The organism is Streptomyces sp. NPDC047079, from assembly GCF_040643755.1.
Lineage (GTDB): Bacteria > Actinomycetota > Actinomycetes > Streptomycetales > Streptomycetaceae > Streptomyces.
Genome location: NZ_JBEYUZ010000004.1, coordinates 57,672 through 112,387, shown reverse-complemented (window position 1 = coordinate 112,387; position 54,716 = coordinate 57,672). Strand labels below are relative to the sequence as shown.

At 72.0% G+C, this 54,716-nt stretch carries 52 protein-coding genes, 1 tRNA gene and 4 pseudogenes (2 of these 57 cut by a window edge); 30 read left to right on the top strand and 27 right to left on the bottom strand.

All coding sequences use genetic code 11. The annotated features are described in order from the left end of the window. On the top strand, positions 1-1,562 hold the 3' portion of the coding sequence (locus ABZ823_RS07550) for a helix-hairpin-helix domain-containing protein (RefSeq protein ID WP_361655058.1). It extends 751 nt beyond the left edge of the window; only the last 1,562 of its 2,313 coding nucleotides appear in the window; the start codon falls outside the window, past its left edge; the stop codon is at positions 1,560-1,562. Between the two features lie 367 nt (positions 1,563-1,929). Here ABZ823_RS07550 and ABZ823_RS07545 read toward each other — a convergent pair whose 3' ends face one another. After that, on the bottom strand, positions 1,930-2,634 hold the full coding sequence (locus tag ABZ823_RS07545; protein WP_361655055.1) for a hypothetical protein: 705 nt from the start codon (positions 2,632-2,634) through the stop codon (positions 1,930-1,932). A gap of 47 nt (positions 2,635-2,681) precedes the next feature. Between ABZ823_RS07545 and ABZ823_RS07540 the strand changes: the two genes are divergently transcribed. Beyond that, entirely contained in the window at positions 2,682-2,870 is a 189-nt protein-coding gene (locus tag ABZ823_RS07540) for a DUF5703 family protein (protein ID WP_030053310.1), read from the top strand. 182 nt (positions 2,871-3,052) lie between these two features. Here the strand turns inward: ABZ823_RS07540 and ABZ823_RS07535 are convergent, their stop codons facing one another. The 3 genes from ABZ823_RS07535 to ABZ823_RS07525 form a co-directional block, all read right to left on the bottom strand. Beyond that, on the bottom strand, positions 3,053-3,835 hold the full coding sequence (locus tag ABZ823_RS07535; RefSeq protein WP_361655051.1) for a chaplin: 783 nt from the start codon (positions 3,833-3,835) through the stop codon (positions 3,053-3,055). A 168-nt stretch (positions 3,836-4,003) separates the two neighbouring features. Beyond that, entirely contained in the window at positions 4,004-4,237 is a 234-nt protein-coding gene (gene chpH, locus ABZ823_RS07530) for a chaplin ChpH (RefSeq protein WP_361655048.1), read from the bottom strand. Positions 4,238-4,425: 188 nt separating this feature from the next. Further along, a complete protein-coding gene (locus ABZ823_RS07525; protein WP_361655045.1) occupies positions 4,426-5,751 on the bottom strand; it encodes a M20/M25/M40 family metallo-hydrolase in 1,326 nt (441 codons plus the stop codon). A gap of 189 nt (positions 5,752-5,940) precedes the next feature. Here ABZ823_RS07525 and ABZ823_RS07520 point away from each other — a divergent pair. The 3 genes from ABZ823_RS07520 (at position 5,941) to ABZ823_RS07510 (ending at position 8,371) form a co-directional block, all read left to right on the top strand. Then, positions 5,941-6,025 (top strand) — tRNA-Leu (locus tag ABZ823_RS07520). A gap of 58 nt (positions 6,026-6,083) precedes the next feature. Beyond that, a complete protein-coding gene (polX, locus tag ABZ823_RS07515; RefSeq protein WP_361655042.1) occupies positions 6,084-7,811 on the top strand; it encodes a DNA polymerase/3'-5' exonuclease PolX in 1,728 nt (575 codons plus the stop codon). 86 nt (positions 7,812-7,897) lie between these two features. Further along, positions 7,898-8,371 (top strand): DUF5709 domain-containing protein, encoded by a 474-nt coding sequence (locus tag ABZ823_RS07510; protein ID WP_361655039.1) that lies wholly within the window; start codon positions 7,898-7,900, stop codon positions 8,369-8,371. A gap of 150 nt (positions 8,372-8,521) precedes the next feature. On the opposite strand, the gene ABZ823_RS07505 is transcribed toward ABZ823_RS07510, so the two are convergent. The 3 genes from ABZ823_RS07505 to ABZ823_RS07495 form a co-directional block, all read right to left on the bottom strand. Further along, positions 8,522-9,646: a CapA family protein gene (locus tag ABZ823_RS07505; protein WP_361655036.1), complete on the bottom strand. Its 1,125-nt coding sequence runs from the start codon at positions 9,644-9,646 to the stop codon at positions 8,522-8,524. Between the two features lie 72 nt (positions 9,647-9,718). Beyond that, complete coding sequence (locus tag ABZ823_RS07500; RefSeq protein ID WP_361655033.1) at positions 9,719-11,026, bottom strand: phosphoribosyltransferase family protein; 1,308 nt, start codon at positions 11,024-11,026, stop codon at positions 9,719-9,721. A 12-nt stretch (positions 11,027-11,038) separates the two neighbouring features. Further along, on the bottom strand, positions 11,039-11,350 hold the full coding sequence (locus tag ABZ823_RS07495) for a dsRBD fold-containing protein (RefSeq protein ID WP_361655873.1): 312 nt from the start codon (positions 11,348-11,350) through the stop codon (positions 11,039-11,041). Between the two features lie 180 nt (positions 11,351-11,530). Here ABZ823_RS07495 and ABZ823_RS07490 point away from each other — a divergent pair, with 180 nt between their 5' ends. Then, positions 11,531-11,905, top strand: a complete 375-nt coding sequence (locus tag ABZ823_RS07490) for a YchJ family metal-binding protein (protein ID WP_361655030.1) — start codon at positions 11,531-11,533, stop codon at positions 11,903-11,905. A 42-nt stretch (positions 11,906-11,947) separates the two neighbouring features. Here the strand turns inward: ABZ823_RS07490 and ABZ823_RS07485 are convergent, their stop codons facing one another. Continuing rightward, positions 11,948-12,649: a FadR/GntR family transcriptional regulator gene (locus tag ABZ823_RS07485; protein WP_361655027.1), complete on the bottom strand. Its 702-nt coding sequence runs from the start codon at positions 12,647-12,649 to the stop codon at positions 11,948-11,950. 130 nt (positions 12,650-12,779) lie between these two features. On the opposite strand from ABZ823_RS07485, the gene ABZ823_RS07480 reads away from it, so the two are divergent. The 4 genes from ABZ823_RS07480 to ABZ823_RS07465 all read left to right on the top strand — a co-directional run bounded on the left by ABZ823_RS07480 (position 12,780) and on the right by ABZ823_RS07465 (position 16,617). Continuing rightward, positions 12,780-13,310, top strand: a complete 531-nt coding sequence (locus ABZ823_RS07480) for a gluconokinase (protein ID WP_361655025.1) — start codon at positions 12,780-12,782, stop codon at positions 13,308-13,310. A 97-nt stretch (positions 13,311-13,407) separates the two neighbouring features. After that, positions 13,408-14,805, top strand: coding sequence for a gluconate:H+ symporter (locus ABZ823_RS07475; protein ID WP_361655023.1), 1,398 nt, complete (start codon positions 13,408-13,410; stop codon positions 14,803-14,805). Between the two features lie 10 nt (positions 14,806-14,815). After that, positions 14,816-15,577 carry an SDR family oxidoreductase gene (locus tag ABZ823_RS07470; RefSeq protein ID WP_361655021.1) on the top strand — a complete coding sequence of 254 codons (762 nt, stop codon included), beginning with the start codon at positions 14,816-14,818 and terminating at the stop codon, positions 15,575-15,577. 14 nt (positions 15,578-15,591) lie between these two features. Further along, positions 15,592-16,617 carry an L-idonate 5-dehydrogenase gene (locus ABZ823_RS07465; RefSeq protein WP_361655870.1) on the top strand — a complete coding sequence of 342 codons (1,026 nt, stop codon included), beginning with the start codon at positions 15,592-15,594 and terminating at the stop codon, positions 16,615-16,617. 70 nt (positions 16,618-16,687) lie between these two features. On the opposite strand, the gene ABZ823_RS07460 is transcribed toward ABZ823_RS07465, so the two are convergent. The 3 genes and pseudogenes from ABZ823_RS07460 to ABZ823_RS07450 all read right to left on the bottom strand — a co-directional run bounded on the left by ABZ823_RS07460 (position 16,688) and on the right by ABZ823_RS07450 (position 19,881). Further along, entirely contained in the window at positions 16,688-17,320 is a 633-nt protein-coding gene (locus ABZ823_RS07460; protein ID WP_361655018.1) for a cytochrome b/b6 domain-containing protein, read from the bottom strand. Next, a pseudogene (locus ABZ823_RS07455) lies at positions 17,304-17,992 on the bottom strand (molybdopterin-dependent oxidoreductase). The gene ABZ823_RS07460 and the pseudogene ABZ823_RS07455 overlap by 17 nt, the downstream one beginning before the upstream one ends. Before the next feature lie 233 nt (positions 17,993-18,225). Next, positions 18,226-19,881 (bottom strand): FAD-binding dehydrogenase, encoded by a 1,656-nt coding sequence (locus ABZ823_RS07450; RefSeq protein WP_361655015.1) that lies wholly within the window; start codon positions 19,879-19,881, stop codon positions 18,226-18,228. 251 nt (positions 19,882-20,132) lie between these two features. Here ABZ823_RS07450 and ABZ823_RS07445 point away from each other — a divergent pair, with 251 nt between their 5' ends. The 8 genes from ABZ823_RS07445 to ABZ823_RS07410 all read left to right on the top strand — a co-directional run bounded on the left by ABZ823_RS07445 (position 20,133) and on the right by ABZ823_RS07410 (position 26,299). Continuing rightward, complete coding sequence (locus ABZ823_RS07445; RefSeq protein WP_361655012.1) at positions 20,133-21,026, top strand: DMT family transporter; 894 nt, start codon at positions 20,133-20,135, stop codon at positions 21,024-21,026. A gap of 111 nt (positions 21,027-21,137) precedes the next feature. Next, the gene (locus ABZ823_RS07440) at positions 21,138-21,656 is read left to right on the top strand and encodes an NUDIX domain-containing protein (RefSeq protein ID WP_361655010.1); all 519 of its coding nucleotides are present in this window, start codon (positions 21,138-21,140) and stop codon (positions 21,654-21,656) included. 100 nt (positions 21,657-21,756) lie between these two features. Beyond that, positions 21,757-22,149 (top strand): DUF202 domain-containing protein, encoded by a 393-nt coding sequence (locus ABZ823_RS07435; protein WP_361655007.1) that lies wholly within the window; start codon positions 21,757-21,759, stop codon positions 22,147-22,149. Next, positions 22,146-22,469, top strand: a complete 324-nt coding sequence (locus ABZ823_RS07430; protein ID WP_361655004.1) for a DUF202 domain-containing protein — start codon at positions 22,146-22,148, stop codon at positions 22,467-22,469. The genes ABZ823_RS07435 and ABZ823_RS07430 overlap by 4 nt, the downstream gene beginning before the upstream one ends. A 105-nt stretch (positions 22,470-22,574) precedes the next feature. Beyond that, on the top strand, positions 22,575-22,871 hold the full coding sequence (locus ABZ823_RS07425; protein WP_361655002.1) for a hypothetical protein: 297 nt from the start codon (positions 22,575-22,577) through the stop codon (positions 22,869-22,871). Positions 22,872-22,968: 97 nt separating this feature from the next. Further along, positions 22,969-23,880, top strand: a complete 912-nt coding sequence (locus ABZ823_RS07420) for an MBL fold metallo-hydrolase (protein WP_361654999.1) — start codon at positions 22,969-22,971, stop codon at positions 23,878-23,880. A gap of 154 nt (positions 23,881-24,034) precedes the next feature. Beyond that, on the top strand, positions 24,035-25,057 hold the full coding sequence (locus tag ABZ823_RS07415; RefSeq protein ID WP_361654996.1) for a phosphotransferase family protein: 1,023 nt from the start codon (positions 24,035-24,037) through the stop codon (positions 25,055-25,057). A gap of 6 nt (positions 25,058-25,063) precedes the next feature. Further along, the gene (locus tag ABZ823_RS07410; protein WP_361654993.1) at positions 25,064-26,299 is read left to right on the top strand and encodes an acyl-CoA dehydrogenase family protein; all 1,236 of its coding nucleotides are present in this window, start codon (positions 25,064-25,066) and stop codon (positions 26,297-26,299) included. 51 nt (positions 26,300-26,350) lie between these two features. Here ABZ823_RS07410 and ABZ823_RS07405 read toward each other — a convergent pair whose 3' ends face one another. The 3 genes from ABZ823_RS07405 to ABZ823_RS07395 are packed head-to-tail and all read right to left on the bottom strand — an operon-like array spanning position 26,351 to position 29,391. Further along, positions 26,351-26,944 (bottom strand): TetR/AcrR family transcriptional regulator, encoded by a 594-nt coding sequence (locus ABZ823_RS07405; RefSeq protein WP_361654990.1) that lies wholly within the window; start codon positions 26,942-26,944, stop codon positions 26,351-26,353. 27 nt (positions 26,945-26,971) lie between these two features. Beyond that, complete coding sequence (locus ABZ823_RS07400; protein WP_361654987.1) at positions 26,972-28,630, bottom strand: AMP-binding protein; 1,659 nt, start codon at positions 28,628-28,630, stop codon at positions 26,972-26,974. Further along, positions 28,627-29,391, bottom strand: a complete 765-nt coding sequence (locus ABZ823_RS07395; RefSeq protein WP_361654984.1) for an SDR family oxidoreductase — start codon at positions 29,389-29,391, stop codon at positions 28,627-28,629. The genes ABZ823_RS07400 and ABZ823_RS07395 overlap by 4 nt, the downstream gene beginning before the upstream one ends. Positions 29,392-29,542: 151 nt before the next feature. Here ABZ823_RS07395 and ABZ823_RS07390 point away from each other — a divergent pair, with 151 nt between their 5' ends. After that, positions 29,543-30,802: a DUF1343 domain-containing protein gene (locus ABZ823_RS07390; RefSeq protein ID WP_361654981.1), complete on the top strand. Its 1,260-nt coding sequence runs from the start codon at positions 29,543-29,545 to the stop codon at positions 30,800-30,802. A gap of 395 nt (positions 30,803-31,197) precedes the next feature. On the opposite strand, the gene ABZ823_RS07385 is transcribed toward ABZ823_RS07390, so the two are convergent. Then, a complete protein-coding gene (locus tag ABZ823_RS07385) occupies positions 31,198-33,996 on the bottom strand; it encodes a penicillin acylase family protein (protein ID WP_361654978.1) in 2,799 nt (932 codons plus the stop codon). Between the two features lie 260 nt (positions 33,997-34,256). On the opposite strand from ABZ823_RS07385, the gene ABZ823_RS07380 reads away from it, so the two are divergent. After that, positions 34,257-34,859, top strand: a complete 603-nt coding sequence (locus tag ABZ823_RS07380; protein WP_361654975.1) for a hypothetical protein — start codon at positions 34,257-34,259, stop codon at positions 34,857-34,859. Between the two features lie 86 nt (positions 34,860-34,945). Next, positions 34,946-35,059 (top strand): annotated as a pseudogene (locus tag ABZ823_RS07375) (RNA ligase (ATP)); the annotation flags it as partial. 44 nt (positions 35,060-35,103) lie between these two features. On the opposite strand, the gene soxR reads toward ABZ823_RS07375, so the two are convergent. Continuing rightward, entirely contained in the window at positions 35,104-35,613 is a 510-nt protein-coding gene (gene soxR / locus ABZ823_RS07370) for a redox-sensitive transcriptional activator SoxR (protein WP_361654973.1), read from the bottom strand. A 114-nt stretch (positions 35,614-35,727) separates the two neighbouring features. Between soxR and ABZ823_RS07365 the strand changes: the two genes are divergently transcribed. Next, on the top strand, positions 35,728-36,189 hold the full coding sequence (locus tag ABZ823_RS07365) for a MaoC family dehydratase (protein WP_361655867.1): 462 nt from the start codon (positions 35,728-35,730) through the stop codon (positions 36,187-36,189). A 13-nt stretch (positions 36,190-36,202) separates the two neighbouring features. On the opposite strand, the gene ABZ823_RS07360 is transcribed toward ABZ823_RS07365, so the two are convergent. The 3 genes from ABZ823_RS07360 to ABZ823_RS07350 all read right to left on the bottom strand — a co-directional run bounded on the left by ABZ823_RS07360 (position 36,203) and on the right by ABZ823_RS07350 (position 38,457). Beyond that, on the bottom strand, positions 36,203-36,829 hold the full coding sequence (locus ABZ823_RS07360) for a TetR/AcrR family transcriptional regulator (RefSeq protein ID WP_361654971.1): 627 nt from the start codon (positions 36,827-36,829) through the stop codon (positions 36,203-36,205). A 92-nt stretch (positions 36,830-36,921) separates the two neighbouring features. Then, entirely contained in the window at positions 36,922-37,209 is a 288-nt protein-coding gene (locus tag ABZ823_RS07355; protein WP_361654968.1) for a YiaA/YiaB family inner membrane protein, read from the bottom strand. 96 nt (positions 37,210-37,305) lie between these two features. Then, positions 37,306-38,457, bottom strand: a complete 1,152-nt coding sequence (locus ABZ823_RS07350) for an acyl-CoA dehydrogenase family protein (RefSeq protein ID WP_361654965.1) — start codon at positions 38,455-38,457, stop codon at positions 37,306-37,308. Positions 38,458-38,574: 117 nt separating this feature from the next. On the opposite strand from ABZ823_RS07350, the gene ABZ823_RS07345 reads away from it, so the two are divergent. Continuing rightward, positions 38,575-39,216 (top strand): TetR/AcrR family transcriptional regulator, encoded by a 642-nt coding sequence (locus ABZ823_RS07345; RefSeq protein ID WP_361654962.1) that lies wholly within the window; start codon positions 38,575-38,577, stop codon positions 39,214-39,216. Positions 39,217-39,523: 307 nt separating this feature from the next. On the opposite strand, the gene ABZ823_RS07340 is transcribed toward ABZ823_RS07345, so the two are convergent. The 4 genes from ABZ823_RS07340 to ABZ823_RS07325 form a co-directional block, all read right to left on the bottom strand. Next, the gene (locus ABZ823_RS07340; RefSeq protein ID WP_361654960.1) at positions 39,524-40,606 is read right to left on the bottom strand and encodes a Zn-dependent alcohol dehydrogenase; all 1,083 of its coding nucleotides are present in this window, start codon (positions 40,604-40,606) and stop codon (positions 39,524-39,526) included. 5 nt (positions 40,607-40,611) lie between these two features. Continuing rightward, on the bottom strand, positions 40,612-42,009 hold the full coding sequence (locus ABZ823_RS07335; RefSeq protein WP_361654957.1) for an aldehyde dehydrogenase family protein: 1,398 nt from the start codon (positions 42,007-42,009) through the stop codon (positions 40,612-40,614). Between the two features lie 266 nt (positions 42,010-42,275). Then, a complete protein-coding gene (locus tag ABZ823_RS07330; RefSeq protein ID WP_361654955.1) occupies positions 42,276-44,516 on the bottom strand; it encodes a molybdopterin oxidoreductase family protein in 2,241 nt (746 codons plus the stop codon). 158 nt (positions 44,517-44,674) lie between these two features. Further along, a complete protein-coding gene (locus tag ABZ823_RS07325; RefSeq protein ID WP_361654952.1) occupies positions 44,675-45,313 on the bottom strand; it encodes a TetR/AcrR family transcriptional regulator in 639 nt (212 codons plus the stop codon). Between the two features lie 261 nt (positions 45,314-45,574). On the opposite strand from ABZ823_RS07325, the gene hmgA reads away from it, so the two are divergent. Genes hmgA through ABZ823_RS07310 form a run of 3 tightly spaced genes read left to right on the top strand, consistent with a single transcriptional unit; the run spans position 45,575 to position 48,873 of the window. After that, on the top strand, positions 45,575-46,915 hold the full coding sequence (hmgA, locus tag ABZ823_RS07320) for a homogentisate 1,2-dioxygenase (protein ID WP_361654949.1): 1,341 nt from the start codon (positions 45,575-45,577) through the stop codon (positions 46,913-46,915). A 26-nt stretch (positions 46,916-46,941) separates the two neighbouring features. Further along, positions 46,942-47,691, top strand: coding sequence for a GntR family transcriptional regulator (locus ABZ823_RS07315; RefSeq protein ID WP_361654946.1), 750 nt, complete (start codon positions 46,942-46,944; stop codon positions 47,689-47,691). A gap of 12 nt (positions 47,692-47,703) precedes the next feature. Continuing rightward, positions 47,704-48,873, top strand: a complete 1,170-nt coding sequence (locus tag ABZ823_RS07310) for a type ISP restriction/modification enzyme (protein ID WP_361654943.1) — start codon at positions 47,704-47,706, stop codon at positions 48,871-48,873. Here the strand turns inward: ABZ823_RS07310 and ABZ823_RS07305 are convergent. Continuing rightward, positions 48,870-49,310, bottom strand: a pseudogene (locus ABZ823_RS07305) (TetR/AcrR family transcriptional regulator C-terminal domain-containing protein); the annotation flags it as partial. The gene ABZ823_RS07310 and the pseudogene ABZ823_RS07305 sit on opposite strands and share 4 nt — an antisense overlap. Here ABZ823_RS07305 and ABZ823_RS07300 point away from each other — a divergent pair. From ABZ823_RS07300 to ABZ823_RS07290, 3 genes and pseudogenes are all read left to right on the top strand, one after another. Continuing rightward, positions 49,309-49,473, top strand: a pseudogene (locus ABZ823_RS07300) (daunorubicin/doxorubicin resistance ABC transporter ATP-binding protein DrrA); the annotation flags it as partial. The pseudogenes ABZ823_RS07305 and ABZ823_RS07300 sit on opposite strands and share 2 nt — an antisense overlap. Beyond that, positions 49,470-50,288 carry an ABC transporter permease gene (locus ABZ823_RS07295; RefSeq protein ID WP_361654940.1) on the top strand — a complete coding sequence of 273 codons (819 nt, stop codon included), beginning with the start codon at positions 49,470-49,472 and terminating at the stop codon, positions 50,286-50,288. The pseudogene ABZ823_RS07300 and the gene ABZ823_RS07295, both read left to right, overlap by 4 nt. 33 nt (positions 50,289-50,321) lie before the next feature. Next, positions 50,322-51,539, top strand: a complete 1,218-nt coding sequence (locus tag ABZ823_RS07290) for a CaiB/BaiF CoA-transferase family protein (protein WP_361654937.1) — start codon at positions 50,322-50,324, stop codon at positions 51,537-51,539. A gap of 53 nt (positions 51,540-51,592) precedes the next feature. Here ABZ823_RS07290 and ABZ823_RS07285 read toward each other — a convergent pair whose 3' ends face one another. The 3 genes from ABZ823_RS07285 to ABZ823_RS07275 form a co-directional block, all read right to left on the bottom strand. After that, positions 51,593-51,862: a hypothetical protein gene (locus ABZ823_RS07285; RefSeq protein WP_361654934.1), complete on the bottom strand. Its 270-nt coding sequence runs from the start codon at positions 51,860-51,862 to the stop codon at positions 51,593-51,595. Between the two features lie 115 nt (positions 51,863-51,977). After that, positions 51,978-52,802: an anti-sigma factor gene (locus ABZ823_RS07280; protein ID WP_361654931.1), complete on the bottom strand. Its 825-nt coding sequence runs from the start codon at positions 52,800-52,802 to the stop codon at positions 51,978-51,980. Continuing rightward, positions 52,799-53,341, bottom strand: coding sequence for a sigma-70 family RNA polymerase sigma factor (locus ABZ823_RS07275; protein WP_361654928.1), 543 nt, complete (start codon positions 53,339-53,341; stop codon positions 52,799-52,801). Before ABZ823_RS07275 ends, ABZ823_RS07280 begins: the two co-directional genes overlap by 4 nt. A gap of 204 nt (positions 53,342-53,545) precedes the next feature. On the opposite strand from ABZ823_RS07275, the gene ABZ823_RS07270 reads away from it, so the two are divergent. Beyond that, on the top strand, positions 53,546-54,716 hold the 5' portion of the coding sequence (locus tag ABZ823_RS07270; RefSeq protein WP_361654925.1) for a DUF4331 domain-containing protein. 356 nt of this gene lie beyond the right edge of the window; the window shows 1,171 of its 1,527 coding nt (coding positions 1-1,171); it begins with the start codon at positions 53,546-53,548; the stop codon falls past the right edge of the window.

Genomic DNA, 54,716 nt, shown 5'->3' with positions numbered 1-54,716 from the left:
CCGAGTGCCGGCCGGACGACGAGCGACGGGCGCGTGCGATGACGGTCTGGCTGCTGGAGCAGGCGGCCCTGGCCGGGCACACGGCCCTGGAACTCCCGGCCCTTCAGGCCGCGCTCGCGCAGCGCTCGGTGCCGGATCCGGAGACGGCCGTGCGGAGGACGATCGCCGAGGGTGAGGCCCTCGTCTTCCAGGACGCCCTGGAAACACCCGCCCGGGGCGACGACGAGGACGGCGAGGAACAGCCGGTGCGCGCCCTGGTCGGCGTGGAGAGGTACGCGCTCGCGGAGGAGAGCCTCGCCGACGGACTGGCCCGGCTGGCCGACTCCGCGCCGAAGGAGGGCGGCTCGGCAGAGGACTGGGAGCGGGCGGCCGACTCGGCGCACGGCTCGGCGGCGGAGCTGATCCGCGCGGTCGCGCGTCACGGCCTGGTGCTCCACACCGGCGGGGAGGCATCCCGCATCGAACCGGCCACGCTGCTGCGCGAGGCACGCCGGCTCGGTGCGCGCGCCTGGGCCGCCACGCACGGCCCGGCCGGACGGGAGCTGTTGGCCGCGCTGCTCGCACGGCTCGGTCCGACGGACGCTCCCGAGGAGCCGGAGCAGGCGGCGCTCACCACGGTCGCGGGTCTGCTGTCCGGCGCCGAAGGCCCCGGGCGGGACGCGGACGGTGCCCTGGACCTGGACCTGCTCATCGTCCTGGACGCGCCCCAGCTGGACGTCGAGACGGCGGCGCTGCTCATCGAGTCGCTGCCGGACGGAGCACGCCTGGTGCTCAGCGGTGACCCGGGCGTGCTGTGGTCGGCGGGTCCTGGACGGGTGTTCGCGGATCTGCTCGCCGCCCGTGTGTGCCCGCAGATCGCCTCGCGGACCCCCGATCCGGGGCCGCTCGGCGAGTTGGTCTCCGCGGTCGGCGTCGGTGAGCTCCCTCAGGTCGACGCGCCCGGCAAGGAGGTGGTGATCGTGCCGGTCCGGGACGCCGGGGAGGCGGTGCACCGGACCGTGCAGCTGGTCGCGGACTCGGTGCCGCGGGCGATCGGCGTTCCGCCCGAGGAGACTCAGGTGATCACGCCGGGGCACGGTGGCGCGGCCGGCACCCGTGCGCTGAACGCGGCGCTCAAGGAGCGGCTGAACCCCGGTCCGGGCCGCTTCGGCGGCTTCGACCCGGGGGACAGGATCGTCTACTGCCCCGTCCCCGGCCGTGCGCTCCCGGGCCGCGTGGTGACGGCGGACGCGGAGGGCCTGCACCTGGAGTGCGCGGGCGCCGCCCTGGTAGTGCCCAGGGAGCGGGTGGAGCAGTCCGTGCGGCACGGTTGGGCGCTGACCGCGCACCAGGCGGTGGGACAGCGTTGGCCCGCGGTGGTCGTGGTGCTGCCCGGCGACGCCGCTCAGGCCCTCACCCGGCCCTGGGTGTACACGGCCTTCGGCCGGGCGGTCCGCCATCTGTCCGTGGTACACGGGGTGGAGCAGGCACTACCGCGCGCCGTGGCCGAGGTCCCCGCCAAGCCGCGGACCACCCGCCTGCCCGCACTGTTGAGGCCTCAGGTGCCGACGGCCGAGGGGTGAGTGCCGGGGTGGCGGCGCCACGGGGCCTCGGGCCGCCCGGCACCGCCACTCACCGTCGGCCGTGGCGTGTCCGAGGCACGCACCGGGAACGCGACGGCCGTCCCGGCACCCACGCCGGGACGGGGCAGCCGGCCTGGGCCCGCGCCGGGACGGGGACCCGGGCCGGGGCAGACAGCCGAAGCCCGCGCCCGCACCGAGGACAGACAGCCTGGGCGGCGCACCCGGACAGCCCAGCCGGGCGGACGCGCAGACTGGATGCCGTACTGCCCCGCGAAGCGGACGCGCGCACCGGATGCGGTACTGCCCCGCGAGGCGGACGCGCCCGGCCGGGGGCGGTCCGGCCGGGCGCGCGCTTACGTGCGACGGCCTAGCGTTCGGCGTCCAGTGGCTCCAGGTCCTCGTCGTCGTCCAGTCGGCCGTGCAGTTCCGGATCGAGTCCGAGCTCGTCCTCCAGATCGTCCTCGTCCGACTCGTCGTCGAAGACCGCGCTGACGTCGAAGCGGCAGACGACCCGCTGGGGATCGACCTGCTCGAAAGGCGCCTCCAGCCATTCCCCAGGCTCCGCCGGTTCGTCGGTGGCCGTCACCCACAGGGTTGAGTCGCCCTCTTCCAGGCCGAACTCCTTGTGCCGGGAGGCGATCTCGTCCGGCTCGAATTCCCCGAAGAGCACGCCGAGCGCGCCGTGGACGGTGCCGGACGACGACTCCAACGGTCCGTCCTCGTCCGCGTCCTCCACGCGCTGCGCCTGCGCCAGCAGCCGCTGCGGCTCCGCCACCGCGTAGTCCCGGCGGATCAGCACGCTCAGCGCGTTGGGTTCCTCGGGGCCCGCATACGGCGGAAGTGCGTCTTCCGCACCGGGGATCTCAAAAGGAGTGACCTCGTCGTAGCGGTCGTAGAGCAGTTCGTCGTACTCCTCGGCCGCCGCGGCCAGCTCGTTGAACGCCTCGTAGACGGCCGGGTCGTCCTCACCCGTCCTGCGCTCGACCGCGGCCAGGTGGCGGTCGAGCGCGGTCTTGACCGCCTCGGCGGCGGCACGTACCTCGGCAGCGGTGGGCTGCGCAGCATCAGACATAGTGCAGACGCTATCCGTACCTGGCCCCAGCCCGCACAATAGATGCGATGCCGGAATACGAATTTGTCGACGTGTACGTACCGCGCGGGGTCTCCCGTAAGGACGCCACACGCCTGCTGACGGACCATGCCGAGTACGGACACTGGGAGCTGGACCGCCTGAGCCTGCTGCGGGACGGCAGCCGCAAGGTGCGGTTGCGCCGGCGGATCATCCGCCAGGTGCGCGCTACGTGGTGAGGTGAAGGGGGCCGAATCGGATCGGGCCCCGGAGACGCGGGGCCCGATCCGATTCAGGGGCGCCCGGGGGGAGAATGCGGCGTTTCGATGCACCGTGTCCCGCTTCAATGGCCGCGGGGCGCACGGTCGCTCCCTGTACACACTCGGCGACAGTCGGCGTCCTCCCCCCTGCACCCGGCTCCTTACGCCCTCGAGCGCGCCCTGCGGTAGAGCAGCGCACCGCCGAGCAGGGCACCCGCGCTCGCCGGTGCCAGCAGGCCGAGCGGCAGGTCACTGCCGGTGTGGGCGAGCTGCGCGTTCCCCGCGGGCCGGGTGAGGGACGAACCGCCGGGGTGGCCGACCTGCTGGGAGCCACCGCCGCCCGGCTGCTGGGGCGTGCCGGGGTGGCTGGGGTTCCCGGGGTGACCGGGGTGACCGGGGTGACCGGGGTGACCCGGCGTGCCGGGCGTGCTGCCGCCGGGAGGCGTCGTACCGCCGCCGGGAGGCTGGTGGCCGCCGCCGGGAGGCTGGTGGCCACCGCCGGGCGGAGTCGTCGGGTGGTCGTCGCCGGTGTTGGCGCAGTGGTTGCCCAGGGCGCCGTTGCCGACCCCGACCACGTTCACGCTGTTGCCGCAGACGTTCACCGGAACATCCACCGGCACCTGGACGGTGTTGCCGGAGCCGACGCCGGGCGAACCACCGGTGTGACCGCCCGCGTGGGAGCCGCCGCCGGAGTGCGCGCCGCCGATGTTGGCGCACGCGTTGCCTACCGCCGGGTTGAGCAGCCCGATCACGTTCACGGTGTTTCCGCAGACGTTCACCGGGATGTGCACGGGCACCTGCACGGTGTTGCCGGACAGCACGCCGGGCGAGCCGGCGGCCGATCCGTTCGCACCGGAGTCGGCGTGCGCATAGCCGCCGGTGACGGCGAGGACGCCGGTCGCCGCCGCCACGGTCATCAGGCCCTTGCGGGTGACCTGTCGCATTGCTGATTTCCCTGCCTTCGACCTTGTCGTGAACCTTCAAAAGCGCGACCGCGCGGACAAGCGGGGACGCGGAGTAACCGGTCGGCCCCGGAGCGCATGGCACGCACTCCGGGGCCGACGGGCTCAGCCCCTCGCGGGGTGAGGCCCCTCACGGGGTGAGGCGCAACGTCACTTGTTGATGCAGGTGTTGCCGAAGGCGGGGTTCAGCAGCCCGATCACCGAGATCGTGTTGCCGCAGACGTTCACCGGGACGTGCACCGGGACCTGGATGACGTTGCCGGACACAACGCCCGGGGAGTGCACGGCGGCACCCTGGGCGCCCGAGTCGGCGGCAGCCAGACCCGCGCTCGCGAGAACCAGACCACCGGTGGCGGCCGCAGCAGCGACGACCTTCTTGATCATTCTTCCTCCTTGTTGGCAAAAGCGATCCAAGCCTCGGACCGCACCCCATGTAACGAGGAGGGAGTAATGGAGCTACGAGCTTATGGTCGCATTCACTCGTCCCGGTCGGCGCTCGTACATGCTGGCGATTAGTGCAGTCTCGTTTCAGCACGCAAACCGGGACGGAACCAAGGGAGTTGGGCGGGGGGTCAGGAGGCGTCGATGAACCGGTCCAGGACCCGCACACCGAACTTCAGGGCATCCACCGGGACCCTCTCGTCGACGCCGTGGAACATGCCCGCGAAGTCCAGCTCCGGCGGCAGCTTCAGGGGGGCGAACCCGAAGCCGCGGATGCCCAGTTCGTCGAAGGACTTGGCGTCCGTCCCCCCGGAGAGCATGTACGGGACCGCCTTCGCCCCCGGGTCCTCGGCTTGCAGCGCGGACTGCATCGCCTCCACGAGCGCCCCGTCGAAGGTCGTCTCGACGGCCTTGTCGGAGTGCACGTCCTGCCGCCGCACGTTGGGCCCGAGGATCCGGTCGAGGTCGGCGAGGAACTCCTCCTCGAAACCGGGCAGGAACCGCCCGTCGACGTGGGCCGTGGCCTCACCCGGGATGACGTTCACCTTGTAACCGGCGTTGAGCTGCGTGGGATTGGCCGTGTTGCTCAGGGTCGCGCCGATGAGCTTGGCGATGCCCCCGAGCCTGGCGAGGGTGGACTGCATGTCCTCCGGGTCGAGTTCGGTGCCGAGCGCGTCACCGAGTTCGTCGAGGAAGGCCCGTGTGGTCTTGGTGACCCGTACCGGGAACGTGTGCCGCCCGAGCCGCGCGACGGCCTCCGAGAGCTCGGTGATCGCGTTGTCCCGGTGGATCATCGACCCGTGCCCCGCCGTGCCGGCCACAGTCAGCTTCATCCAGTGCATGCCCTTCTCGGCCGTCTGGATCAGATACAACCGCCGCCGCTCGTTCACGGTGAACGAGAAACCGCCCACCTCGCTGATCGCCTCGGTGACGCCCTCGAAGAGACCGGGGTGGTTGTCGACGAGGTACCGGGCGCCGTACGTGCCGCCGGCCTCCTCGTCCGCGAGGAAGGCGAGGACGATGTCGCGCGGCGGCCTGCGCCCGCTGCGCAAGCGGTCCCGGACGACGGCCAGCGTCATCGCGTCCATGTCCTTCATGTCGACCGCGCCGCGCCCCCACACGCAGCCGTCGGCGATCTCCCCGGAGAACGGATGGTGCGTCCAGTCCTGCGCGTTCGCCGGTACCACGTCGGTGTGGCCGTGGATCAGCAGCGCGGGCCGCGAGGGGTCCTCACCCTCGATACGGGCCACCGTGGAGGCACGGCCCTTGTGGGACTCGAAGATCTGCGGTTCGAGCCCCACCTCGGCCAGCTTCTCGGCGACGTACTCGGCGGCCCTGCGCTCACCGGGGCCGGAGTGGTCGCCATAGTTGCTGGTGTCGATCTGGATCAGCTCACGGCAGAGGTCCACAACCTCGTCCTCGCCGGTGACGCTCCTGGCCGTGCCCGTCTCGGTCACGCTGTTTCCTCCCGCTGTCACACTGCTGCTGGTTTCCCTCATCCTCCCTCCGACCCCCGCCGCTCCCCAAGGCGCTGCCCGGCCCGTCACGCACCGTTCACGCCGGGACGGGCCGTGATCGAACGCCCCCGAAAGCCTGGTAATGTTTCCTTCGTCGCCGCGGGGGCAACCCCGCACGACAGACACCTTGTCCGGGTGGCGGAATGGCAGACGCGCTAGCTTGAGGTGCTAGTGCCCTTTATCGGGCGTGGGGGTTCAAGTCCCCCCTCGGACACATGCAGCGGACGGTGCCGATGGGCACCGTCCGCTTCTACGTGCCTAGACTCTGAGATGTGACCCGGCCCAACGACGAGGTCGAGGCGCTCCTCCAGGAGTACGCGGACCTCATCGCGATCACGGGAGGCGACGCGTTCAAGGTGCGCGCCTACGAGAAGGCCGCGCGTTCCATCGGCGGGCACCCCGACGACATCTCCCGGCTGGACGCCGACCGGCTGCGCGACATACCGAACGTGGGCCGGTCGATCGCCGAGAAGGTGCTCGAATACCTGCGCACCGGCACCGTCTCCGCGGTCGAGGAGCGCCGGGCGCGGATCCCCGCAGGGGTACGGGAGCTCATCACCATCCCCACCCTCGGCCCGAAGAAGGCGCTGCGGCTCTACGAGGACCTGCACATCGCGTCGGTGAACGAACTGGCCGCCGCGATCGAGGCGGACGCCCTGCGCGATCTGAAGGGCTTCGGCGCGAAGACCCAGGAGAACATCCTGCACGGCATCGCCCTGCTCCAGCAGGCGGGCTCCCGCATCCCCCTGCACCTGGCCGCCGACACCGCCGAGGAGATCGTCGCCGAACTGTCCGGCGTGACCGGCTGCAAGCGCTGCACCTACGCAGGGTCCCTGCGCCGCATGAGGGAGACCGTCGGGGACATCGACATCCTGGTCGCGGCGAAGCGGTCCGCCCCCTTCATGGACGCCCTGCGCGCGCTGCCGTCCACCGCCGAGGTGATCGCCCACGGCGCGAAGAAGACATCGATCCGCACCACCAGGGGCGTCCAGGTCGACCTGCGGGTCCTGCCGCCGGACTCGTGGGGGGCCGGGCTTCAGTACTTCACCGGGTCGAAGGCGCACAACATCCGCACCCGCACCCTCGCCGTCCGGCAGGGGCTGAAACTGTCCGAATACGGCCTGTTCGACGCGGACAGCGGCCAGTCGCTCGCCTCCCGTTCGGAGGAGGAGGTCTACGCCCGGCTCGGCCTGCCGTGGATCCCCCCGACGCTGCGTGAGGACCGCGGGGAGATCGAGGCGGCGCAGCGCGGCGAGCTGCCCGAGGTGGTGACCGAGCGGAGCGTCCGCGGCGATCTGCACACCCACACCGACCTCACCGACGGCCTCGCGTCACTGGAGGCGATGGTGGAGGCCGCCGCCGCGCGCGGCTACGCGTACTACGCGGTCACCGACCACGCGCCCAACCTGTACATGCAGCGCATGACGGACGAGAAGATGCTCGCCCAGCGGGAGCGGGTGCGGGCGCTGGACGGGGCCCACCACGGGATGCGGCTGCTGCACGGCACCGAATTGAACATCGGTCCCGAGGGGGAGGTGGACTGGTCCGACGAGTTCCTCGCGGGCTTCGACCTCTGCGTGGCATCCCTGCACTCCCACTTCGACCTGGACCGCAAGGCGATGACCAGGCGGCTCGTGCGGGCGTGCGAGAACCCGTATGTGAATGTGCTCGGCCATCCGACGACCCGTCTGATCGGAAAGCGGCCGGGGGTCGACGCCGACTGGGACGAGATCTTCGCGGTGTGCGCGCGCACCGGCACCGCGCTGGAGGTCAACGCCCAGCCCGACCGGCTCGATCTGTGCGACGAGGAGATCCTGCGGGCCCGGGAACACGGCGCGAAGTTCGCCGTGAACACCGACGCCCACTCCGTCCCGCACCTCGCCCAGCTGCGCTACGGCATCGGCACCGCTCAGCGGGGCTGGCTCACCCCGGACGACGTCATCAACACCTGGCCGCTGCGCCGGCTGCGCCGGTTCCTGGCCAAGGGCAGGGGCGCGTGAGGAGTGTCGCGTTTGCCGTACGGCGGTCCGGAGACCCGTCAGGGGACCGGGTACCCGAGGGACGCAGTACGTAAGGCGGTGCGGAAGTGACGGAGAACGGCATGGGGGACGAGGTCTACCAGCCGCAGGGCGACGAGGACGTGATCGAGGACATCCGCCCGGAGGAGTCCGAGGACACCCTGGACGACCGTGGCACCGATCCGATGGAGGAGGGGTACTCACCGCCGGAGAGGCCGCTCGCGGTGGACGAGCCGGGTACCACGGCGGCCGAGCAGCACGAGGGCGAGTCGCTGGACCAGCGGCTGGCGCGGGAGGTGCCCGAGGGCAGGGGGCCGGAGGGCGACGGGATCGGGGACCTGCCGGGCGGCGAGGGCGAACCGATCGACGACGAGGTCGGCGGGCCCGATGCGGGACGGCTGGTCGCCCCGGACGAGGGCGCCCGCCCCGACACGGAGAGCGTGCTCGTCGGGGACGACGCCGGGATCGACGGGGGCGCCCGGGGGGCCGAGGAGGCGGCGGTCCATGTGATCCCCGAGGACGACGAGGAGGCGGCCCGCTAGGGGTCGTCGCCTCCGGGCGGGTGGGAAGTCCACCCGCTCTCCCGGGGCGGACACCGGACCACCCCGCCCGGAAGTCCCCCGCTCCCCCGAGGCGGACACCGGGCCGCCGCGAGCGGAGGATCGGATCCCTCGCCTGCGGGCGGGAACTCCTCACTTCCGGGCGGGCGGAGAGCGGAATCTGAGGCTCCCGTCGGGGTCGAGGGCGATGCGGGTGCCGAGAGGGCGGCTGCATGCGTCGAGGGTGGCCCGCAGCCATGCGGTGTCCTCGGACGAGGCATGCTCAAGCCGCATCCTGCGCGTCTGAAGGGGCACCATCCGGACACCGGCCAGCGTGCCGGTGTCCGGCTCGAGGGAGACCAGGTACAGCAGCCGCAGGTCGTCCCGGTACCGCTCGTAGCCGCCGATGCCCTCGTAGTCGTCGACCAGGTCGCCGCAGCCGTAGAGGACGAGCCTGTCCCGGTACGCCTCCAGGGGGCGGGGGTGGTGCGAGGAGTGCCCGTGCACGATGTCCACGCCCGCGTCGACGAGCGCGTGCGCGAAGCGGACCTGGGCGCGCGAGATGTCGTAGCCCCAGTTGGTGCCCCAGTGGACGGAGGCGACGGCGAGGTCTCCCGGGCGTTTGACCTGACGCAGCCGGTCGGCGAACGCGGCCGCTGAGGCCATCGAGGGCCCCGGGAGGAGGTCGACACCGGAGCGCTCCTCGGTGGCGGCCCAGTGCTCGGGGATCCCGCTGGAGGGCATGCCGAAGGAGAAGACCAGGACCCGGCCGCCGCCGCGCAGGGGCACGACCGCCGGACGGCGGGCCGACGCAGCGTCGGGGCCCGCCCCGGCCGCGCGCAGCCCCGCGCCCGCGAGGGCGGCGAGGGTCTCGGCGAGGCCGCGGCGGCCGAAGTCGAGCACGTGGTTGTTGGCGAGGGCGCAGACGTCGGGGCGGGCCGCCGCCAGACAGGGAAGGTTGGCCGGGGTCATCCGGTAGTGGACGCCCTTGCCGGGTGCGAAGTCGTCGTGGCGGGTGACGGAGGTCTCCAGATTGATCACCCGGACGTCGGGCGCGGCGGCCTCCAGGACCGGCAGGGCCTCGCCCCAGGGCCTGCGGAAGCCGGCCTGCCGGGGAACCGGCCCGTTCACCGCCTCGGCAAGGCCGACGTAGTCCCGGGCGTCGCGGACGTATCCCTCCCGCAGCTCCGGGTCGCCGGGGTGCGGAAGGATCTGATCGACGCCCCGGCCGAGCATGACGTCACCGCAGAGGAACAGCGTGACCAGGCCCTCGTGCACCCTCCCACGCTAAGGCGGTCGTAGGCGCGGTGCGAGGGGCTGCGCACGGCGATACGAGAGCGGGGGCACCGGTCAGACGTGAGCGGGGGCCATGTGGTCGGTGAACCAGTCTCGGGCCAGGTCGGTCACCACCTCCAGGGTGCCGGGCTCCTCGAACAGGTGAGTGGCGCCGGGGACGACGGCGAGGTGGTTCTCGCAGCGCAAGCGGGCCTGTGCCTGCCGGTTGAGGTCGATCACGACCGGGTCGGCGCCGCCGACGATGAGCAGCGTGGGCGCGGTCACCGCGGCCAGCCGGGGCCCGGCGAGGTCGGGGCGGCCGCCGCGGGAGACCACCGCCGCGATCCGGGCGTCCGGCTCCGCGGCGGACCACAGGGCGGCGGCGGCTCCGGTGCTGGCGCCGAAGTAGCCGATGGCGAGGCCCTCGTGTCCGGGCTGTGCGCGCAGCCAGTCGGTGGCGTCGGTGAGCCGTCCGGCCAGCAGGCCGGTGTCGAACACATTGGCCCGGTCCTGCTCCTCCTCCTCGGTGAGCAGGTCGAACAGCAGGGTGCCGAGTCCGGCCCGGTTCAGGCCCGCGGCCACGAACTGGTTGCGCGGGCTGTGCCGGCTGCTGCCGCTGCCGTGTGCGAACACCACGGTCCCGGGCGCTTCCTGCGGCACGGTCAGCTGCCCTGTGAGGCGGACGGCGCCGACGGTGATCTCCACCTCCGTCCCGGGGGGCCCGTCGTCGGAGGGGGTCCCCCAGGGGCGGCCCGCGGCGCGCCTCAGGCAGTCGGCGACCTCCTCGTCGTCGGTCTGGGCGAAGTCGGCGTAGAACTGGCCGATCGCGAAGAAGTCCCGCGGCGTCGCCACGGACACCAGTTCGTCGGCCTCCCCACCGAGTCGCTCGGTCCAGTCGCGCGGGGCGACGGGGACCGCCAACACGATCCGCGCGGCACCGCGGGCCCGGGCGATCCGGCAGGCCACCCGTGCGGTGGACCCGGTGGCCACACCGTCGTCGACCACGACCACGGTCCGGCCCTCCAGGGTGACGGGCTCGCGCTCACCGCGGTAGCGCCGGGCCCGGTGTTCGAGGACCTCACGTTCGTGCTCCTCGACCGCGGCGATGTCCTCCGGGGTGACGCGGGCCTCGCGCACCACCGCGTCGTTGATCACGCGTACGCCGTCCTCGCCGATCGCTCCCATCCCCAGCTCGGGCTGGAACGGCACACCGAGTTTGCGCACCAGGCAGACGTCGAGCGGCGCGCCGATCGCCTGTGCGACCTCGAACGCCACCGGAACCCCTCCCCTGGGCAGGCCGAGCACGACCGCGTCCCGGTCCCTGAGGTGCTCGAGGCGTGCGCCCAGTTGCCGGCCCGCTTCCTGGCGGTCCATGAAGATCACGGCTCGGCCTCCTCACTCCCGGGGAAGCCACAGCGGGGCGGGCGGGGCCTCCTCCGGGGCTCCGACCTCTTCGATGTCGCCCGCGGCGGCACGCAGCAGCTTCTGGCCCAGGGCGATCAGCGCGCGCCCGGCGGCGAGTTCGTCGCCGATCTCGGGCACCGCCGGGTCGTAGGGGTTGCGGTGTGCCGCGGCGCAGCTCTCCAGCAGGTTGTCACCGGTATCGAGGACGGCCCGGGCCGTGGTGGCGGGGTCGTGTTCGGAGAGGTAGAGGCGCAGGCTCCACTCCTTGGCGGTGGGAGGCCGGCTGCGGGCGGCTCGGGTCATCGTCATCTTCCGTCCCTCCTCACGCCGGTGCAGCGCGAGCCGCACGGGCACGCACGGCCTTCTTCCACTGTGACTCCGTCGGGGCGGGTGCGCACGCAAGGGATGCCGAAACCCCGCCCCGCCTCCCTGGCCTTCCGGCCGCCCCGTGAGGCCCGGGCCCGACCCGGCACAATGGCGGTCATGACCACGCGTTCCTGCCCGTGCGGGCTGCCCGAGGCGTACGAGAAGTGCTGCGGCCGTTTCCACTCGGGTGCCGCGGCCGCTCCGACCGCCGAGGCGCTGATGCGGTCGCGGTACAGCGCGTTCGTCCGGGGGGACACGGGCTATCTGATGCGCACCTGGCATCCGCGCACCCGGCCCGGGCGGCTCGATCTGGATCCCGGGATGCGCTGGACGGGGCTGGAGGTCCTGGAGACGACGGGTGGATCCGCGTTCCATTCCACGGGAACGGTGACCTTCCGCGCCTCCTACCGGGGCGGCACCCTCCACGAACGCAGCAGGTTCGAACGGGTGGAGGGGGCATGGGTGTACGTGGACGGGGACTTCGTCGACTGACGGGGACGGCCGCCGCCAGGTGTGCTGTCCGGACAGCACCCCTCAGGGCGCGAGAATGTCCAGCTCCTGAAGCGCGCCGACCGTGATCTCGCGGGTCAGTTGCTCCGCGCGGGCCGCGTCACGCTCCCGTACCGCCTCCGCGACCTGGACGTGCAGGGTGACCGCGGCCGGATCGGGGTCCTCGAACATCACGTCGTGGTGGGTGCGGCCCGAGAGGACCTCCGCGACGACATCCGCCAGGCGGGCGAACATCTCGTTGCCGGACGCGTCCAGGATCGTCCGGTGGAAGGCCATGTCGTGGACCAGGTAGCCCTCCAGCTGGTGACCGCGTGAGTTGGCGACCATGCCCAGTGCGCACTCGGTGAGCCGGGCGCACTGCTCGGACGTGGCGTTGCGTGCTGCCAGGCCCGCGGCCACCGGTTCGACCGCCGAGCGCAGCACGGTCAGCGAGCGCAGCTGGTGCGGACGGTCGGCGCCGGCCAGGCGCCATCGGATGACCTGGGGATCGTAGACGTTCCACTCGGCCTTGGGGCGGACGGTCACCCCCACCCGGCGGCGGGACTCTACCAGGTGCATCGACTCCAGGACCCGGACCGCCTCACGCATCACGGACCTGGAGACCTCGAAGTGGTGGGCGAGTTCGTCGGTACGCAGGACGCTGCCCGGCGGATACTCGCCCGCAGTGATCGCGGGGCCGAGGGTGTCGAGTACACGGCCGTGCAGCCCCCGGCCCGGAGTGGTCATGCACTCAGCGTACGAGGTGGATCACAGGAAGAAAAAGTCAGACTTATTTGTCACAGACTCTTGAATTAGTCGTACCTAATCGGTTTCAGTGACGTCGACATCAGATGTCGACGAAGACAGCGAGGAAGCGATGAGTACCCCCCACGTCGTCGTGGTCATGGGCGTCGCAGGCACCGGCAAGACCACCATCGGTCCGCTGCTTGCGGCTCGGCTCGGCGTTCCGTACGCCGAGGGCGACGACTTCCACCCCCCGGCCAACATCGCGAAGATGTCGGCGGGCGTCCCGCTCACGGACGAGGACCGGTGGCCCTGGCTGGACGCCATCGGCGCCTGGGCCCAGGGACGGGCGGGACTCGGCGGGGTGGTGAGCAGCTCGGCGCTCAAGCGGGCGTACCGCGACCGGCTGCGGGCCTCGGCTCCCGGCATCGTCTTCGTGCACCTCACGGGCGACCGCCCGCTCATCGAGGACCGGATGGCGCACCGGCAGGGGCACTTCATGCCCACCGCGCTGCTGGACTCCCAGTTCGCCACGCTCCAGCCGCTGGAGCCGGACGAGACGGGAGTCGCGGTGGACGTCTCGGGCAGCCCCGAGGAGATCACCGCCCGCGCCGCGAACGCCCTGCGGGACCTCGAGCGGTCCTCCGCCCAGCCCTCCCAGTAACACCCGGCCGCCGCGCCGCCGCCTCCCCCGAGGGGCGCCGTGCGAAGGCCTTCCCCAACCGAAACCGAGAGTTCCTCTCCTCACCCAAGGGACCCCCGTGACCAGACTCAGCGTCGAGATGCTGGCAGCGGACACCGTCGAGCCGATCACGTCGGCGGGCCACGCTCAACTGGGCATCGCGGTGGCGGCAGGTATCGCCGTCATCGTGCTGCTCATCACCAAGTTCAAGCTCCACGCCTTCCTGGCCCTGACCATCGGCTCGCTCGCGCTCGGCGCGTTCGCCGGGGCACCGCTCGACAAGGCCATCACCAGTTTCACCACCGGGCTCGGATCGACCGTCGCCGGTGTGGGCGTTCTGATCGCGCTGGGCGCGATCCTCGGCAAGCTGCTCGCCGACTCCGGCGGCGCGGACCAGATCGTCGACACGATCCTCGCCCGGGCGAAGGGCCGCGCGATGCCGTGGGCGATGGTGCTGATCGCCTCGGTGATCGGTCTGCCACTGTTCTTCGAGGTCGGCATCGTGCTGCTGATCCCCGTCGTGCTGATGGTCGCCAAACGGGGCAACTACTCGCTGATGCGGATCGGCATTCCGGCGCTCGCGGGCCTGTCCGTGATGCACGGTCTGATCCCGCCCCACCCCGGGCCGCTGGTCGCGATCGACGCCGTCAAGGCCAACCTCGGCGTGACGCTGGCACTCGGTGTGCTGGTCGCCGTCCCGACGGTGATCATCGCCGGTCCGCTGTTCTCGAAGGTCGCGGCCCGCTGGGTCGACGCCCCGGTCCCGGAGCGCATGCTCCCGCCGCGGGCCTCCGAGGAGCTCGAGGCGCGCCCCGGCTTCGGCGCCACGCTGGCCACCGTGCTGCTCCCGGTCGTCCTGATGCTGTCCAAGGCGCTGGTCGACATCGTCGTGGACGACCCGGCGAAGATGGTCCAGCGCGTCTTCGACGTGATCGGCTCCCCGCTGATCGCGCTGCTCGCCGCCGTGATCGTCGGCATGTTCACGCTGGGCCGCCCGGCCGGGTTCACCAAGGAACGCATCACGGGGACCGTCGAGAAGGGGCTTGCGCCCATCGCGGGCATCCTGCTCATCGTGGGTGCCGGCGGCGGCTTCAAGCAGACGCTGATCGACTCCGGCGTGGGCCAGATGGTCCTGGACATATCCAAGGACTGGTCGATCCCCGCCCTGCTGCTGGCCTGGCTGATCGCGGTGGCGATCCGGCTCGCGACGGGTTCCGCGACCGTGGCGACCGTCTCGGCGGCCGGTCTGGTCGCGCCGCTGGCGGCCGACATGTCGACCACCCACGCCGCCCTGCTGGTCCTGGCCATCGGCGCCGGCTCGCTGTTCTTCAGCCATGTCAACGACGCCGGCTTCTGGCTGGTGAAGGAGTACTTCGGGCTGAGCGTCGGACAGACCGTCAAGACCTGGTCCGTCATGGAGACCATCATCTCGGTGGTCGCCGGAGCCCTGGTCCTCCTGCTGTCCCTCGTGATCTAGGAGTACGGCGATGACGGCTCACCCGCTCTTCGACATCGGCGGCCGCCGGGCCCTGGTGACCGGCTCCAGCCGCGGCATCGGGTTCGCCCTCGCCCGCGGTCTGCTGGAGGCCGGCTGCACGGTGGTCCTCAACGGACGCGACGGCGAACGGCTCACGAAGGCCGCGGCGCAACTGCCCGGTGACGTGCACACGGCCGCCTTCGACGTGACCGACGGCCCCTCGGTCGCCGCCGGAATCGCGGACGTCGAGGAGCGGGTGGGGCCGCTCGACATTCTGGTCAACAACGCGGGCATGCAACTGCGCGCCCCGCTCCTGGAGTTCTCCGACGCCGACTGGCACCGGATTCTGGACACCAACCTCACCAGTGCGTTCCTGGTCGGCCGTGAGGCGGCCCGGCGGATGACCGAGCGCGGTCACGGGAAGATCATCAACATCTGCTCCCTCCAGAGCGAGGTGGTCCGCCCCGGTATCGCGCCGTACGCGGCCACCAAGGGCGCGCTGAAGATGCTCACCAAGGGCATGTGCGCGGACTGGGGTCCGCACGGGGTACAGGTCAACGGGCTCGGACCCGGCTACATCGAGACCGAGCTGACCCGCCCGCTCGTCGAGGACGAGGAGTTCAGCGCCTGGGTGCGGCGACGCACCCCGGCGGGCCGCTGGGGACGCACCGAGGATCTGGTGGGCGGGGTGCTGTTCCTCGCCTCCCCCGCGGCGGACTTCGTCGGCGGACAGGTGCTGTACGTCGACGGCGGTATGACGAGCGTGCTGTGAGAGAGGCTTCCTCGATGCTGGGCTGTGTGATCCACGGCCGGGGAGACCTGCGCGTCGACGAACTGCCCGTCCCGGAGCCCGGGCCCGGCGAGGCGCTGGTCGCCGTCCGCTACGGCGGGGTGTGCGGCTCGGACCTGCACTACTGGCGACACGGCGGGGTCGGCGACTTCCGGCTCCGGGAGCCGATGGTGCTCGGGCACGAGGTGGTCGGCACGGTCGTGTCCTACGGTGAGGGCGCTTCAGGTCCCGCCGCGGGTACCGCGGTCGCCGTGCACCCGGCCACCCCGTGCGGGGTGTGCCCGGAGTGCACGGACGGGCGGCCCAATGTGTGCCGGGACACCCGCTATCTCGGCAGTGCGGCCCGCCACCCGCACGTTCAGGGTGCCTTCGCGGCCCGTGTGGCCGTCCCCGCCGGACAACTGCGACCGCTCCCGGCCGGCCTCGCGCCGCGCCGCGCGGCGCTGGCCGAACCGCTGGCGGTGGCGATGCACGCGGTGCGGCGGGCCGGCGCGGTGGCCGGACGGCGGGTGCTCGTGACCGGGGCCGGACCGATCGGCTGTCTGGTGGTGGCGGCCGCCAAGGCGGCGGGCGCGGCCTCGGTGACGGTCACCGACCTGCTGCCCCGGGCCCTGGAGTTCGCCGCCGCGGCGGGCGCCGACACGCTCGTACGGGCGGACGACCCGGACGACGCCGGGTGGCCCGCGGACGTCGACGTGGCCGTCGAGGCGTCCGGCGTAGCCGCCGGACTGGACACCTGTCTGCGGCTGGTGCGGCGGGGCGGGGTCGTGGTCCAACTCGGCATGCTGCCGCCGGGGCGGAGCCCCTTCGCGGGGAACCTGGTGGTCAGCCGGGAGATCGAACTGCGCGGGGCGTTCCGCTTCGGCGCCGAGTTCGACGACGCGCTCCGCCTGCTCGCTGCGGAGCCGGCGTTCGACGCGCTGGTCACAGCGGTGGTGCCGGTCCGGGAGGCCGAGTCGGCGTTCGCCCTGGCCGGGGACCGGAGCCGGTCCTGCAAGGTGCTGCTGGACTTCGGGGCCTGAGGTGCCGCTGGGCTTCGGAGCCTGACCGGGAGGGCCCGCTGCGGCGGGCACCCGGACCCGGGCCTTGCCGCTACGGCCGCCACAACGGATGCTCCCGCTCCGCCCAGGTGCGGCTGACCAGCCCGCTTCGCAGCCCGCGGCGGGCCTCCGGATCCCCGAGTGCCATGCCGATATGGCCGGCGAGGACCACGCCGATCGTCAGGGCGAGCCAGTCGTGGACGAACGTCGCCGAGGTGCGCCACACCAGCGGGGTGAGGTGGGTGAACCACATCGTCACTCCCGTGCCGAGCATCACCAGTGTGGCGCCCGCGATCCAGGCCGCGTACGTCTTCTGACCCGCGTTGAACTTTCCGGCGGGACGGGACGCGCGCCGCCGGTCCCGGCGCAGCGCCGCGCGCAGCCAGAGCCGGTCGTGCGGCCCCCAGCGGTTGAGGTGGCCGAGGTCCCGGCGCAGGGCACGGGAGGCCAGGCCCGCCAGGACGGGCGCCGGGAGCATCAGCCCGGCCCACTCGTGGACCCGGACCACCAGCTCACGGCGGCCCACCAGTGCGGCGAGTGCCGGGATGTACAGGCAGGCTGCGGTTGCCACGCACACGCCCATCAGCACGGCCGTCAGGCGGTGCACCCAGCGCTCCGCACGGGTGAAGCGCCGTACCAGGGCCGGAGCGGAGACGGGTTGTGCGGTGTCAGTTCGTGGGGGCATCGTCCCGTCCGTTCGACCGGCCGACCCAGGCGTCGACGTCGTAACCCCGGTCCTCCCAGTAGCCGGGACGCACGTCCCGGGTGACGGTGATGCCGGAGAGCCATTTGGCGGACTTGTAGAAATACATGGGCGCCACATACAGGCGCACCGGTCCGCCGTGGTCGTGGGTGAGCGGCTTGTCCTGCATCCGGAGGGCGACCAGGATGTCGTCGCGTCGCGCCTGGTCGAGGCTGAGGCTCTCGGTGTACGCCCCGTCGAAGCAGGTGAAGCGGACGGCGCCGGCGGAAGAGCGGACGCCCGCGGCCTCCAGCAGCGTGGCGAGCCGTACCCCTTCGAACGGCGTCTTCGGCACCCGCCAGCCGGTGACGCACTGGACGTCGTGCACGAGCCGGGTCTGGGGCAGGGCCCGCAGATCGGCGAGCGTATAGGTCTTCGGGTGGTCGACCAGGCCGTCGACGGTGAGGCGGTAGTCGGTCTCGCCGCGGTGGGGGACGGACGCCGTCACGGAGTAGTAGCGGAAGCCGCCGCCGTTGGGCAGCAGACCGGTCAGGCCCGTCGGGTCCTTGCCGGAGACGGCGCCGAGGAAGGCTTCCAGGCCGCGCTGGAGCGTGGGTGCCGCGACGACGCCGAGGGCGCCGAGCCCCAGGTCCCCAGCAGGACCCGGCGGCCGATCGGGGTGCCCGTCGCGGCGGGCTCCGCTGTCTGCCGGCCCGGTGTCTGCCGCCCCGGTGTCTCCCGGTCCGCCCTCTCGCGGTCCGCGGGCTCCGGTGCGTCCCGGTCTTCGGGTCGTTCAGGGTTCACGGATCGATTCGAACACCCGGCAGCCCCTCGAGGCCAGGGGGTACGGATACCCGTCAGGCTTCCGTAACCACTTCACACCGCATTCTCAGGCGCCCCGCCACCACCTACCCGAGCGCCTTCGCCGCCGCACGTCCGGCCGTACGCCCCGAGAACAGGCAGCCGCCGAGGAAGGTGCCCTCGAGGGAGCGGTAGCCATGCACCCCTCCCCCGCCGAAGCCCGCCGCCTCCCCGGCCGCGTACACCCCCGCGAGCGGGCCGCCGCCCTCGGTCAGCACCCGCGAGGACAGATCGGTCTCCAGGCCGCCCAGGGTCTTGCGGGTGAGGACGTTCAGACGCACCGCGATCAGCGGACCCGCCTTGGGGTCGAGGATGCGGTGTGGGGCGGCCGTGCGGATCAGCCGGTCGCCCAGGAAGCGGCGGGCCCCGCGGATCGCCGTCACCTGAAGGTCCTTGGTGAAGGGGTTCAGGATCTCCCGGTCCCGTGCGACGATCTCGCGGCGCAGTTCGGTCTCGTCGATGAGCGGCTCCTTGGTGAGCGCGTTCATCCCGCGCACCAGCGCGCCCAGGTCCTCCTCGACGACGAAGTCCACACCGTGGTCCATGAACGCCCTGACCGGTCCGGGCACGTCCGCCCGGGCCCGCCCGATCACGTCCCGGACCGACTTGCCGGTGAGGTCCGGGTTCTGCTCGGAGCCGGACAGCGCGAACTCCTTGCCGATGATCTTCCGGTCGAGCACGAACCAGGTGTGGTCGTATCCGGTCCTCATGATGTGCTCGAGCGTGCCGAGGGTGTCGAAGCCGGGGAAGAGCGGGACGGGCAGTCGCCGGCCGCGGGCGTCGAGCCAGAGGGACGACGGGCCCGGCAGGATGCGGATGCCGTGGTTCTCCCAGACGGGGTCCCAGTTGTGGAGCCCCTCTGTGTAGTGCCACATGCGGTCACGGTTGATCAGTCGGCCGCCGCTCTCCTCCACGATGCCGAGCATCTTTCCGTCGACGTGCGCGGGCACGCCGGAGACCATCCGCCGCGGCGGCTCGCCGAGGCGCTTCGGCCAGTTGGCGCGCACCAGGTCGTGATTGCCGCCGATGCCGCCGCTGGTGACGACGACCGCCTGGGCCCGGAACTCGAAGGCGCCGGTGACGGTGCGGCTGCTGGCCCTGCCCCGCTGGACGTCCGAGGGCTCCAGGACCTCTCCCGTGACGGTGTCGACGGTGCCCGCGCTGCGCGAGAGCCCGGTCACCCGGTGGCGGAACTTCAGCTGGACGAGACCGCGTGCCGCCCCGGCCCGTACCCGCCGTACGAACGGTGCGATCACCCCGGGGCCGGTCCCCCAGGTGATGTGGAAACGGGGGACGGAGTTGCCGTGGCCGGTGGCGTCGTATCCGCCGCGCTCGGCCCAGCCGACCACCGGGAAGAAGCGGACGCCCTGCCGGTGCAGCCAGGCCCGCTTCTCATCGGCCGCGAAGTCGATGTACGCCTCCGCCCACATGCGGGGCCAGTGGTCCTCGGGCCGGTCGAAGGCGGCGGTACCCATCCAGTCCTGGAGGGCCAGGGCGTGGCTGTCCTTGATGCGCAGCCGGCGCTGCTCCGGCGAGTCGACGAAGAACAGGCCCCCGAAGGACCAGAACGCCTGGCCGCCCATCGACTGCTCGGGCTCCTGGTCCAGGAGGATCACCTTCCGGCCGGCGTCCACGAGTTCCGCGGTCGCGGTGAGCCCGGCGAGGCCCGCCCCGATCACGATGACATCAGCGTCGTAGGCCATGGGCCCGTTCCTCTCGCCGTGGCTACCGGTCGGTATGTCGCTACCGACGGGTCAGATCCTTCGGCAGGAGGAGTCACGGCGTCAACCGCCTGTTTCCGGGTACTCGCCGTCCTCTGCACACACCGCGCCGGTCGTCATGTGCGGGCGGGGGGCCTGCCTGGGAGCGGTCAACCACGGGCGGCCCGCAGCCCGGGGCGTTACAGTCGGCGTCATACGCCTCCCGTGACCCCGCTGAATCATCGAGGTACAGCGTGTCGGTACTGGTTCTGGCCCTTGCCGTGAGCGCGGCCTTCTGCCTGGGCACCGGCTTCGTGTTGCAGCAGAACGCCGCACAGCACGCGCCGCTCAGCGACTTCCTCTCCCCCCGGCTGCTGCTGGACCTGATGAAGATACCGCGCTGGCTCGGGGGCCTCGGCCTGATGGCGGTCGGCATGGGCCTCAGCGCGGTCGCGCTGGCCCACGGCGAGATCTCCCTGGTGGAACCGCTGGTCGCCACCAACCTGCTGTTCGCGCTGGCCGAGTCCCGCCGGCAGACCAGGCAGCCACTGGGCCGCCAGGGATGGCTGGGGCTCGCGCTGCTCGCCGGTGGCGTCACGGCGTTCATCGTGGCGGGGCGGCCCAGAGCGGGCGTCGCGGTCACGGATCCCGTACGGCACTGGCTGATCCTCGGTGTGATGGTCGGGCTGGCGCTGCTGCTGACGACGTACGCGAAGAAGTCCCGGCTGATCATCGGGCCGGTGCTTCTCGGCCTGGCCGCGGGGCTGCTCTACGGCGTGCAGGACGCGCTCACCCGGGTCAGCGGGCAGCGGATCACGGAAGGCGGCTGGAAGGAGTTCATCACGGGCTGGCAGCCCTACGCCGTGCTGGTGCTCGGGGTGGCGGGGCTGATCCTGGTGCAGAGCGCGTTCGAGACGGCGCCGCTGCGGATGTCCCTGCCGGCGCTGACCGCCGCCCAGCCGCTGGCTGGGATCGCGTGCGGGGTGGGCTTCCTCGGCGACCGGCTGCGCACCGACACCGGCGCACTGGCCTGGGAGGCGGCGGGCCTCGCGGGGATCGTCTTCGGCATCGTGCTGCTGGGCCTGCACCCGGCCATGCCCCGGGGTACGTCGGCGCCGGAACGGGAACGGGATCTACAGGCAGGGTGAAGCAGACGGCGGGGCGGACGGGTCCGTACCGCACGGGCGGCGCCCACGGTGCGGGGTCCCTACCGCACGGGCGGCGCCCACGGTGGCGGTTCCGGCTGCTTGGATGGGTCCATGAGTGCCGCTGACGAACTCCTCGACATCGTGGACGAGAACGACAGGGTCGTCGGGCAGTCGCCCCGCGGTGAGGCCTACGCGCGTGGGCTGCGCCACCGGTGTGTGTTCATCCAGGCGCGGGACGGCGAGGGCCGGCTCTTCGTCCACCGCCGCACCCCCACCAAGCTGGTCTTCCCGTCCCTGTACGACATGTTCGTCGGCGGGGTCGTGGGCGCGGGCGAGACATACGACGAGGCGGCCCTGCGGGAGGCGGAGGAGGAACTCGGCATCAGCGGGCTGCCCCGGCCCGAGCCGCTGTTCAAGTTCCTGTACGACGACGGCGCCGGCCGGACCTGGTGGTCCTCGGTCTACCAGGTCCGCTGCGACCTGCCCGTCAGCCCCCAGGCCGAGGAGGTCGCCTGGCACGCGTTCCTTCCGGAGGAGGAGGTGGAACGCCGGCTGTCCGACTGGGAGTGGGTCCCGGACGGTCTGGCCGCGTACCGACGCCTCGAGGAGCACCGCCGGGCCACGGCCTGACCTGCCCGCCAGGGCCGGCCCCGCCTCGGGCGGCCTCCCCTTGGGTCGTGCCCGCCACCGCCACGCCGGAGTCCCGGAGCGGACCGGTAGGGTCCATCGGGTGAGCGAATTCGTGCGGAACGTCCGGCTGTGGTTCGTGCCCCAGGAGGTCCGGCAGGAAGGCCGTACGCCCGACTACCGCTTCTCGCTGGCCAACGAGCGCACCTTTCTGGCCTGGCTGCGCACCGCGCTGGCGCTGATCGGCGGGGGCTTCGCCGTGGACCAGTTCCTGCCGGACCTGCGCTGGGCCTGGCGGGCCGGGCTCGCCCTGGGGTTGCTGGGCGCGGGAGTGCTGTGCTCGCTGCGCGCCATCAACCACTGGGTGCGCTGCGAGCGGGCGATGCGGCGCGGCGAGGACCTTCCCGCCTCGCGTTTCCCCGCGCTGCTGAGCATCGCCGTCGCCGTGGTGGCGGTCGCGATGGTCGTGATCGTTCTCGCCGGCTGGGAAGGATGAGCGGCCCGGCCCCGGAGCGCGACCCGGGGCTCCAGCCGGAACGCACCCGGCTCGCCTGGCGCCGCACGACCCTGTCGAGCACCGTGGTGGCCGTTCTGGCCGTGAAGGCGGCGCTGCACGACGGGACGGCGGCCGGCTTGGTCACGGTCACCCTGTGCGGCCTGCTCTGGCTCGGCCTCCTGGCGCTCGCCCACCGGCGCATCCGTGCCCTGGCCACCACGGAAACCGGCCACCCCCCGCGCCTGAAGCCCCGTCACGCCGCCGCCGCGACCCTCTGCACGGCCGCCCTCGCGCTGTGCGCGGCCGCACTGGTGTTCTGAGCGCGTCCTGGGCGTTCGCACGGCACACTTGACGAATGAGTCGGGATTGCACCATTTCATCCCGCCGGTCCACGCCATTCGCACGACACCTCCGAGGTGAGCGCCATGAGCACTCAGCATGCGGAACACACAGCACACACCCACAGCCACGGCCCCGCCTGCGGGCACGACGCCGTACCGCACGGGGACCACGTCGACTACGCGCACGACGGCCATCTGCACCGCGAGCACGGCGGTCACTGGGACGAGTGCGAGGCCGGCGGGCACGTCACCCACGAGGGACACGAGCACCAGCACGGAGAGGGCTGCGGCCACCGCCAGGTGCGGCACGGCGACCATGTCGACTATCTGCACGACGGCCACCGGCACGCCGAGCACGAGGGACACTGGGACGACCACTGAGGGCTCCACGGCCGGCAGCGCCAGGGAACCCCTGCCGCCGCGGTCTCGTTGTCGACTGGCAGGCTGATCACCGGTTGACGACGACTGAGGGGGTCCCATGGCCGCGGCGGAGCCGTACACGGTCGCACTGGCCGACGACGTACACGCCTATGTGCAGCCGGACGGCGGGTGGTGTCTGAACAACGCCGGGCTCGTGAGCGACGGCGGCACGACCCTGCTCGTCGACACCGCGGCGACCGAGCGCCGCACACGCGCCCTGGCCGCCGCGCTCGCGGCCACGGGGGTGCCCGCGCCGCGGTTCGTCGTCAATACCCACCACCATGGCGACCACACCTATGGCAACGGCCTCTTCGCGCCGTCCGCGGTGATCGTCTCGCACGCCGACTGCCGCCGGGAGGCACTGGCGAGCGGGCACAACCTGCCGCTGGTGTGGCCCGCGACCGACTACGGGGACATCCGCATCCAGGGCGCCGACCTGACGTACACCGACCGCACGACGCTGCATGTCGGCGGGATCGACGCGGAGATCATCCATCCCGGCGTCGCCCACACCGTCGGGGACTCCGTGGTGTGGCTCCCGCACCGGCGGGTGGTGTTCGCCGGCGACCTCGTCTTCGAGGGCGGTACGCCGTTCTTCCTGATGGGTTCGCTCAGCGGCTCGCTGCGCGCCCTGGACGTGCTGCGCGGCCTGGGCGCCGAGACGGTCGTACCCGGCCATGGCGCGATCACCGATCCATCGGAGTTCGACCGCACCGAACGCTATCTGCGGTTCGTCGCGGAGGTGGCGCAGCAGAACCACGCGGCGGGACGTACGCCGCTGGAGGCCGCCCGCGCCACCGACCTGGGCGAGTTCGCCGAGTGGCGCGAGAGCGAGCGGCTGGTGGCCAATCTGCACCGTGCCTACGCCGAGCTGGACGGACGGCCGGAGGGCGCCCCCATGGATCCGCTGCCCGCCTTCCACGACATGGCCGTCGTGAACGGCGGGGAGATGGTCGCCAGCCACGCATGAGAGCGCGGCGGCGCGCCGCCGCCGTGACGACACCCGGCAGCCGGGCGCCACGAAGAGCTCGTGGCGCCGATCACGTTCGCCCCACCCACTGGACGGCATACCGACCGGTCGGCATCATGATGCAGATCCCTTTTCCGCGCCAGGAGGAGCAATGATGAGCCCAGACCACCCGCCGGGTCTCGATCTCGACCGGCTGCGCGGCCTGCTCGACACCGAGCGGCCCGGCCTGGTGAACGGTCCTCTGACGGGCCGGCTGATCGAGGGCGGGCGGTCCAACCTCACCTACGCCGTCTCGGACGGCACGGCCAAGTGGGTCGTACGGCGGCCCCCGCTCGGGCACGTCCTGGCCACCGCGCACGACATGAAGCGCGAGCACCGGGTGATCAGCGCGCTGCACCCGACGGCGGTCCCGGTGCCGCGCCCGGTCCTGCTGTGCGAGGACGACTCGGTCCTGGGCGCCCCCTTCTACGTGATGGACTTCGTCGAGGGCACCCCCTACCGCACGGCCGGGCAACTGGCCCCGCTCGGCCCGCAGCGGACCAGGGACGCGGTCCTCGGCCTGGTGGACACCCTGGTCGAGCTGCACGCGGTGGACCCCGACGCGGTGGGGCTCGCGGACTTCGGCCGCCCCGATGGCTTCCTGGACCGGCAGCTGCGCCGCTGGGGCAAGCAGCTGGACGCCTCCCGCAACCGTGAGCTGCCCGGCATCGACGAGCTGCACGCCGCACTCGGCCGCGCGCTGCCCGTCTCGCCCCCGGCCACCGTGATCCACGGCGACTACCGCCTGGACAACGTGCTGCTCGGCGAGGACGACCGGATCGCCGCCATCCTGGACTGGGAGATGTCCACGCTCGGCGACCCCCTCACCGACGTCGGCCTGCTGGCGATGTACAGCGTGCCGCTCCAGCTGCCGGACTCCCCCATCTCCACCACCGCCTCGGCCGCGGGACACCCGGACCCGGCCGAGCTGATCGAGCGGTACGCCGCCCGCTCGGGGCGCGACCTCACCGGCGTCTCCTGGTACACGGCGTTCGCCTGGTTCAAGCTCGCCGTCATCCTCGAAGGCATCCACTACCGCTACACCCTCGGCCAGACGGTCGGACGGGGCTTCGACCGCATCGGCGAACTGGTGCCCGTCTTCATCGAGCACGGCCTGACCACCCTCCAGGAAGGCTGATCCGCCATGGACTTCGCGTTCGACGCGCGCACCGAGGAGCTGCGCGCCAAGTTGCTCGCCTTCATGGACGAGCATGTCTACCCGGCCGAGGCCGTCGCCCACGAGCAGCGGGCGGGGCTGGCCTCCCCGTGGGACACCCCCGCGATCGTCGAGGAGCTGAAGGCGGAGGCCCGCCGGCAGGGCCTGTGGAATCTCTTCCTGCCGGACGCGGAGTACGGCGCCGGGCTCACCAACCTCCAGTACGCCCCGCTCGCCGAGATCACCGGCCGCTCCCCGCAGCTCGCGCCCACCGCGCTGAACTGCGCGGCGCCCGACACGGGCAACATGGAGGTGCTCGCCCAGTTCGGTGACGAGCGGCAGCGGAAGCAGTGGCTGGAGCCGCTGCTCGCCGGGGAGATCCGGTCGGCGTTCGCGATGACCGAGCCGGAGGTGGCCTCCTCCGACGCCACCAACATCACCACGCTCATCGAGCGCGACGAGGGGGGCACCGCCGAGAGCGGCGGAGAGTACGTCATCACCGGCCGCAAGTGGTACATCTCCGGGGCGATGAACCCGGACTGCAAGATCTTCATCGTCATGGGCAAGACGGACCCGGACGGGCCCGACATCCGCCGTCAGCAGTCGATGGTGCTGGTCCCGCGCGACACGCCCGGCGTGCACGTCAAGCGCGCGATGCAGGTGTACGGCTACGAGGACCACTACCACGGCGGTCACGCCGAGGTCGTCTTCGACCATGCACGCGTGCCGGTGTCGAACCTGATCGGCGAGGAGGGCGGCGGCTTCGCCATCGCCCAGGCCCGGCTCGGTCCGGGCCGTATCCACCACTGCATGCGGCTGATCGGCATGGCCGAGCGGGCGATCGAGCTGATGTGCGAGCGGGCCGTCTCCCGCACCGCCTTCGGCAAGGCGCTCGCCCAGCAGGGCGTCGTGCACAACTGGATCGCCGACGCACGCGTGGCCGTGGAGCAGCTGCGGCTGCTGGTCCTGAAGACCGCGTGGATGATGGACACGGTCGGCAACAGGGGCGCGCACACCGAGATCCAGGCCATCAAGATCGCCACCCCGCGCACGGTCGTCGACATCATCGACAAGGCGGTCCAGCTGCACGGCGCGGGCGGGGTCAGCCAGGACTTCCCGCTGGCCGAACTGTGGGCGGCGGCCCGGACCCTGCGGCTCGCGGACGGCCCGGACGAGGTGCACCAGCGGTCCCTGGCGCGCCGGGAGCTGAAGAAGTACCTGTGAGACACGGGTGCGGGGCGGCCGTGGGCACGGCCGCCCCGCACACGCGTGGGCTCAGGGGCGCAACGCCCGCAGCAACAGGTCCGCGAGGTGATCGGCGACCTGCTGGGGGCTGAGCGGCCCGTCGGGGCGGTACCAGGTCGACAGGTGGTGCACCGAGCCGAAGTGATAGTCGACCACCAGGTCGGCGGGCGTGGCGGTGGAGAACACGCCCTCCTTCTGGCCCTCCTCGATCAGCGCGCGGAACCGTTCGTGGTAGCGGCGCCGCTCGGCGCGTACCTGCTTGTTCTTCTCCGGGCTCAGGTGGTGCATGGACCGGAAGAAGATCATCGCGTCGTCGAGGTTCTCGATCGTGGTGACGACGACGTCGGCGGCCGCGTCCCGCAGCCGCTTCTCGACCGGCTCGTCGGCGTCCGCGAAAGCGTCGAGGCGTTCCTGCTGGACGCGCAGCACGCGCGCGTACACCTCGTGCAGCAGATCGTCCTTGGAGCCGAAGTAGTGGTACAGCGCGCCCTTGGTGACACCGGCCGCCTCGACGATCTCCTGCACGGACGTGCGGTCGTACCCCTGGTCGGCGAAGAGCCGGGTGGCGGCGGCCAGCAGCCGCTGCGGAACGGGTGTACCGTCCCCCTCCGTCGTTCTGGGCACTGCCGCCACCTGCCTTTCCGTGATGCTCTACTGGCTGATCTGCGAGCGGGAACGCAGTTCCCGACGGAGGATCTTCCCACTCGCCGTTTTCGGCAGGTCGGTCAGGATCTCCACCTGGCGGGGGTACTTATAAGCCGCCAGTCTCTCCTTGCAGTACGCGGCCAGCGCCTCCGGATCCGTCTCGGCGCCGGGCCGGAGGCTGATGTACGCCTTGACCGTCTCCCCGCGGTAGCCGTCGGGCACCCCGACGACGGCCGCCTCGCGCACCGCCGGATGGGTGTAGAGGACGTCCTCGACCTCGCGCGGCCACACCTTGAAGCCGGACGCGTTGATCATGTCCTTCTTGCGGTCGACGACGTACAGCCAGCCCTGCTCGTCCATGAATCCGATGTCCCCGGTGCGCAGTTCCCCGTCCGGGAAGGTCTCGGCGGTGGCGTCGGGCCGCCCCCAGTAGCCGGGCACGACCTGCGGACCCCGGACGACGATCTCGCCCTGCTCACCGAACGGTACCTCCAGCCCCTGGTCGTCGACGATGCGGACGACCGTGTCGGGGCCCGGCACGCCGACGGCCAGCGTCCCGGAGACGGGGTCCACGGGGGCCTCGCGGGCGGGCGGCACGGAGGCGCAGGGGGCGGTGCACTCGGTGAGGCCGTAGCCGTTGCGGATGTAGGGCCCGAAGTCGGCCCGGAACTTCTCCACCAGGGCGGGCGGCAGCGGGGCTCCGCCCGAGGAGATGCCCTGGAAGGAGGAGAAGTGGCCGGGGGTGGCGGACGGGTGGGCGGCCAGTGCCATGAAGGCCGTCGACGGGCCCACGGTGTAGTGAGGCCGGTGCTCGGCGAAGGCGTCGAGGACGACGCCCGCCTCGAAGCGGTAGGCGAGGACGAGCGTGCCCCCGCTGGTGAGACAGGACACCAGTTCGCACACCATGCCGGTGATGTGGAACAGGGGCGCCAGCGCGAAGTAGACCGGCACCTCGGGCAGGCCCAGCCCGGTCCGCTGCCGCTCGGCGTTGTACATGATGTTGCCGTGGGTGTTGGTGGCGCCCTTGGGGGTGCCGCTGGTGCCCGAGGTGTAGCTGATCAGGGCGATGTCCGAGGGAGCGGGGTCGCGGCCCTCGGGTGCCCGGTGGCCCTGCCGGGCGACGGCCACGAGGTCGTCCGCGTCGGCGGCCGGTTCCGCCCGCTCGAAGGTCAGCACGCGCGCGTCGCCCCGGGTCTGGAGGTCCAGCTCGCAGGCGGTGAGCACGATGCGGACCGGCGAGCCGGCGGCCGTGTCGCGCAGATACGCCTCCCACGCCCGGTCGGCGCACACCAGGGCGCTGACCTCGGCGTCCTTCAGGATGTGCGTGACCTCGCCCGACTTGTACATCGGGTTGACGGGCACGACGGTCGCGCCGGCCTTCCAGGCCCCGAGCAGGGCGATCACGAAGTGCGGGGAGTTCTGCAACAGGACCGCGACGCGGTCGCCGCGTTCGAGGCCGCGGGCGGCGAGGTGGCCGGCGACCGAGTCGGTGAGGTCGTCCAGTTCCGCGTAGGTGATGCGCCCGTCGAAGTAGGCGAGGGCGGTGCGGTCCCCGGGCACCGTGCGCAGGGCGTGCACCAGGGAGTCGGCGGGGTGGACGGTGGCGCGCTGGGCGTCATCGAGCAGGGCGAGCCAGGGCTTCGCCGCGTACCGGGACGTGCTCACCGGGCGGACTCCCACTTCTGCTGGAGGTGGTTCATGTTCGTCAGCCAGCGGTCCGGCTCGGTGGCGCGCGTCTGGTAGTACGCGGCGACCTCGGGGTGCGGCAGGATCAGGAAGCGGTCCTCCTCGATGCCCTTGAGCAGCGCGTCGGCGACCTCCGCGGGTTCGATCGCGGTCGGTACGAGGACCAGTTCACCGGCGCTTCCGGAGGCGGTCAGCATGTCGGTGCGGACGCCCTGGGGGCAGATCGCGTGGACCTTGAGGCCGCGGTGCCGGTAGGTCAGCGAGAGCCACTCGGCGAAGGCGTACGCCCCGTGCTTGGTGACGCTGTAGGGGGCGGCGCCGATCATGGTGAGCAGTCCGGCGGCGGAGACGGTGGAGACGAACCGGCCCTCGCCGCGCTCCAGCCAGGCGGGCAGCAGGGCGTGGGCGGCGCGGACGTGCGCCATGACGTTCACGTCCCAGGCCCGCTCCCACACCTCCTCGTCGGCGGCCTCGGTGCCGGCGGAACCGAGGCCCGCGTTGGCGCAGTAGATGTCGACCGTGCCGCCGAGGGCGTCCCGCGCCTCGGCCACGATCGAGGAGGCGTCGCCGGGGACCGCGATGCCGCCGATCTCGTCGGCCACGGCCTTCGCCCGTTCGGCGTCCAGGTCGTTCACGACGACCCGCGCTCCCTCGGCGGCGAAGCGGCGGGCCAGAGCGGCCCCGATCCCGCCCCCCGCCCCGGTGACGACCACTCCCGCATCCTGCACGGCTTCCACCATCGGTCTCCTTCGACGCGACGCGACGCGACTCGGCTCTGCCACGGTCGGCTCTGTTGCGAACGCCAGACTAACCAGTCGGTATGTAACGAGGGAAGGGCCTCCTCCGATAGTGCGTGCGCATGACAGTTCCGTCGATCACGGAGGTCACCGCATGACGCTGTCCAGACGCGGGCTGCTCACCACTACCACGGCGACGGCCGTGTCACTCTCGGCGCCCCCCTCGTCCGCCGCTCCCGCCCCTGTCTCCGGCGGCGAGCGCGGCAGACGCCTGCGCACCGGTTTCGAACGTCTGGCGGCGGACAACTACGCGCGCCTGGACGGCCGACGGGTCGGGGTGGTCACCAATCCGACCGGGGTGACCCGGGACCTGCGTCACATCGTCGATGTGATGCACGCCGACCCCCGGGTGGACCTGGTCGCGGTCTTCGGTCCCGAGCACGGGTTCCGCGGCACCGCGCAGGCGGGCGGCTCCCAGGGCCGCTACGACGATCCGGCGACCGGACTTCCCGTGTACGACACCTACGGAAAGAGCGGCCAGGCGCTCGCGGACGCCTTCACGGCCTCCGGCGTCGACACGGTCGTCTTCGACATCCAGGACGTGGGCGCCCGCTTCTACACCTACATCTGGACGCTGTACGACTGCATGGAGGCGGCACGGCTGGCGGGGAAGCGGTTCATGCTCCTGGACCGGCCCAATCCCGTGACCGGTCGGTCCGCCCAAGGACCGGTCCTGCACAAGGAGTTCGCCAGTTTCGTGGGACGGCAGCCGGTCTCCCAGGCGCACGGGATGACGGTGGCGGAGCTGGCACTGCTGTTCAACGGGGAGTTCCTGAACGCGCCCGTCCCGCTCGACACCGTACTGATGACGGGCTGGAGGCGGTCGGACTTCTACGACGTCTCCGGCCTCCCCTGGGTGCCGCCGAGCCCGAACATGCCGACGCCCGACACCGCGCTGGTCTACTCGGGAACCTGTCTGTTCGAGGGCACCAACCTCTCGGAGGGACGCGGCACCACCCGGCCCTTCGAACTGCTGGGCGCCGAAGGCGTCGACGGACGGTGGGCGGCCGAGGCGGAAGGCCTGGGCCTGCCCGGAGTGCATTTCCGGGAGGCGTACTTCACGCCCACGTTCTCCAAGTTCCAGGGGAAGACCGTCGGCGGTGTGCAGATCCATGTGCACGACCGGGCCGCGTACGACCCCGTACGCACCGGGATCGGCCTGCTCGTGACCGCCAGGAAGGTGTGGAGCGGCTTCGCCTGGCGCCCCGACGACTGGATCGACCGGCTCACCGGGTCCGCCCGGGTGCGCACGCTGATCGACGCGGGGGCGACGGCGGACGAGGTCGTGGCCGCCTGGCAGGACGAGCTCCGCGCCTTCCGGCGCCTTCGCGGGAGGTACCTCGTGTACGCATGAGCCGCGGCCGGGGCTGGACGAGCGCCGCCGGCAGGCGCCGGTGGAGGTCTTCCCCGGCCGCGCCGCCGTGGTGGAGGAACTCGCCCGGTTGCTGGACCGGCGCCCCGACGAGGGCGCACGCGCTGGAGGAGCTCGGCCGGCTCGTCCTCGGGCCCCGATGGGGCGCGATGGGACGCGATGGGGGATGACGGCGTGCAGGCGGTGGACGGCGCCCGGGTCTCTCGCTCGCCGACGCGCTGAGGGGGCTGCCGACGACGGGCCGTGTGAACGTCGACGCGTCCGCCGTGGTCTGCCACGGCGGACCGCCTTCCGGCGCGCACGGCGACATCGTGCACCGGGAACCGGCACAGCTGGTGCCGGCGGCGGGCCGGGTGACCTGACCCGCCGCCGTTGGCCTACCGGTGCGAGGTGTACTCCACCACCTGCTGGAACGTCGGCCGGTTCTGCCAGCTGATCCTGCCGTGTTTGATGCCGCCGAGGGTGCGCTGGACGATCGAGTCGGCGCACCACTGGTCACCCGCCGAGCACTGGTCGTCTCCGGGGTACACCTGGGACGCGGTCAGTCCGGCGGCCTGTTTCAGGGTGCCGATCAGGATGTCCCGGCAGGCGCCCAGGCTGCCGCCGCCGCAGTACTTCTGCGGCAGCGGTCCCTGCACCGACTCCCCGAGCACCGCCCGGACGTCCTTGTCGACATAGCTCCACCAGCCGTACTGGAAGGAGCTTCCGGCGTGCGCGCCGGTCGGGCCGTGCGCGGCCGACGGGGACTCGTCGACCGGCAGGTTGCCGGCGAAGGCCGTGTAGAGGTCGCTGCCGAGCCCGGGCTCGAACTGCGCCTTCACCAGCAGCGGCCACCAGGCGTCCAGGATGCGGATCGCGTCGGCGTCGGCGTAGGTCTTCGAGTCGGCCGAGGTCTCCGTGCGCCGCGCGCCGGCCGACACCCAGGCGGACAGCTTGCTCACCGCCGCCGCGGCCGTGGGGTCCGTGACCGCCGAGCTGTTCACGACCTTCAGCAGTTTCGGCAGCACGTCCTCGGCCCGCAGATCGGCGAGCCCGGCGTCCGCCATCGCCTTCACCAGCGCCGAGCGGGTCACCCCGCCCGCCGCCACCAGCTTCTTCACCCGGTCCTCCAGCAGATTGCCGCGGTGGACCGAGCCCTCGCCCCAGGGAGCGGCGGTGTAGTCCTTGGCCTGCTTGTTGTTCCAGGAGACGTAGTAGTCCTGGTCGACGGAGCTGGGGTGCTGGGACGGCGGGGTGTAGTCCGCCGTGTTCATGGCCGGGTCCCATGCGCGCCACTCGTAGGCCGCCCGCGCCCACACCGGGAACTCGGCGTCGATCCCGTTCGCGCGCACCGGGTTGTCGCCGCTGTTGTAGTACGCGGTGTGCTGGGAGTCGGCGTAGAACCAGTTGAACGTGTAGTTGATATGCCGCACGGCACTCTGGAAGTCGTCGGGGCCCTTGACGTAGCCGGGGTCGTTCAGCATCTGGAAGCCGATGATCGAGTCGGCCTCGTGCAGGTAGGACGAGCGCAGGGTGGTGTAGGCGACCTTCTTGCCGCCGACGGTCGCGCGGTACTCGACTGGACCGTACTTCGTCCGCCACGCCCGCATGGTGTACGAGCCGGCCGCGGTCCCGTCGGCGACGGTCGGGGACCAGGAGTTCTTCTGCTCGACCTTGTCCATGGCGGTGCAGGTGCCGTGGTACAGGTAGTGGTAGTCGTCCTGGCACAGCTCGACGGCGTAGGTGTCGATGATGTCCTGGCCGGAGGTCGTGGCGCTCCACGAGTAGTCCTGGCCACGGCCCAGTTCGACGTACATGCTCAGGCCCGCGAAGGAGGCGCCGCGGGCGCTGATGCCCGGGCCCTGGATTTCCTGGAGCATGAGCAACTGGGGCGCGAAGTAGCCGGTCTGCGGGCCGAAGACGGCGATCGGGTGGCCGCTCGCCGTGTGCTTGCCGCTGACCACGAGGGCGTTGGACATACCGCGCCGGGCGGAGGACAGGGCCCTGGTGGCGGCGCTCTTCGAGGCGTTGGTGGAGCTGGGGGCGGCGGCGCTGCCGGTGCGGTCGTAGACGAGCGGCTCCCGGGTCACCGAACCGGCGTCGGGCAGCGCCTCGCCCTGCGGGCTGTCGGGCTTCGACGCGTACGGGAAGCTCTCGCCGTTGTGGACGGTGAGGACGGCCTCGGGGTCGTTGCGCTCGCGGAAGGACTCCCAGACCTCGGTGCCCCGCGCCACGCCGTACTTCGACTGGGCGGCGAGCAGGGAGACGGCGTTGTTGACCTCGCCGCCACCGCCGGAGCCGAACAGCGCGCCGATCACGGAGGCCAGCGCCACGAGGTCGGTGACCTTGAAGTGCTCGATGGTTCCGGCGTTGGTGATCGCGTCCTTGTGGCCGGTCAGAACGTACTCGCCGGGGAAGTAACGGCCGCTGTCGGAGGTGTCGATGTAGGCGTTGACACCGGCGAGATAGGCGTTGACGTCGTCGAGGGCCTGCCTGCCGCGGTCGCCGGCGGTGGCCACCGCCTTGTCGATCTGGGCCTGTAGATCGGCCTCGGTGTAGGGCGCGTTGCGCCAGAACTCCTGTTCGAGGCCCTGGTTGGCGGCCGCGCCGCCGGCGAAGGAGGTCAACCGGCCGCGTCCGACGTGCCGGAAGACGTCCATCAGCCACAGCCGGTCCTCGGCCGCCGCATACCCGGCGCCGAACTCGGTGCCGTATCTGGTGGTACCGGTGATGTGCGGGACGCCCGTCTTCCTGTCCCGGACGATGGTCACGTCGCCGCGGCCCGCGGGCTTCTCGGTGGAGGCGACCTGATCGGGCGGGACGCCGAACGAGGCGTCGTTGAAGAAGGTGTCGACCTTGGCGTCGGTGAGCGCGGGGTAGCCCGTGGCCAGGTTGGCGTACGGGCCGAGTTGGTCCTCGGCGTGAGTGGGCTGGGTGCCGAAGGCCTGGTTGAGCAGGATCTGGGCGAGGGTGGCGTTGCCGTTCTCGCCGGGCGGCAGGATGTCCGAACACTGGCCGCCGCAGTAGTCGTTGGCGGCCGGCGCCCCGGCGTCCGCCGCGGTGCCCGCGGCCGCCTGGGAGATTGGCGACAAAAGACCCCCCACGAGGACGCATATCGCGGCCGTCTTGAGGAACTTCGGAAATCTGCGGGGAGTTCTCAGTCTGTCGAGGACCTTGCGTGGGGCGCGCTGTGGCATGGCAGCTCCTCCCGAATGAGGGTCCCCCTGCTCGAGTGCAGCCGAGAGCGTGGGGGAGGGGGCGGGCGCACGTTACCGCCGGTATCCCCGCGATTGAAGATGAACACACGTCAGTTTCCAAGCGACCGACAGTCGGTTGGGGGATGTCATCGAAAAAGGATGGAGCCGATTCGCTTGTCGATACGTCTATTCGGCGACGTCCGTACGACGACGCCGAAGTAACCGAAGTTCAGGTGCAGGTGTGACGGAGGTGCAGGGCGATGGCCGGTTTCCGGAGTCTGGCGAGACAGGTACGGGATCCCAGGTGTGATCTGGCGCTACGGCGTTACTCACTGCGCAAGTGCCTGGAGAAGTTCGCCCCCTACGGGCATCGGGCGACCTGGGACCATCTGTGCTCCCGGGCCGGGTTCGGTCCCGAGGACCGCTCCCCCGATCCGGCGCGGCTCGTGGCCGCGCTGGAGGAGTTGGAGGAGGCCCGGTCCGTCTGGCTCGCCTACGAGGCCGATTTCACGCAGCGTCGCAGGAGGGAGAAGCACGACGGGCTGCGCAGGCCGGGCAGTGTCGACGACTGGCACCGGTTGACCTGGGGCGGTTTCGGTGTCGCCTGGTGCGACGATCCCCGGGTCCACCCCCATGAACCGCTGGCCGAGGTGTTGCGCCGGATCATCGCCGCACTGGAGCGCGAGCCGGGCGCGACCTGCCCGGTGTGCGCCGGTGAGCGCCTCGTATGGAAGTACGACCTGGCCCATGAGCCGTCGTCGGGTCCGGTCTGCACCGACTGCGGCATCGTGGTGCCGGTGCCCGTGCTGACGCCAGAGGCGCTGACGGACGCCCGGCGCGCACGGCTGCTGGTGTCGGCGTGACGAGGATGCCCGAGGGCGCGGGGGTGCGCCGGGGATGCCGCACCCCCGTACACCAGCCGCAAATCGACTGGATCCAGCCCTTTTTCGAGGGTACTGACGCCGCCGGACCGCTCGGCATAACCAAGTGGGTGCCGCCGATCCCGCCGGGCGGTCCCGTCGCGCTCACGGAGAAGCTGCACGGCTCGGTGTGCCTGCTGACGTGAAGGGCGGCACGGAGTACGAGTGAACGCGGGCCGGGGCCCGCTCAGCGGCAGTCCCGAGCCGCCTCCCGCTCCCGCGTCCGCCCCTGGGGCCCGGGCCCGCGCTCCACCATCAGCCGCGAGCCAGGCTGCCGTTCGCCGAGGACGTCGTCCGGGTTGGACAGCACACAGGTATCCAGGGACAGGCAGCCGCAGCCGATGCAGTCGGTGAGGTGGTCGCGGAGGCGGCTCAGCTGGCTGATGCGCTCGTCGAGTTCGGACCGCCACGCCCGCGAGAGCCGGGCCCAGTCCTCTCTGGTCGGGGTGCGCTGCTCGGGCAGTTCGGCGAGCGCCTGACGAATGTTGGCGAGCGGGATGCCGACGCGCTGGGCGGCGCGCACGAAGGCGACCCGGCGCAGGGCGTCGCGCTGGTAGCGGCGCTGGTTGCCCGGTGTGCGGCGGCTGGCGATCAGTCCCTTGGACTCGTAGAAGTGCAGGGCGGAGACGGCGGCGCCGCTGCGGGCGGACAGCTGGCCGACGGTCAGCTCATGGATCTTCTCCGGTATCTGGGGCACTCGCCAGAGCCTACCCACCACGTCCTGGCCCGGTCCGTTGACATGGGTCCCGCACCCGACCATGCTAAGCAGTTGCTTAGAGATGCTGACTTCATGACGCGAGAGGCCGGGAACATGGCAGAGCCGAGGACCTTCACGTCCGCCGAGGAGCTGAAGGCGGCGGTGGGCGAGCAGCTGGGGTACACCGACTGGCTGGAGATCGACCAGAAGCGGATCGACCTGTTCGCGGACGCCACGGGCGACCACCAGTGGATCCATGTGGACCCCGAGAAGGCGGCTTCGGGCCCCTTCGGCAGGACCATCGCGCACGGCTACCTCACACTCTCGCTGCTCCCGCTCTTCGGACCGCAGCTGATCCGGGTCGAGGGCGTGAAGATGGGCGTCAATTACGGGACCAACAAGGTCCGCTTCCCCGCGCCCGTCCCGGTCGGCTCCCGGCTGCGCGCCACCGCGGTGATCAGCGGCGTCGAGGACGTGCCGGGCGGGGTGCAGGTGGCCATCGCCTTCACCGTGGAGCGTGAGGGCGGCGACAAGCCCGTGTGCGTGGCCGAGTCGGTGTCGCGCTACTACCTCTGAGCGGGCCGGACGGCTACTTCCGCACCCCGACCATCCGCAGCACGAGGTCGGCGTAGAGGGCGCCGACCTCCTCGGGGGTGCGCGGGCCGTCGAGGTTGAACCAGCGGGCCACGTCGATGCACAGGGAGAGCACGGCGATCGTGGTGCCGTGCACGTCCAGGACGTCGAACTCGCCCGCGGCCACCCCGTCCTCGATGATCCCGCGCACCTCGGCGTCGACCTGGCGCCGCAGGGCGAGGATCTCGGCGCGGGCGTCCGGGCCGAGCGAATCCAGCTCGTACTGCACGACCCGGGCGGTGGTGCGCCCCCCGGCGTGCCAGCGGACGAAGGAGCTGACGGCGTCGGCGAGCCGCTCGGTCGCGGAGCCCTCCCGCCGGGCCGCCGTCCGCAGGATCTCGAGGGCCTTCTCGTGCCCGATCCGGCTGATGCGGTGGAGCAGCTCTTCCTTGGTCTTGTAGTGGATGTAGAGAGCGGCCGGGCTCATGCCCGCGCGGCCCGCGATGTCGCGGGTGGTGGTCGCGTGGTAGCCGCGCTCGGCGAAGGCCTCCACGGCGGCCAGGAGCAGCCGCCGGGCCGCGTCGGGGGTGACCTCGGCCCACGGCTGCGCCTCGGCGCCGCCCGTCTCCTCCGCCGTAGTCATCGCTCTCTCGCCCCTCTCGCCGGCTGGAGTAACACCATACCGCCGAAGGTGAGCGGGCGCTTAGCATGCCCGCCCACCTGCGCGGGGGCAGCTCAGAGTTTCTCGAAGGGATCGTGTTCGGCGAGCAGCTTCTCCAGCCGCGCCTGGTCGACCCGGCTGACGATCTGCCCGGCCTCCTGCCGGTCGCGGATCACCTTGGCCAGGGTGAAGGCGGAGGTCACGAGGTAGAGGACGGCGATCCCGAGGAAGGCCCGCACCCAGGCGTCGGCCTGCAACCGGAGGATCCCCACGGCGGTGGCCACCAGAGCCACGGCGAAGGACGCGACGGCCTGGCCGTAGAAGGCGGCCGTGCTCTGCTGTCTGACCGGAGTCTCGCTCATGGGAGACAGGCTCGGCCGACGAGACGCCGAGGACATGCGTACGGGTACTCAAAGACGTACTCGGAACCAGCACACACGGCGCTCGCTCAGAACGGGTCAGAACGCCGATATGCCGGTCAGCGCTCGCCCGATGACCAGCTTCTGGATCTGGCTCGTGCCTTCGTAGAGGGTCATCACCCGTGCGTCGCGCAGGAGTTTGCCCACCGGGTACTCGTCGATGTAGCCGTACCCGCCGAAGACCTGGAGCGCGTTGTTCGCGGCCCGGACGGCCGCCTCGGAGGCGAAGAGCTTGGCCTTGGAGGACTCGACGGCGAAGGGCAGCCCGCGGTCGATCAGATCGGCGACCCGCCAGGTCAGCAGCCGCGCCGCGTCCACGTCGACGGCGATGTCGCTCAGGAGTTCCTGGACCAGCTGGTGATGGGCGATGGACCGGCCGAACTGCTCGCGCTCGCCGGCGTAGCGGACGGCCGCGTCCAGGGCGGCCCTGGCGATGCCGACACAGCCCGCCGCGACCGACATGCGCCCCTTGGCGAGCGCGGACATGGCGATCGAGAAGCCCTTGCCCTCGGGGCCCAGCATCGCGGAGGCCGGCACCCGTACGTCCTCCAGGACGAGTTCGGCAGTGGCCTGGCCGCGCAGGCCCAGCTTGCCGTGGATCGGGCGGCGGGTGAGGCCGCCAGTGCCGGTAGGCACCAGGAAGGCGGAGACTCCCCGGTGGCCCGGGGCGTTGGTGGAGCGGGCGAACAGGAGCACGACATCGGCCCAGGTGCCGTTGGTGATGAACATCTTGGTGCCGTTGAGGACATAGTCGTCGCCGTCACGGACCGCCCTGGTGGTGAGGTTGCCCGCGTCCGAGCCGGTGCCCGGCTCGGTGAGACCGAAGCAGCCGACGTACGTGCCGGAGGTCAGCCCCGGCAGCCACTGCCGTTTCTGCTCCTCGCTGCCCCAGGCGGCGACGGTCTTGGCGACGAGACCGAGGGAGACCGAGACGATGCCGCGCACGGACGAGTCGCCGCGGCCCAGTTCCTCGGTCACCAGGCAGTACGCGAGATGGTCGCCGCCCGAACCGCCGTACTCCTCGTCGATGGTGAGCCCGAGGAAGCCGACCTCGCCCAGCTTCCTGACGATGCCCCGGTCGACCTCCTCGGCCCGGTCCCAGGCGACGACGTGCGGGGCGACCTCCCGGGCCACGAACTCCTCGGCCAGCCGTCGCACGGCGGCCTGCTCCTCGCTCAACTCCAGATTCACGACGCGTCACCCCAAGGGAAGGTCCGGGAAGGGCGGAGGCAGGCCCGGAAGGTCTTTGAAATCCGCACCTTTAAATTAGCACTGCTAGTTTCCGAGTGCAGCCCTACTATGTGCGCCATGGCCAGACCGCGCAAGCCTCTCCTCAGCACCGACCGCATCGTCGCCACGGCGCGGGCGCTGGTGGACGCGGAGGGCCTCGCAGCCGTCTCCACGCGCCGTCTCGCCGCCGAGCTCGGGGTGAGCGGACCCTCCCTCTACAACCACTTCCGCACCAAGGACGAGATCCTGGAGGCGGTGGCGGACTCGGTGAGCGCTCAGGTCGACCTGTCGATGTTCGAGGACGGCCGGCCCTGGCGGAGGGCGCTGCACGACTGGGCGGTCTCCTACCGGGCCGCCCTGCGCGACCACCCGAACATCGTGCCGGTCCTGGCGCGCGGCCCCGGCCGCCGCCCGGCCGCGCTGCGCCTCGCGGACGCCGTCTACGGCGCGATGGTCGACGCGGGCTGGCCGCCGGCACAGGCCACCTCCATCGGCGCGCTGATGCGCTATTTCGTCATGGGCTCCGCGCTCGGCTCGTTCGCGGGCGGCTTCGTGGACGACGCGACGGCGTACGACCCCGCCGACTACCCGCACCTCGGCCAGGCCCACCGGCTCGCCGAGCAGCAGGACAAGATCGACGAACGGGCCTTCGAGGCAGGGCTCACGGCGCTGCTGGACGGGCTGGAGCAGCAGTACCGGCAGATCGGAGGGCCCGCGTAGGACGGTCACGGCCCTCGGGGGGAACCGCCGCTCGGCATGCTTCGGCGGGCGCCGAAGTGTCCGGACCGCATGCTGGACGTATGACAGGTCGCAAGGATGCGCGAGCGGCCGGGCTAGCGGCGCCGGCCGGGCTCATATGTCCTGGTTGTTCCTCGGCGAGGTGCCGGGAGCGCTGACGCTCGGTGGCGGCGTGCTCTGTCTGGCAGGCGTGGCGGTGTCACGGTCGCGTCCCCGGCATCCGGCCGCCGCCCCGAACCCGCACACCCCTGCACCGGACGCCGCGGCCTGCACTGATCCGGGGAAACCCCTAGAACACCACCAGCGCCCGCCCTCCCCTGCCCGCGAGCATGGTGTCGAACGCCGCCGGGATGCCCTCCAGGCCGATGCGTTCGGTCACCAGCGCTCCGAGGTCCAGTCGGCCGGAGCGCACGTGTCCGGCCAGGACCGGAAGGTCCTCGGCAGGATTGGCGTTGCCGTAGACACAGCCCGACAGGGTGCGGCCCCAGTGGAAGATCTCCAGGGCGTTGAAGATGACCTGCTGGTCCTTGCCGCCGATGCCGACGACCGTCGTACGGCCGCCGCGGCGCGTGGCGTCCCAGGCCGCGCGGATGGTGACCGCGCGGCCCACGCACTCCACCGCCGCGTCGACACCCTGCTTGTCCGTCAGAGCGCGGATCTCGCGCGGGGTCGTGTCGGAGGCGAGCAGGTAGTCCGTGGCGCCCGCCCTCCGGGCCAGCTCCTCCTTCGCGGGGGACACGTCCACCGCGACGATCCGCTCCGCGCCCGCGATCCGGGCCGCCTGAAGAGCCGCGAGGCCCACCCCGCCGACACCGAACACCGCCACCGTCTCCCCCGGCCGCACCCGGGCCGCGTGGTGGACGGCCCCGTACCCGGTGAGCACGGCACAGCCCAGCAGGGCCGCGTCGGTCAGGGGCACACCATCAGGTGCCGGCAGCACACAGGAGGCCGCCACCACCGTCTCCTCGGCGAACGCGGCCACGTTGAGGCCGGGGTGCAGATCGCTCCCGTCGTCCGCGCGCCGGGCGTGGACGTCTCCGGAGCCGGTCAGCGCGTTCGCGCACAGCCACACCTCTCCCCGCACGCAGGCGGGGCAACCGCCGCAGGACGGCGCCCAGTTGAGGACGACTCCGTCACCCGGCGCGACATGGGTGACCCCCTCCCCCACGGACACCACCGTCCCGGCGCCCTCGTGTCCGAGGACCGCCGGCACCGGCACCCGCATGGTGCCGTCGGACAGGGACAGGTCGGAGTGGCACACCCCGGCGGCGGCCAGCCGGACGCGGACCCGGCCGGGGCCCGGTTCCGGCAGCTCGATGCCGGTGATCTCCAGCGGGGCACCGACGGCGGGCAACACAGCGGCACGGACCATCTCGCTCAGCCTTCCGGGAACTGGAGGGACTTGGTCTGGAGGTACTCGGCGAGCCCGTGCGCACCCAGCTCGCGGCCCACCCCGGACTGCTTGTAGCCGCCGAAGGGTGCCAGGGGGTTGAAGCGGCCGCCGTTGATGTCGACCTGACCGGTCTCCATCCTGCGCGCGAACGCGGCGGCCTCCGCGTCGTCGCCCGCCCAGACGGCGCCGGCGAGCCCGTAGACCGTGCCGTTGGCGATCCTCAGGGCGTCCTCCTCGTCCTCGTAGCGCAGGATCGACAGCACCGGGCCGAAGATCTCCTCCTGGGCGATCGTCATCCCCGGGGTGACGTCGGCGAAGACGGTGGGCCGTACGTGGTAGCCGCGCTCGCGCGGGGCGTCCGGGCCGCCGGCGACCAGGCGCGCGCCCTCCGCCAGGCCCTTGTCGATGTAACCGCGTACCCGGGCCTGCTGCTTGGCGCTCACCAGCGGGCCGATGCGCTCGCCGTACTTCTCCGCGGCCGCGGCGGCCAGTCCCACCGCCTCCTCGTACCGGTCCCGGTGCACCAGCATCCGTGTCCAGGCGCTGCATGTCTGGCCGGAGTTGGCCATCACATTGGCGACGCCGACGTTCACCGCCCTGGCGAGGTCGGCGCTGGGCAGGATGACGTTCGCCGACTTGCCGCCCAGCTCCAGGGCGACCTTCTTGACGGCCGCGCCGGCCGTGGCGCCGATCAGCCGGCCCACCGCGGTGGATCCGGTGAACGAGACCAGGTCGACGCCCTGGTGCCCGGCGAGCGCCTGGCCCGCGACCTGCCCGAGGCCGGTGACGAGCTGGAACACCCCGGCCGGTACGCCCGCCTCGTGCGCGGCCTCCGCGAAGAGCTGGGCGGTCAGCGGGGTGTCCTCGGCGGGCTTGAGGACGACGGTGCAGCCCGCCGCCAGCGCCGGGGCGACCTTGGCGACGATCTGGTGCAGGGGGTAGTTCCAGGGGGTGATGGCGCCCACGACCCCGACCGGCTCGTGGTGAACGGTGGAGTTGCCGACCTTCTCCTCGAAGGCGTGGGTGGCGGCCAGTTCGGCGTACGACCCGGCCACCGCGATCGGCAGGCCCACCTGCACGGTCCGTGAGAACGCCGGCGGCGACCCCAGCTCCGCCGTCACGGTATCGGCGATCTCCTCCTGGCGGGCTACGAGCACGTCCCTCAGGGCGGTGAGGTACCCGGCCCGTTCGGCGGGCGGGGTGGCGGCCCACGCCGGGAGGGCGGCTCGGGCGGCGCGTACGGCGGCGTCGACGTCCTCGGCGGTGCCGGCCGGGACCCGGCCGATGACCTGCTCGTCCGCCGGGTTCACCACATCGATGGTGTCCGGGCCCGAGGCGGGGCGCCAGGCGCCGTCGATGTACATGCCGTCATGTGCCTTCATCGTCGTCCTCCCCGGGGCGGGCCACGTCGTCCGGGGCCTAAACTAGCGCCGTTAGTTTTGGCGCGCCAGGGTTTTGGGGCGCCCGGCCGGAGCGGCGCCGCGGTCCCCGGGGCCGCCCTGCGGTGCGGGCCCGGGCGACGGCCTCTCCGCGAGGTCAGACGATGCCGAAGGGGATCGCGGCACCGACCGGGGTGCAATGACGTCAGGTCGGGCCGAGAGGGGTCAACAAGATGTCGACGTGCGAGCGATAAGCGCCGAATCCCTGGTCAGCGCGGTGTGTCGAGCGGCAGGAGGTCGACGGGCACACCGTTGAGGACGGCGTTGCCCGACAGCGGGTCGAGCAGGCTGCCGTCGAGGAGCTGGTTGACGTTGACGCCGGGATCGAGGGCGGCGTGACTCATCCGGGTGCCGGGCCGGTCGTGGCCCCAGCCGTGCGGGAGGCTGACGACCCCGCGCCGGACGGTGTCGGTGATCTCGACGGGCGCGGTCACCGCTCCCCCGGCGCCCTTGACCCGAACCGGCGCGCCGTCGACGAGCCCGAGCCGCTCGGCGTCCTCGGGGTGGACGTGCAGGGTGCAGCGGTTGGAACCGCCGGTGAGCGCGGGCACGTTGTGCAGCCAGCTGTTGTTGGACCGCAGATGGCGCCGCCCGACGAGCACGAGCCCGGCGGCGCGCTCGCCCATGGCCCGCTTCAGGCGCGGCAGGTCGCCCGCGATCGGTCCCGGCAGCAGTTCGACCTTGCCGCTCACGGTCTTCAACGGCTGCGGCAGACGGGGCTGGAGCGGACCGAGGTCGATGCCGTGCGGATTGGTTAGCAGCTTCTCCAGGCTGAGCCCGTCGGGCCGGGTCCCGAACCCGTCGCCGTACGGGCCGAGGCGCAGCATCATGTCCAGCCGCCGCTCGGGCCCGCTCTCGCCGGTGAGCCGCGCGGCCAGCTCACGCGGATCGCGGCCGTGGACGGGCGAGTGGGTCTCGGTGACCGCCTTGCCGAGGGTCTGGTCGACGACCAGGGAGTCGACGGCAGCCGGGTCCGCGCCGTGCATGCCCGTCGCGGCGAGGACCAGCCGGGCGAGGATCTCGGTCTCCGCCATGCGGCCGGGCTCCAGGGGGACGGCGGCGCGGGTGTAGCGGACCTGGTTGCGCACGGCGAGGGAGTTGAAGGCGAAGTCGAAGTGCGGTGCCTGGGAGGGCGGGGGCGGCGGCAGCACGACGTGCGCGTGACGCGAGGTCTCGTTGAGGTACGGGTCGACGCTGACCATGAAGTCGAGCGAGCCGAGTGCCTTGTCCAGGCGGTCGCCGTCCGGGGCGGAGAGGACGGGGTTGGCGGCGATCGCGATGACGGCGCGGACCGGGGTGCCCTCTTCGGTGGCTGTGTCGATCTCCTCCGCGAGCGCGGAGATCGGCAGTTCGCCCTTGGCCTCGGGGTGCCGCCGCACGCGTGAGTGCCAGCGGCCGAGCGCGAAGCCATGGCCGGGCCCGGCGGGGCGGGGCGTCTTGTCGGTGGCCGACAGCGGGAAGAGGGCGCCGCCGGGGCGGTCGAGATTGCCGGTCAGGATGTTGAGCACGTCGACCAGCCAGCTGGCGAGGGTGCCGTGCGGCACGGTGCAGCTGCCGATGCGGCCGTAGACGGCGGCGGTGGGCGCGGCGGCCAGCTCCCGGGCCAGGGCACGGATGGTGTCCGCCTCGACGTCGCACGCCACGGCGACGGCTTCGGGCGTGAAGTCCCGGACGGCGGCGGCCACGTCCGCGACGCCCTCCACATGCGGGGCCAGGTGCCCCAGGTCGACGAGGCCCTCCTCGAAGAGGACGTACGTCATCGCCGCGAGCAGCAGGGCGTCGGTACCCGGACGGACGGCGATGTGGCGGTCGGCGAGCCGGGCGGTGCGGGTGCTGCGCGGGTCGATCACGGTGAGGGTCCCGCCGCGGGACTTGAGCGCCTTGAGCCTGCCGGGGAAGTCGGGGGCGGTGCACAGACTTCCGTTGGACTCCAGGGGGTTGGCGCCGATGAGCAGCAGGTGGTCGGTGCGGTCGAGGTCCGGCACGGGGATGGCGCCCGCGTCTCCGTACAGCAGTCCGCTGGAGACGTGTTTGGGCATCTGGTCGAGGGTGGAGGCGGTGAAGAGGCTCCGGGTGCGCAGACCGGCGAGCAGGACGGGCGGGTAGAGGCCGCCGGCCATGGTGTGCACGTTGGGGTTGCCGAGGACGACGCCGACGGCGTGCGGCCCGTATCGCTCGACGATCGGCCGCAGCCCGGCGGCGACGGCGTCGAACGCCTCCTCCCAGGTGGCCTCGCGCAGTTCCCCGTCCCGGCGCACGAGCGGCCCGCGCAGCCGGTCGGGGTCGGCGTCGGCGGCCCCGAAGGACGCGCCCTTCGGGCAGATGAAGCCCTCGCTGAACACGTCCTCCCGGTCGCCGCGGGCGCCGGTGACCCGGGTGCCGTCGACGGTGAGCGTCAGTCCGCAGGTGGCCTCGCAGAGGGGGCATATACGCAGGGCGGTGCGGGGCACGGGTCCTCCCGGAGGGTGGCGGCGGTGGCGCACGATCACGCCGAGCATACCGACCGGTATGGACGGAGGGGAGGGGTCAGGGGGACACGTCCCCTCCGGCATGTCGCCCGGGGCCCGCCGGAAGAGGCCCCCGGGCGCCCGCTCCCCGAGGGTGTCCCTCAGTCCAGTACCCGCTCCAGGTAGGCCCGCAGGAGCGCGCGTGTCTCCGCGATGATCCCCTCGTCGCCCCCGGGGTCGACCCGGAAGGCCAGATGGACCAGGGTGTCGGCCGTCTCCACCGCGACCAGGAACACGCGCCGCAGGTCCTCGTCCGGTTCCCGGCCGAGATGCGCCGACAGCAGGTCCGAAAGGCGGTCCGCGACGCGGTGGTTGGGTTCGGCGCGGCGGGCGCCCACCGGGATCTGGTTGCCGAAGTCGACGAGGGAGAAGCCGGGTGCCGTGCGCTTCATGTCCAGGTACTCGTCGAGCACCGCGTCCATGGCCGTTCGCCAGCCTCCCTCGTCGCCCTCGTCGCCCTCGTCGCCCGCGTCGGCGAGCCGGCGGGCGACGCGCTCGGTGTAGCGCTCCAGGTTGCGTTCGGCGAGCGCGTCGGCCATCGCCCGCTTGTTGCCGAAGAAGCGGTACACGGAGCCGATGGGGACGCCCGCGCGCAGGGCCACGGCCCGCGTGCTCAGGGCGTCGTAGCCGACCTCGTCGAGCAGGTCGGCACAGGCGTCGAGGATCCTGGTCAGTCGTTCCGCGCTACGGCGCTGGACGGGCGCGCGGCGCAGCGATGTCGCATGGGGCACGGGCTTCATGATGCCTCTCCGCCGGGGGCCGGTGTACCTCGCCCGCCTGTACGGACATCGGTGGCCGAGGCACTCATCGGGCGCCGCGGAGGATCAGCCCGTGCCCCGCGGGCTCGGCGTCCGCCGCGCCCGCGAGCCCGTGTGCCGGGCGTTCGCCGCGGCGGTAGGGGGACGACCGGATCCGGCGGGCGGTGCACGGCACTTCCCCCTTGCGCACCCGACCCGCGAATCCTACGGTGCTACATAGGAATCCGTGACGAGGGAGCGTGGATGAGCGGGGACGCGAGGAAGACCGCGGAGGGGCTGTCGTATCTCTCCGGTTTCGGCAACGAGCACAGCTCGGAGGCGATCCCGGGCGCGCTGCCCGAGGGCCGGAACTCCCCGCAGCGCGCCCCGCTCGGGCTGTACGCGGAGCAGCTGAGCGGTACGGCGTTCACCGAGCCGAGGGCGCACAACCGCCGCTCGTGGCTGTACCGCATCCACCCCTCGGCGGCCCACCCGGCGTTCACCCGTGCCGACAACGGGACGCTCCGCTCGGCGCCCTTCACGGAGACGGTGCCCGACCCGAACCGGCTGCGCTGGGGCCCGCTGCCCGAGCCGGCCGCGGGCACGGACTTCCTCGCCGGGCTGTGGACCCTCGGCGGCAACGGCGACGCCACCCAGCGCACCGGCATGGCCGTGCACCTCTATCACGCCAACGCCTCCATGGACCGTGTCTTCAGCGACGCCGACGGCGAACTGCTGATCGTGCCCGAGCGCGGCGGGCTGCTGCTGCACACCGAGTTCGGGATGCTGAAGGTGGACCCCGCCGAGGTCGCGGTGATCCCGCGCGGCGTCCGCTTCCGCGTGGAGCTGCTCGACACGGGGTCCGCCGACGGGCAGGGCCCTGCCGCCCGCGGCTACGTCTGCGAGAACTACGGCGCCCCCTTCCGTCTGCCCGACCTCGGTCCCATCGGCGCCAACGGCCTGGCGAACGCCCGTGACTTCCGGGCGCCGGTCGCCGCGTACGAGGACGTCGAGGGCCCCGTCGAGGTGGTGAACAAGTTCTGCGGCAACCTCTGGACGGCCGTCTACGACCACTCGCCGCTGGATGTCGTCGCCTGGCACGGAAACCATGTGCCTTACATCTATGACCTCCGCCGGTTCAATGTGATCGGCACCATCAGCTACGACCACCCCGACCCGTCCATCTTCACGGTGCTGACCTCGCCGAGCGACACCCCCGGACTGGCGGGCGTCGACTTCGTTGTCTTCGCGCCGCGCTGGCTGGTGGGCGAGGACACCTTCCGGCCGCCGTACTTCCACCGGAACGTGATGAGCGAGTACATGGGGCTCATCGAGGGCGCCTACGACGCGAAGGCGGAGGGCTTTGTACCGGGCGGGGGCTCGCTGCACAACATGATGTCGGCGCACGGCCCGGACCGGGAGACGTTCGAGAAGGCGAGCGCGGCCGAGTTGCGGCCCCACAAGGTCGACGACGGGCTGGCGTTCATGTTCGAGACCCGCTGGCCGGTGACCCTGACGCCGCACGCGGCGCGCGCGGAGCACCTTCAGCGCGGATACGACGATGTGTGGCAGGGCCTCGAACGCCACTACCGCCCGTTGCACTGAGCGTCGCCGACCGGTACGGATAGCCCGTGACCTCCTTTGCCCCCGATTCGATCGTCCTGAACCGCAAGCTGCCGCTCTGGTACCAGGTGTCGCAGTCGCTGCGCGCCTCGATACTCGGCCGCTCGCCCCGGGACCCGCTGCGCCTGCCCACCGAGGAGCAGTTGGCGGGGCACTACGGGGTGAGCGTGCTGACGATGCGACAGGCGCTGAAGGAGCTGGAGGACGAGGGCCTGATCAGCCGCCACCGGCGGCGCGGCACGTTCATCGAGCCGAGCGCCACAAGAGGTGCCCCGGTGCGCCTGCTGGGCTCGGTGGACGCGATCGTGGCCCAGCAATCCGGCATGACGACCGAATTGCTGGACCGGGGCACGGCGCCGGTGCCGGCCGAACTGGCCGAGTACTTCCCGGATCTGACCGAGGTGGCGGCGTATCACCGGCTGCGCAGCGACGAGAAGACGGGCGAGCCGACCAACCACGCGCGCAACTACGTCCGTCCCGAACTGGCCGAGCGCATCGATACCGAGGACTTGGCGCGGTGGCCGATGACCAAGGTGCTGCGGGACGCGGTCGGCGCGGACATCAGCCGCATCACGGACACGGTCCAGGCGCGGCTCGCGGATCCGGAGACGGCGCAGCTGCTGGATGTCCCGCTGCTCAGCCCGATCCTGCACTACACCGGGGTCACCTACGACACCTGCGGGCGCCCCCTCGACGTGGCGGTGATCCACTACCGGGGGGACCGCTTCTCCTTCACGGTCACCCTCGAGGCCACCTGAGCACGTCGTACGATGCCGGGCGTGACGCACGACGACGCTCCGCTGCTCGCGGACCTCATGCCGTGGTCCGTCGCACCCCTGCGGCCGGGCCGCGCCTGGCCGTCGGCTCCCGACGCGGCCTGTCTGAAGGCGCGGTGGGACGCCCTGCTGAAGGCCGAGGGGCCCGGCCGTGAGGCACTGTTCGAACCGACGCGCTCGCGCACCCTGCACTCGGCGGTCGGACAGCTGCCGGGCCGGTCCGGCGGCACGGAGAAGCTGGCACGCGCCGTCGGCCCCTGCCCGGAGCCGGTACGCGTCCTGGCCGCGCCCTTCGACGAGCAGTGGCTGATCCCCGACCACCGCCTCATCGACACCGCCCGGCCCGAGCTGTGGCGGGTTGCGGACGAGCACCAGATCTTCGCCGTGGAGACGGCCGCCGACCCGGCCGGCCCCGCCCTGCTCGCGACCTCCCTTGTGCCGCTCCTGCGGCCCGGCCCCATCCGTCCGCTGTACCGCCGCCCCCGAGGCGCCGAACCCAACCTGGCGCCCGGCCTGCTGGAGCACCTGCACGGCCGTCTGGGCAAGAGGCCCACTCCTGTGGACGTTCTCGCCTGGACCATGGCGGCGGTACGCCCCGGTCCCGACGGGCTCGCCGTCCCCCTCACCGAGAGCCCCGAGCACTGGTCGCGTGGCGTGGAGCTGGGCCGCCGCATGCTGTGGCTGATGCGCCGCGACGGCGAACGCCCCAAACTGCCGGGCGGCAGGCGCCCGTACGTCCGCGCCCCGCTGCCCGCTCGGCCCTTGACCCTGCACTACGACCCCGACGAGGAAACCCTCCGCCTCGACGAGGGACGGATCTCCCCGGTGCCGCCGGAGGCCTGGGAGTTCGAGGCGGGCGGGACCCGGGTCCTGGAGCAGTGGTTCGCGGCCCGTACCACACAGGGTCAGCCCGGCACACTGACGGAGATCCGCCCCGGGACCTGGCCGCAGGCCTGGACGTCGGAGCTGCTGGAACTGATCACGGTGCTGGCCCTGCTCGCCGAGGTGCGGTCGCAGCGTGAGGCGTTGACCCTCGGCGCGCCCGTCACGGCCGCCGACCTGCGCGGGGCGGGCGTCCTGCCGGTCCCGGGCGCGGCCCGCCGCCCCGCCTCCGTGCTCGATCACCAGGAGGAGGGGCCTGAAGGGCAGTTCGCGCTGCTTTAGGGAGCCTCAGCACCACGCCCGCCCGGCGGGAGGGGGTCCGACATCGGCCGGGCCGGGTCCTTGGGCTCGAAGGCGTCGAGCACGCGTTCCACCACCCGCTGGAACACCGCGTCCAGGTCGACCGGTCCGGAGCCTTCCGTCAGGACGGCGGCCAAGCGCGGGTAGGCACCGGTCGCGAGCTGTTCGCCGAGGTAGGCCATGCGGATCGCCTGCTCCTGCTCCGCCGACCACGGCAGGGAACGGGCGCGCTCCGCGGTGGCCAGCTCGTTGGAGACCGCCGTCGTCACCACCCCGTTCACCATCGCGATGAGCTCCAACTTGGTGGAGGCGGGCGCCTTCAGCGGTTCCAGGCAGGCCAGGCAGTGCTCCAGGTAGCGCAGCGCCTTGGGGCTGAAGGCGTGGTGACCGGAGATCATCCGCGGCAGCCAGGGGTGGCGCAACGCCGTCGGCGCCGTCACCCGGGACCCCACCCTCACCCTGCCGCGCCTGGTGCGCGAACTCGACGCGGCGGGCGTGCCGTTGCTCGACGCGAGTATCAGGCCGCCGACCCTGGACGACGTCTTCCTACGCCTCACGGGCAGCAAGGAGCTTGCGGCATGAGCACACTGGCGTACGACGGCACCGCGATGCTGGGGCGTCAGCTGAAGCGGATCCGCAACAACCCGGGCCTGGTGATCCTGACCCAGACCATGCCGATCACCATGCTGCTGTTCTTCGGATACGTCTTCGGCAGCGCGGTCGCGATGCCCGGTGAGCGGTACCGCGCCTTCCTCGTCCCCGGGCTGCTGGCGGCCACGGCCGCGGGCGGGCTGACCACCGGGATGCTCCAGACCTCCCAGGACGCGCACCGGGGCGTGATGGACCGTCTGCGCACACTGCCGATGAGCCGGGCGGCCGTACCGCTCGGGCAGGCGGTGGCCGACCTCGTGGTCTCGGCCGCCGGGACGGTGCCGCTGCTGCTGGTCGGACTGGCGGTGGGCTGGCGCATCCAGGGGTCCGTGGCACAGGTGGCGGGCGCGCTCGGCCTGTTGCTGGTGTTCCGGTTCGCCTGCACCTGGGCCGGAATCCTGCTCGGCATGCTGCCCCGCAACGAGGAGGCGGCGGGACAGCTGGCCAGCACGACCTTCGTGCTGCCGCTGCTGTCCACCGCGTACATCCCCGCCGACGGCATGCCCGGCTGGCTGCGCACCCTCGTCGAGTGGAACCCGATCAGCGCGGTCACCGCCGCCGTGCGGCACCTCTTCTCCCCCGGGCTCTCGGCTTCGCTCGAGCAGGGAGGTGCTCCCGTCGTGCGGGACGCCGCCTGGCCGGTGGCCCACCCCATTGCCGGGTCGCTGGCCTGGTGCGCGGTGCTGATCGCGGTGTTCGCGCCGACGGCCGTCCGCCGGTACGCGTCCCCGGTGACGACCTGCTGACAAGTCCCTCCGCCGCAGGACATGATCCAGGCCATGGATCGTCTGCCCCTGCCCCAGGAGGGCCCCCCGCTGCCCCTGGAGGGCCTCACCGTCGTCGCCGTCGAACAGGCCGTCTCCGCCCCTTTCGCCACCCGCCAACTCGCCGATCTCGGCGCCCGGGTGATCAAGGTCGAGCGGGTCGACGGCGGCGACTTCGCCCGTGGCTACGACACCGCCGCCCGCGGTCTGGCCTCGCACTTCGTGTGGTGCAACCGCGGCAAGGAGTCGATCGCCCTGGATCTGAAGGACCCCCGGGGCCTGGACGTCGTACGGCGGCTGATCGCGGACGCGGACGTGTTCGTGCAGAACCTGGCCCAGGGAGCCGCGGCCCGGCTCGGCCTGGACGCGGCCACCCTGTGTGCGGCGCACCCGAGGCTGGTGGCCGTGGACATCTCGGGCTACGGGGCGTCCGGGCCGTACGCGGACAAGCGGGCGTACGACATGCTCGTGCAGTGCGAGGCGGGGCTGGTGTCGGTCACGGGGACGCCCGGGCAGCCCGTCAAGGCGGGCGTCCCGGCGGCGGACATCGCGGCGGCCATGTACGCGTTCTCCGGTGTGCTCGCGGCGCTCGTCCGGCGGGGCACCACCGGACGCGGCGGCCCGGTGGAGATCTCCATGCTGGAGGCGCTCGCGGAATGGATGGGCCATCCGCTGCACCACACGATGCACGGCGGCACTCCACCGGCGCGCACGGGTCTCGCGCACGCCGTCATCGCTCCCTACGACGCCTATCCCACGGCGGACGGCGGCAGGGTGCTGCTGTCCGTGCAGAACGACCGGGAGTGGCGCCGGCTCGCCGAGCAGGTGCTGGGGCAGCCGGAGCTGGGGGACGACCCCGCGTACGCCACGAACGCGGCGCGGGTCGCCCACCGGGAACGCACGGACGCGCTCGTCGGCAAGGCGCTGAGCGCGCTGAAGGCCGACGAGGCGATGGACCGCCTGGAGCGGGCGGGCATCGCGTGCGCGCGCCTGAGGGACCTGCGGGAGCTGGCCGGGCATCCGCAGCTGGCGGCCCGGGACCGGTGGCGGGAGGTGGGGACGCCGGTGGGGCCGCTCAGGGCACTACTGCCGCCGATCACGCTGCCGGGCGGGAACGAGGCACGCATGGGGGACGTGCCCGCGCTCGGGGAGCACACCGAGGCGCTGCTGCGTGCCGTGGGGATGACGGACGCCGAGATCGCAGCGTTGCGCCGGGACGGTGTGGCGGCCTGAGCGCGGGCCCTGTGCGCCCGCGTCGCGGGCGCCGTGAGGAGCGCCGGTGGCGCTCAGTGCCCGCCGAACAGCGATCGGCGCAGACGGCGCAGCGGCGCGAAGAGCGAAACCTTGCTCACGCGCGCACGCCTTCCGCTGCGCTCGTGCGCGGTGCCACGTGCGGTCAGCTCACGCATCAGGGACGTCGCCTCGGCCGTCTCCCGCTGCGGTACGGCAGGGCCCGCCAGCACCGAGAGATGGCGGTCGAGACGCGCACTGGTCGCACTGCTCCCGCAGGTGATCGCAGGGACCCTCGCCCTGCTGCGCACTGTTATCTGTTCCATGTCACTCCCCACCCGTACGAGTCCACCCGGCCCGGGCAGGCTAACCCTATCGTTCCCTCGGGGCACGCGGGTATCACGGGCACAGGATTCACCTTCTCCGTAAGGGGGTTGACGGCTACTCTCCGAATCCGACGGATTGCAGGGCGAGTTGGACAACTGGCTGGCCGGTCGGCTGTGCTGAGCCACCTTCGGGTTCCACGGTCACGGCGAGTGACGTCGCCGAGGTGCTCAGACCGCTCGCGACCAAGGGCGTGTCGCCGTGGAACAACCCGAGGGAGCGCGGTTGCACGTCGGGGCGCATCAGCCAGAGCTGATGCACGCGCCCGCTCGGCGGCGCGTCGAATCCGCTGAGGGTGACGACAGCGCGCCCCTCGGAGGCGGAGGCGATTACTCCGATTCCCCGGCCCCTGGCGTCCCGGTCACTGGTCGCACGGGCGTCGGGGGCTGCGAGAACGTGGGCGATCTCACGTGCCTGCGCCCGCTCGGCGTCGAGTCTGCCCTGCGTCTGCGTCGCCTGCACGGCGAAGAGCGCGGCGACGACGAGGGCCGCCGCGGCCGTCGCGGTGGCGAGCGGGGCGAAGAGGGGGCGCATCCGCGGTGCACGGGCGCGCGCGGGCGGCGGGGCGGCTCCCCAGACGTGCGGCGGCAGATGCGGCGCGTGGGCACGGGGCACGTCGTGCGCGGGCGCGGGGTCCTGAGGGGTGTTCCGCACGGCGGTCAGGACGCGGTCGCGCATGCCGGGCGGGGCCAGGGCGGCGGTGGACCAGGCGAGGCGCACGGCATCCTCGGACAGGGCCCGCACCTCGGCGGCACAGCGCTCACAGCCGGCTGAGTGCCTCTCGAAGCGCACGCGCTCGGCGGGTTCCAGGGCGTCGAGGGCGTAGGGGGCTGCCAGGGAGTGCAGATCCTCGCGGCGCAGCAGGCGGTCGAGGATGCTCATGCGGCTCCTCCCAGGCATTCGCGCAGCCGGGTGAGTCCGTCGCGCATCCGCGTCTTGACCGTGCCGAGCGGCAGTGAGAGCCGCTCGGCCACCTCACGGTACGTGTAACCGTCGTAGTAGGCGAGCGTGACGGACTGGCGTTGCAGGGCAGTGAGACGGTCCAGGCAGCGGCGCACCCATTCGCGCTCCAGGCCGGCCTCCACCTCCTCGGCGACATGGTCGAAGGCCGGGTGGTGGGCGCGCCTGGCTTCGCGCTGCTCGCGTTCGCCGGCGGCGCGGGCGCTGCGGACCCGGTCGACGGCGCGGCGGTGCGCGAGGGTGAGGATCCACGAGAGGGCGCTGCCGCGTCCGGGGTCGAACCGCGGGGCCGAGCGCCAGAGTTCGAGCAGCACCTCCTGGGCCACCTCCTCCGACTGCGCCGGATCCCGTACGACCCTGCGCACCAGGCCGAACACCGGCCCGGACACCAGTCCGTACAACTCCTCGAAGGCCTTCTGGTCACCTCCGGCCACGAGGACCAGAAGTTCGTCCGCCTCCACTCACAACCCCCTCTCCGCCGCCGCGCACGGCCTGCTCGCGTCACTGTGGCACGTGCCGCGCCCGCTCTTCCGCTGGGATACGGATCAGCTGGGCGAAAACGCGGGTCGAGCAGGCACGAAAAGATTTTCCGGTTCCACCAATCCGCCTCGGGGGCCGCTCCGAATCACGGTGCGTCAGGCAAGTTGGCACTGAGGACGGACGGCATGACACCTATCTCCAGGAGCGGCGCGGGGCGCAGGAGTATCGCGACCCTCATCTGTGGTGCGCTGGCCGTCGGCGGGCTCGCGGCCGCCGGCGTGACCGCGCTGGAACCGGGGGCGGCCTCCGCCTCCTCCCACCGGGAGGCTCCGCTCATCTCGGGGCAGCCGCAGTACGACAACACCGACCTGTACGCGTTCGTGAGTCCGGACAAGCCCGACACGACGACGGTCATCGCGAACTTCGTCCCGTTCGAGGAACCGGCGGGCGGCCCGAACTTCTACACGTTCGCGGACGACGCGCAGTACGACCTCCACGTCGACAACAACGGTGACGCCCAGAGCGAGCTGATCTTCCGCTACACGTTCAAGACCCACCGCAAGAACGGGAACACCTTCCTCTACAACACCGGTCCGGTCACCAGCCTCGACGACCCCGACCTGAACATCACCCAGACGTACGACATCGACCTGCTCAAGCTGCACCGGCAGAAGCTGGTCTCGCGCACGAAGCTCGCGGACGACGTGCCCGTCGCGCCGTCGAACGTCGGCAAGGCGTCGATGCCGGACTACGGCAAATTGCGCGACCAGGCCGTCCATCGGCTCGCGGGCGGTGCCACGACGTTCGCCGGACAGGCGGACGACCCCTTCTTCGCGGATCTGCGCGTCTTCGACCTGCTGTACGGCGGGAACCTGTCGGAGGTCGGCAACGACACGCTCAAGGGCTACAACGTCAACTCCCTGGCGCTGCAGGTGCCGAACGACTACATCCGCGAGTCGGCGCACCAGCCGGTCGTCGGCATCTGGTCCACGGTCCAGCGCAAGGACGCGCGGGGCGACTGGTCGCAGGTGTCCCGTCTGGGCAACCCGCTGGTCAACGAGGTCGTCAACCCGCAGAAGGACAAGGACAGGTTCAACGCGTCCTCGCCGTGGGACGACGCGCGGTTCCTGAAGAACGTGACCAACCCGGAGCTGCCGAAGCTCATCGAGGCGATCTACAAGATCAAGGCGCCGGCCGAGCCGCGCAACGATCTGGTGGACGTCTTCCTGAAGGGCGTGAAGGGCCTCAACCAGCCGCCGAACGTGCGGCCGGCGGAGGAGCTGCGGCTCAACACCTCGATCAAGCCCGCCGCCTCCCCGAAGCGGCTCGGTGTGCTGGACGGCGACAACGCGGGCT

What these genes read in the sequence shown, in the direction of transcription:
- ABZ823_RS07545 (WP_361655055.1), bottom strand. Translation starts at nt 2,634, where the DNA reads ATGTCTGATGCTGCGCAGCCCACCGCTGCCGAGGTACGTGCCGCCGCC.
- ABZ823_RS07540 (WP_030053310.1), top strand. Translation starts at nt 2,682, where the DNA reads ATGCCGGAATACGAATTTGTCGACGTGTACGTACCGCGCGGGGTCTCC.
- ABZ823_RS07535 (WP_361655051.1), bottom strand. Translation starts at nt 3,835, where the DNA reads ATGCGACAGGTCACCCGCAAGGGCCTGATGACCGTGGCGGCGGCGACC.
- chpH (WP_361655048.1), bottom strand. Translation starts at nt 4,237, where the DNA reads ATGATCAAGAAGGTCGTCGCTGCTGCGGCCGCCACCGGTGGTCTGGTT.
- ABZ823_RS07495 (WP_361655873.1), bottom strand. Translation starts at nt 11,350, where the DNA reads ATGACCCGAGCCGCCCGCAGCCGGCCTCCCACCGCCAAGGAGTGGAGC.
- ABZ823_RS07490 (WP_361655030.1), top strand. Translation starts at nt 11,531, where the DNA reads ATGACCACGCGTTCCTGCCCGTGCGGGCTGCCCGAGGCGTACGAGAAG.
- ABZ823_RS07485 (WP_361655027.1), bottom strand. Translation starts at nt 12,649, where the DNA reads ATGACCACTCCGGGCCGGGGGCTGCACGGCCGTGTACTCGACACCCTC.
- ABZ823_RS07480 (WP_361655025.1), top strand. Translation starts at nt 12,780, where the DNA reads ATGAGTACCCCCCACGTCGTCGTGGTCATGGGCGTCGCAGGCACCGGC.
- ABZ823_RS07470 (WP_361655021.1), top strand. Translation starts at nt 14,816, where the DNA reads ATGACGGCTCACCCGCTCTTCGACATCGGCGGCCGCCGGGCCCTGGTG.
- ABZ823_RS07465 (WP_361655870.1), top strand. Translation starts at nt 15,592, where the DNA reads ATGCTGGGCTGTGTGATCCACGGCCGGGGAGACCTGCGCGTCGACGAA.
- ABZ823_RS07460 (WP_361655018.1), bottom strand. Translation starts at nt 17,320, where the DNA reads ATGCCCCCACGAACTGACACCGCACAACCCGTCTCCGCTCCGGCCCTG.
- ABZ823_RS07450 (WP_361655015.1), bottom strand. Translation starts at nt 19,881, where the DNA reads ATGGCCTACGACGCTGATGTCATCGTGATCGGGGCGGGCCTCGCCGGG.
- ABZ823_RS07440 (WP_361655010.1), top strand. Translation starts at nt 21,138, where the DNA reads ATGAGTGCCGCTGACGAACTCCTCGACATCGTGGACGAGAACGACAGG.
- ABZ823_RS07430 (WP_361655004.1), top strand. Translation starts at nt 22,146, where the DNA reads ATGAGCGGCCCGGCCCCGGAGCGCGACCCGGGGCTCCAGCCGGAACGC.
- ABZ823_RS07425 (WP_361655002.1), top strand. Translation starts at nt 22,575, where the DNA reads ATGAGCACTCAGCATGCGGAACACACAGCACACACCCACAGCCACGGC.
- ABZ823_RS07420 (WP_361654999.1), top strand. Translation starts at nt 22,969, where the DNA reads ATGGCCGCGGCGGAGCCGTACACGGTCGCACTGGCCGACGACGTACAC.
- ABZ823_RS07415 (WP_361654996.1), top strand. Translation starts at nt 24,035, where the DNA reads ATGAGCCCAGACCACCCGCCGGGTCTCGATCTCGACCGGCTGCGCGGC.
- ABZ823_RS07410 (WP_361654993.1), top strand. Translation starts at nt 25,064, where the DNA reads ATGGACTTCGCGTTCGACGCGCGCACCGAGGAGCTGCGCGCCAAGTTG.
- ABZ823_RS07395 (WP_361654984.1), bottom strand. Translation starts at nt 29,391, where the DNA reads ATGGTGGAAGCCGTGCAGGATGCGGGAGTGGTCGTCACCGGGGCGGGG.
- ABZ823_RS07390 (WP_361654981.1), top strand. Translation starts at nt 29,543, where the DNA reads ATGACGCTGTCCAGACGCGGGCTGCTCACCACTACCACGGCGACGGCC.
- ABZ823_RS07385 (WP_361654978.1), bottom strand. Translation starts at nt 33,996, where the DNA reads ATGCCACAGCGCGCCCCACGCAAGGTCCTCGACAGACTGAGAACTCCC.
- ABZ823_RS07380 (WP_361654975.1), top strand. Translation starts at nt 34,257, where the DNA reads ATGGCCGGTTTCCGGAGTCTGGCGAGACAGGTACGGGATCCCAGGTGT.
- ABZ823_RS07365 (WP_361655867.1), top strand. Translation starts at nt 35,728, where the DNA reads ATGGCAGAGCCGAGGACCTTCACGTCCGCCGAGGAGCTGAAGGCGGCG.
- ABZ823_RS07360 (WP_361654971.1), bottom strand. Translation starts at nt 36,829, where the DNA reads ATGACTACGGCGGAGGAGACGGGCGGCGCCGAGGCGCAGCCGTGGGCC.
- ABZ823_RS07355 (WP_361654968.1), bottom strand. Translation starts at nt 37,209, where the DNA reads ATGAGCGAGACTCCGGTCAGACAGCAGAGCACGGCCGCCTTCTACGGC.
- ABZ823_RS07345 (WP_361654962.1), top strand. Translation starts at nt 38,575, where the DNA reads ATGGCCAGACCGCGCAAGCCTCTCCTCAGCACCGACCGCATCGTCGCC.
- ABZ823_RS07340 (WP_361654960.1), bottom strand. Translation starts at nt 40,606, where the DNA reads ATGGTCCGTGCCGCTGTGTTGCCCGCCGTCGGTGCCCCGCTGGAGATC.
- ABZ823_RS07335 (WP_361654957.1), bottom strand. Translation starts at nt 42,009, where the DNA reads ATGAAGGCACATGACGGCATGTACATCGACGGCGCCTGGCGCCCCGCC.
- ABZ823_RS07325 (WP_361654952.1), bottom strand. Translation starts at nt 45,313, where the DNA reads ATGAAGCCCGTGCCCCATGCGACATCGCTGCGCCGCGCGCCCGTCCAG.
- hmgA (WP_361654949.1), top strand. Translation starts at nt 45,575, where the DNA reads ATGAGCGGGGACGCGAGGAAGACCGCGGAGGGGCTGTCGTATCTCTCC.
- ABZ823_RS07310 (WP_361654943.1), top strand. Translation starts at nt 47,704, where the DNA reads ATGCCGGGCGTGACGCACGACGACGCTCCGCTGCTCGCGGACCTCATG.
- ABZ823_RS07295 (WP_361654940.1), top strand. Translation starts at nt 49,470, where the DNA reads ATGAGCACACTGGCGTACGACGGCACCGCGATGCTGGGGCGTCAGCTG.
- ABZ823_RS07290 (WP_361654937.1), top strand. Translation starts at nt 50,322, where the DNA reads ATGGATCGTCTGCCCCTGCCCCAGGAGGGCCCCCCGCTGCCCCTGGAG.
- ABZ823_RS07285 (WP_361654934.1), bottom strand. Translation starts at nt 51,862, where the DNA reads ATGGAACAGATAACAGTGCGCAGCAGGGCGAGGGTCCCTGCGATCACC.
- ABZ823_RS07280 (WP_361654931.1), bottom strand. Translation starts at nt 52,802, where the DNA reads ATGAGCATCCTCGACCGCCTGCTGCGCCGCGAGGATCTGCACTCCCTG.